General features: G+C 63.3%; 57 protein-coding genes (2 of these 57 cut by a window edge). 18 read left to right on the top strand and 39 right to left on the bottom strand.

The window, feature by feature from the left end:
* The 4 genes from NKK51_RS18650 to NKK51_RS18635 form a co-directional block, all read right to left on the bottom strand.
* Positions 1-687 carry the 5' portion of a glycosyltransferase family 2 protein gene (locus NKK51_RS18650; protein ID WP_352554224.1) on the bottom strand. The gene continues 303 nt to the left of window position 1, outside the view, so 687 of the gene's 990 nt are visible here — the first part of the coding sequence; its start codon is at positions 685-687; its stop codon lies off the left edge, out of view.
* Positions 680-1,843 carry a glycosyltransferase 87 family protein gene (locus NKK51_RS18645; protein WP_128303155.1) on the bottom strand — a complete coding sequence of 388 codons (1,164 nt, stop codon included), beginning with the start codon at positions 1,841-1,843 and terminating at the stop codon, positions 680-682. Before NKK51_RS18645 ends, NKK51_RS18650 begins: the two co-directional genes overlap by 8 nt.
* Before the next feature lie 216 nt (positions 1,844-2,059).
* Positions 2,060-3,097, bottom strand: a complete 1,038-nt coding sequence (locus NKK51_RS18640; protein ID WP_352554223.1) for a zinc-binding dehydrogenase — start codon at positions 3,095-3,097, stop codon at positions 2,060-2,062.
* Positions 3,098-3,149: 52 nt separating this feature from the next.
* Entirely contained in the window at positions 3,150-4,391 is a 1,242-nt protein-coding gene (locus tag NKK51_RS18635; RefSeq protein ID WP_352554222.1) for an acyl-CoA dehydrogenase family protein, read from the bottom strand.
* A 115-nt stretch (positions 4,392-4,506) separates the two neighbouring features.
* Between NKK51_RS18635 and NKK51_RS18630 the strand changes: the two genes are divergently transcribed.
* The 5 genes from NKK51_RS18630 to NKK51_RS18610 all read left to right on the top strand — a co-directional run bounded on the left by NKK51_RS18630 (position 4,507) and on the right by NKK51_RS18610 (position 8,098).
* Positions 4,507-5,322: an SDR family oxidoreductase gene (locus tag NKK51_RS18630; protein WP_128303158.1), complete on the top strand. Its 816-nt coding sequence runs from the start codon at positions 4,507-4,509 to the stop codon at positions 5,320-5,322.
* 39 nt (positions 5,323-5,361) lie between these two features.
* Positions 5,362-5,847, top strand: a complete 486-nt coding sequence (locus NKK51_RS18625; RefSeq protein WP_281040474.1) for a MaoC family dehydratase — start codon at positions 5,362-5,364, stop codon at positions 5,845-5,847.
* Positions 5,844-6,875, top strand: a complete 1,032-nt coding sequence (locus NKK51_RS18620) for a phosphotransferase family protein (protein WP_352554221.1) — start codon at positions 5,844-5,846, stop codon at positions 6,873-6,875. The genes NKK51_RS18625 and NKK51_RS18620 overlap by 4 nt, the downstream gene beginning before the upstream one ends.
* A 163-nt stretch (positions 6,876-7,038) precedes the next feature.
* Positions 7,039-7,677 (top strand): TetR/AcrR family transcriptional regulator, encoded by a 639-nt coding sequence (locus NKK51_RS18615; RefSeq protein WP_127268963.1) that lies wholly within the window; start codon positions 7,039-7,041, stop codon positions 7,675-7,677.
* A gap of 172 nt (positions 7,678-7,849) precedes the next feature.
* Positions 7,850-8,098, top strand: coding sequence for a DUF680 domain-containing protein (locus NKK51_RS18610; protein WP_023810118.1), 249 nt, complete (start codon positions 7,850-7,852; stop codon positions 8,096-8,098).
* 50 nt (positions 8,099-8,148) lie between these two features.
* On the opposite strand, the gene NKK51_RS18605 is transcribed toward NKK51_RS18610, so the two are convergent.
* From NKK51_RS18605 to NKK51_RS18570, 8 genes are all read right to left on the bottom strand, one after another.
* Positions 8,149-9,198 carry a Gfo/Idh/MocA family protein gene (locus tag NKK51_RS18605; protein ID WP_352554220.1) on the bottom strand — a complete coding sequence of 350 codons (1,050 nt, stop codon included), beginning with the start codon at positions 9,196-9,198 and terminating at the stop codon, positions 8,149-8,151.
* A gap of 64 nt (positions 9,199-9,262) precedes the next feature.
* Complete coding sequence (locus tag NKK51_RS18600) at positions 9,263-10,048, bottom strand: ThuA domain-containing protein (RefSeq protein ID WP_023810120.1); 786 nt, start codon at positions 10,046-10,048, stop codon at positions 9,263-9,265.
* Positions 10,049-10,124: 76 nt separating this feature from the next.
* Entirely contained in the window at positions 10,125-10,355 is a 231-nt protein-coding gene (locus tag NKK51_RS18595; protein WP_352554219.1) for a hypothetical protein, read from the bottom strand.
* Between the two features lie 59 nt (positions 10,356-10,414).
* The gene (locus NKK51_RS18590) at positions 10,415-10,999 is read right to left on the bottom strand and encodes a sarcosine oxidase subunit gamma (RefSeq protein ID WP_023810122.1); all 585 of its coding nucleotides are present in this window, start codon (positions 10,997-10,999) and stop codon (positions 10,415-10,417) included.
* On the bottom strand, positions 10,992-13,985 hold the full coding sequence (locus NKK51_RS18585; RefSeq protein ID WP_352554218.1) for a sarcosine oxidase subunit alpha: 2,994 nt from the start codon (positions 13,983-13,985) through the stop codon (positions 10,992-10,994). Before NKK51_RS18585 ends, NKK51_RS18590 begins: the two co-directional genes overlap by 8 nt.
* Complete coding sequence (locus NKK51_RS18580; RefSeq protein WP_023810124.1) at positions 13,982-14,293, bottom strand: sarcosine oxidase subunit delta; 312 nt, start codon at positions 14,291-14,293, stop codon at positions 13,982-13,984. The genes NKK51_RS18585 and NKK51_RS18580 overlap by 4 nt, the downstream gene beginning before the upstream one ends.
* Before the next feature lie 11 nt (positions 14,294-14,304).
* Positions 14,305-14,745, bottom strand: a complete 441-nt coding sequence (locus tag NKK51_RS18575) for a hypothetical protein (protein ID WP_352554217.1) — start codon at positions 14,743-14,745, stop codon at positions 14,305-14,307.
* Complete coding sequence (locus tag NKK51_RS18570; protein WP_023810126.1) at positions 14,745-15,998, bottom strand: sarcosine oxidase subunit beta; 1,254 nt, start codon at positions 15,996-15,998, stop codon at positions 14,745-14,747. The genes NKK51_RS18575 and NKK51_RS18570 overlap by 1 nt, the downstream gene beginning before the upstream one ends.
* A 269-nt stretch (positions 15,999-16,267) precedes the next feature.
* Here NKK51_RS18570 and NKK51_RS18565 point away from each other — a divergent pair, with 269 nt between their 5' ends.
* From NKK51_RS18565 to NKK51_RS18535, 7 genes are all read left to right on the top strand, one after another.
* Complete coding sequence (locus tag NKK51_RS18565; protein WP_352440902.1) at positions 16,268-17,026, top strand: SDR family oxidoreductase; 759 nt, start codon at positions 16,268-16,270, stop codon at positions 17,024-17,026.
* Between the two features lie 109 nt (positions 17,027-17,135).
* The gene (locus NKK51_RS18560; RefSeq protein ID WP_352440901.1) at positions 17,136-17,522 is read left to right on the top strand and encodes an SET domain-containing protein; all 387 of its coding nucleotides are present in this window, start codon (positions 17,136-17,138) and stop codon (positions 17,520-17,522) included.
* Between the two features lie 177 nt (positions 17,523-17,699).
* Positions 17,700-17,978, top strand: a complete 279-nt coding sequence (gene rpsU, locus NKK51_RS18555; protein ID WP_023810129.1) for a 30S ribosomal protein S21 — start codon at positions 17,700-17,702, stop codon at positions 17,976-17,978.
* Positions 17,979-18,116: 138 nt separating this feature from the next.
* Positions 18,117-18,959, top strand: a complete 843-nt coding sequence (locus NKK51_RS18550) for a tetratricopeptide repeat protein (protein ID WP_023810130.1) — start codon at positions 18,117-18,119, stop codon at positions 18,957-18,959.
* 202 nt (positions 18,960-19,161) lie between these two features.
* Positions 19,162-19,638 (top strand): DUF992 domain-containing protein, encoded by a 477-nt coding sequence (locus tag NKK51_RS18545; RefSeq protein WP_027037654.1) that lies wholly within the window; start codon positions 19,162-19,164, stop codon positions 19,636-19,638.
* 92 nt (positions 19,639-19,730) lie between these two features.
* Entirely contained in the window at positions 19,731-20,210 is a 480-nt protein-coding gene (locus NKK51_RS18540) for a DUF992 domain-containing protein (protein ID WP_023810132.1), read from the top strand.
* A 210-nt stretch (positions 20,211-20,420) separates the two neighbouring features.
* Positions 20,421-21,857 (top strand): MFS transporter, encoded by a 1,437-nt coding sequence (locus tag NKK51_RS18535; protein WP_352554216.1) that lies wholly within the window; start codon positions 20,421-20,423, stop codon positions 21,855-21,857.
* A gap of 12 nt (positions 21,858-21,869) precedes the next feature.
* On the opposite strand, the gene NKK51_RS18530 is transcribed toward NKK51_RS18535, so the two are convergent.
* The 18 genes from NKK51_RS18530 to NKK51_RS18445 all read right to left on the bottom strand — a co-directional run bounded on the left by NKK51_RS18530 (position 21,870) and on the right by NKK51_RS18445 (position 44,078).
* Positions 21,870-22,562, bottom strand: coding sequence for a response regulator transcription factor (locus NKK51_RS18530; RefSeq protein WP_023810134.1), 693 nt, complete (start codon positions 22,560-22,562; stop codon positions 21,870-21,872).
* Positions 22,559-25,294 (bottom strand): DUF4118 domain-containing protein, encoded by a 2,736-nt coding sequence (locus tag NKK51_RS18525; RefSeq protein ID WP_352554215.1) that lies wholly within the window; start codon positions 25,292-25,294, stop codon positions 22,559-22,561. The genes NKK51_RS18530 and NKK51_RS18525 overlap by 4 nt, the downstream gene beginning before the upstream one ends.
* 54 nt (positions 25,295-25,348) lie before the next feature.
* Positions 25,349-25,915 carry a potassium-transporting ATPase subunit KdpC gene (gene kdpC / locus NKK51_RS18520; protein ID WP_023810136.1) on the bottom strand — a complete coding sequence of 189 codons (567 nt, stop codon included), beginning with the start codon at positions 25,913-25,915 and terminating at the stop codon, positions 25,349-25,351.
* Positions 25,916-25,989: 74 nt separating this feature from the next.
* Positions 25,990-28,083, bottom strand: coding sequence for a potassium-transporting ATPase subunit KdpB (gene kdpB / locus NKK51_RS18515; protein ID WP_352554214.1), 2,094 nt, complete (start codon positions 28,081-28,083; stop codon positions 25,990-25,992).
* On the bottom strand, positions 28,080-28,277 hold the full coding sequence (locus tag NKK51_RS18510) for a hypothetical protein (RefSeq protein WP_352440895.1): 198 nt from the start codon (positions 28,275-28,277) through the stop codon (positions 28,080-28,082). Before NKK51_RS18510 ends, kdpB begins: the two co-directional genes overlap by 4 nt.
* Before the next feature lie 25 nt (positions 28,278-28,302).
* Complete coding sequence (gene kdpA, locus NKK51_RS18505) at positions 28,303-30,006, bottom strand: potassium-transporting ATPase subunit KdpA (protein WP_128303166.1); 1,704 nt, start codon at positions 30,004-30,006, stop codon at positions 28,303-28,305.
* A 21-nt stretch (positions 30,007-30,027) separates the two neighbouring features.
* Complete coding sequence (locus tag NKK51_RS18500; RefSeq protein ID WP_128303167.1) at positions 30,028-30,117, bottom strand: potassium-transporting ATPase subunit F; 90 nt, start codon at positions 30,115-30,117, stop codon at positions 30,028-30,030.
* A 452-nt stretch (positions 30,118-30,569) separates the two neighbouring features.
* Entirely contained in the window at positions 30,570-30,872 is a 303-nt protein-coding gene (locus NKK51_RS18495) for a DUF982 domain-containing protein (protein WP_023810142.1), read from the bottom strand.
* A gap of 393 nt (positions 30,873-31,265) precedes the next feature.
* Positions 31,266-32,078 (bottom strand): NAD-dependent epimerase/dehydratase family protein, encoded by an 813-nt coding sequence (locus NKK51_RS18490; RefSeq protein WP_352554213.1) that lies wholly within the window; start codon positions 32,076-32,078, stop codon positions 31,266-31,268.
* Between the two features lie 3 nt (positions 32,079-32,081).
* Positions 32,082-33,284 carry a pyridoxal phosphate-dependent aminotransferase gene (locus tag NKK51_RS18485; protein WP_352554212.1) on the bottom strand — a complete coding sequence of 401 codons (1,203 nt, stop codon included), beginning with the start codon at positions 33,282-33,284 and terminating at the stop codon, positions 32,082-32,084.
* Positions 33,281-34,900, bottom strand: coding sequence for a hydantoinase B/oxoprolinase family protein (locus NKK51_RS18480; protein ID WP_352440890.1), 1,620 nt, complete (start codon positions 34,898-34,900; stop codon positions 33,281-33,283). The genes NKK51_RS18485 and NKK51_RS18480 overlap by 4 nt, the downstream gene beginning before the upstream one ends.
* Entirely contained in the window at positions 34,897-36,990 is a 2,094-nt protein-coding gene (locus tag NKK51_RS18475; RefSeq protein WP_352554211.1) for a hydantoinase/oxoprolinase family protein, read from the bottom strand. Before NKK51_RS18475 ends, NKK51_RS18480 begins: the two co-directional genes overlap by 4 nt.
* The gene (locus NKK51_RS18470; RefSeq protein ID WP_352554210.1) at positions 36,987-38,657 is read right to left on the bottom strand and encodes a thiamine pyrophosphate-binding protein; all 1,671 of its coding nucleotides are present in this window, start codon (positions 38,655-38,657) and stop codon (positions 36,987-36,989) included. The genes NKK51_RS18475 and NKK51_RS18470 overlap by 4 nt, the downstream gene beginning before the upstream one ends.
* A gap of 95 nt (positions 38,658-38,752) precedes the next feature.
* Positions 38,753-40,183, bottom strand: coding sequence for an FAD-binding oxidoreductase (locus NKK51_RS18465; protein WP_352554209.1), 1,431 nt, complete (start codon positions 40,181-40,183; stop codon positions 38,753-38,755).
* 32 nt (positions 40,184-40,215) lie between these two features.
* Positions 40,216-40,980 carry an amino acid ABC transporter ATP-binding protein gene (locus NKK51_RS18460; RefSeq protein ID WP_128303174.1) on the bottom strand — a complete coding sequence of 255 codons (765 nt, stop codon included), beginning with the start codon at positions 40,978-40,980 and terminating at the stop codon, positions 40,216-40,218.
* Between the two features lie 10 nt (positions 40,981-40,990).
* Positions 40,991-42,079 carry an amino acid ABC transporter permease gene (locus tag NKK51_RS18455; RefSeq protein ID WP_352554208.1) on the bottom strand — a complete coding sequence of 363 codons (1,089 nt, stop codon included), beginning with the start codon at positions 42,077-42,079 and terminating at the stop codon, positions 40,991-40,993.
* A 3-nt stretch (positions 42,080-42,082) separates the two neighbouring features.
* Positions 42,083-43,246 carry an ABC transporter permease subunit gene (locus NKK51_RS18450; protein WP_127290670.1) on the bottom strand — a complete coding sequence of 388 codons (1,164 nt, stop codon included), beginning with the start codon at positions 43,244-43,246 and terminating at the stop codon, positions 42,083-42,085.
* An 82-nt stretch (positions 43,247-43,328) separates the two neighbouring features.
* Positions 43,329-44,078, bottom strand: coding sequence for a type 2 periplasmic-binding domain-containing protein (locus tag NKK51_RS18445; RefSeq protein WP_352554207.1), 750 nt, complete (start codon positions 44,076-44,078; stop codon positions 43,329-43,331).
* Here NKK51_RS18445 and NKK51_RS18440 point away from each other — a divergent pair.
* Entirely contained in the window at positions 44,050-44,370 is a 321-nt protein-coding gene (locus tag NKK51_RS18440) for a hypothetical protein (RefSeq protein WP_352554206.1), read from the top strand. The genes NKK51_RS18445 and NKK51_RS18440 overlap by 29 nt on opposite strands.
* A gap of 67 nt (positions 44,371-44,437) precedes the next feature.
* Here NKK51_RS18440 and NKK51_RS18435 read toward each other — a convergent pair whose 3' ends face one another.
* From NKK51_RS18435 to NKK51_RS18425, 3 genes are all read right to left on the bottom strand, one after another.
* Positions 44,438-45,388: a LysR substrate-binding domain-containing protein gene (locus NKK51_RS18435; protein ID WP_352554205.1), complete on the bottom strand. Its 951-nt coding sequence runs from the start codon at positions 45,386-45,388 to the stop codon at positions 44,438-44,440.
* A gap of 95 nt (positions 45,389-45,483) precedes the next feature.
* Positions 45,484-46,233 (bottom strand): SDR family NAD(P)-dependent oxidoreductase, encoded by a 750-nt coding sequence (locus NKK51_RS18430; protein WP_127271850.1) that lies wholly within the window; start codon positions 46,231-46,233, stop codon positions 45,484-45,486.
* Between the two features lie 11 nt (positions 46,234-46,244).
* Positions 46,245-46,955, bottom strand: a complete 711-nt coding sequence (locus tag NKK51_RS18425; RefSeq protein WP_127290674.1) for an SDR family oxidoreductase — start codon at positions 46,953-46,955, stop codon at positions 46,245-46,247.
* Between NKK51_RS18425 and NKK51_RS18420 the strand changes: the two genes are divergently transcribed.
* Positions 46,939-47,202 (top strand): hypothetical protein, encoded by a 264-nt coding sequence (locus NKK51_RS18420; RefSeq protein ID WP_128303176.1) that lies wholly within the window; start codon positions 46,939-46,941, stop codon positions 47,200-47,202. The two genes, NKK51_RS18425 and NKK51_RS18420, sit on opposite strands and share 17 nt — an antisense overlap.
* A gap of 43 nt (positions 47,203-47,245) precedes the next feature.
* Here NKK51_RS18420 and NKK51_RS18415 read toward each other — a convergent pair whose 3' ends face one another.
* Genes NKK51_RS18415 through NKK51_RS18395 form a run of 5 tightly spaced genes read right to left on the bottom strand, consistent with a single transcriptional unit; the run spans position 47,246 to position 50,971 of the window.
* On the bottom strand, positions 47,246-48,034 hold the full coding sequence (locus NKK51_RS18415; protein WP_032908872.1) for a FadR/GntR family transcriptional regulator: 789 nt from the start codon (positions 48,032-48,034) through the stop codon (positions 47,246-47,248).
* A gap of 50 nt (positions 48,035-48,084) precedes the next feature.
* Entirely contained in the window at positions 48,085-48,432 is a 348-nt protein-coding gene (locus NKK51_RS18410; RefSeq protein WP_023810158.1) for a RidA family protein, read from the bottom strand.
* Between the two features lie 31 nt (positions 48,433-48,463).
* Positions 48,464-49,270 carry an SDR family NAD(P)-dependent oxidoreductase gene (locus NKK51_RS18405; protein ID WP_352554204.1) on the bottom strand — a complete coding sequence of 269 codons (807 nt, stop codon included), beginning with the start codon at positions 49,268-49,270 and terminating at the stop codon, positions 48,464-48,466.
* Complete coding sequence (locus tag NKK51_RS18400; protein WP_352554203.1) at positions 49,263-50,075, bottom strand: shikimate dehydrogenase family protein; 813 nt, start codon at positions 50,073-50,075, stop codon at positions 49,263-49,265. Before NKK51_RS18400 ends, NKK51_RS18405 begins: the two co-directional genes overlap by 8 nt.
* Positions 50,076-50,080: 5 nt before the next feature.
* Positions 50,081-50,971 (bottom strand): 2-hydroxy-3-oxopropionate reductase, encoded by an 891-nt coding sequence (locus NKK51_RS18395; protein WP_352554202.1) that lies wholly within the window; start codon positions 50,969-50,971, stop codon positions 50,081-50,083.
* Positions 50,972-51,081: 110 nt separating this feature from the next.
* On the opposite strand from NKK51_RS18395, the gene NKK51_RS18390 reads away from it, so the two are divergent.
* Together NKK51_RS18390 and NKK51_RS18385 are read left to right on the top strand one after the other, a co-directional pair.
* Positions 51,082-51,846 carry an HpcH/HpaI aldolase family protein gene (locus NKK51_RS18390; protein ID WP_352554201.1) on the top strand — a complete coding sequence of 255 codons (765 nt, stop codon included), beginning with the start codon at positions 51,082-51,084 and terminating at the stop codon, positions 51,844-51,846.
* A 15-nt stretch (positions 51,847-51,861) separates the two neighbouring features.
* The gene (locus NKK51_RS18385) at positions 51,862-53,079 is read left to right on the top strand and encodes an NAD(P)/FAD-dependent oxidoreductase (RefSeq protein ID WP_352554200.1); all 1,218 of its coding nucleotides are present in this window, start codon (positions 51,862-51,864) and stop codon (positions 53,077-53,079) included.
* A gap of 87 nt (positions 53,080-53,166) precedes the next feature.
* Here NKK51_RS18385 and NKK51_RS18380 read toward each other — a convergent pair whose 3' ends face one another.
* Positions 53,167-53,451 (bottom strand): alcohol dehydrogenase catalytic domain-containing protein, encoded by a 285-nt coding sequence (locus NKK51_RS18380; RefSeq protein WP_352554199.1) that lies wholly within the window; start codon positions 53,449-53,451, stop codon positions 53,167-53,169.
* A gap of 283 nt (positions 53,452-53,734) precedes the next feature.
* Between NKK51_RS18380 and NKK51_RS18375 the strand changes: the two genes are divergently transcribed.
* The gene (locus tag NKK51_RS18375; RefSeq protein ID WP_352554198.1) at positions 53,735-54,946 is read left to right on the top strand and encodes a tyrosine-type recombinase/integrase; all 1,212 of its coding nucleotides are present in this window, start codon (positions 53,735-53,737) and stop codon (positions 54,944-54,946) included.
* A gap of 4 nt (positions 54,947-54,950) precedes the next feature.
* Positions 54,951-55,820, top strand: the 5' portion of a protein-coding gene (locus NKK51_RS18370) for a hypothetical protein (RefSeq protein WP_352554197.1). The gene runs 177 nt beyond the window's last position; 870 of the gene's 1,047 nt are visible here — the first part of the coding sequence; its start codon is at positions 54,951-54,953; its stop codon lies beyond the right edge, outside the window.

Below are 55,820 nucleotides of genomic sequence, written 5' to 3'. Positions count from 1 at the left end.
GAACGAGGTGAACCCTTCGAGCGAGAAGGCGATCAGGTTGAGCCGACTCCATTTCGATGTGCCGCTGGCGCGGCCTTCCGGCGAATAGGGCAACGCCTTCTGGCGAAAGCCGGCCCAGGCAAACAGGCCCTTGTTGAAGCGACGCTTGTCACGCAGGCTGGTCAGTGCGCGCGCCACGGCGCCGCGCATGACGCGAAAGTCGCCGGCATTTTCGGGAATATCGAAACGCTGGCTGCTGTTGATCAGGCTGTAGAAAAGCCGTGCAAGCTGGCTGCGCCGCCAGCTCGCCTCGCGGCGGTCGTTCTGCGCAAAGACCACGTCGATGTCCGGATGGTCCACCAGCTCGGCGATCAGCTTCAGGCTGATGTCCAGGGAATGCTGAAGGTCGGCGTCCATGATCAGCACCATGTCGCCGCGCGACTGGTCGAGGCCGGCGAGCACAGCGACTTCCTTGCCGAAATTGCGGCTGAGACGGACGATCTCCCACGACCCCGTCAGCGCCTGGGAAAACCGCCCGGCGCCATCGTCACGGCTGCCGTCATCGACGAGGATCTTGTGCACGGTCATGCCGAAGCGCTGTGCCACGGCCGCTTCGAGCTCGCCGAGCAGGCGCGCGAAGGCCGATGCCGATGCCGCCTCGTTGAAGAATGGCGCAACGATATCGAGGCTCTGTCGCAACTCAGCCATTCGCGACTCCCGCATTCACCACCTTTTCCCGTGCCTTGGCCCAGAACCACCAGATCAGCGAACCGGCGATGAAAGTGACGGCGACCGGCCGGAACCAGGGGAAGAGGAAATCGTGCACATGGCGCTCGACGCCGCTCAGCCCGGTCACGAACAGCGTCATCGACAGCACCGAGGCGAGGACGCCGCCCCGTTCTTCGCGCCACAACAGGGCGATGGCAAGACCGGCTGGTACCGCGATCATGGCAAAGGTGTTAGGTTCGACGCGCGGGTTGAAGACGCACATGTAGAAGGTGGCCGTCAGGAAGATCGCCAGCGCCGCCTTTCCCTGTTCGAACCTGCGGTCGAACCAGATGACGGCTGAAAGCGTAAGCAGGGCCATGACCATGCGCACGATCGTTGCGCCGAATTCCGGTATCGGCAGCCCTATCGTGGTGAACGGTGCCGTGAAATCGGTGGACACGAAATGGCTGGTGTTCTCGACGGCCATGGAGGTCAACATCTGGGCGAAGACACGATACTGATCGTTGAGATAGCCGGCGGGAGCAAAAGCGTAAGGCAGTGCGAGCACGAACAGCACCGCCAGCACCAGCACCGGTATCAACCGGAGCCGAAGGGCTCCTACCAACAACAGCATTATGATCGCGGTCGGCTTGGCGATGATGGCGAGCGAAGCCCAGAAGAACGTCTCCGCCCGTCGTCCTTCCAGCGCCGACAATGTGAGAAGCCAGCAAGCGCCGGTCAAAAGGATCGTCGCCTGGCCGTTGCGGATCGCGCCGAGCGCCATCGGCACAGCGAGGAAGAGGCCGAAAGAAAGCAGCCACATCAACTCGTCACCACCGAGCTTGCGCACCTGCCGCATCGCGGCATAGGTCAGCACCGCAAACCCGAGGGAGTGCCACATCACGCCGCCCAGATGCGGACCGAGCTTGACTATTGGAGTGTAGAGCGCGGCGAAGGCCGGCGCGTAGAGATACCCCATCTCGGATTGGGTATCGTAGAGTGGCAGACCGGCCAGAAGCGCCTCGCTGCCATCTATATAGGCCTTCCATACCGTCCGCGTGTACGGCGACCACAGGACCATGGCAAGAACGACCAGGAACGCTCCGATCCACAGGCCAAACCCTAAACGGTCGAAAACCGGCTTGGAAATCGTCATCAAGGCACCCCACACAATCCCGGAACAGGCTCAGTCCAGCCTGTCCCGGCATTCGATGGCGGCGGCATATCACGGACGCAGCGGCGTGGCATAGGGGGCTTGATGGACGCGCATATCGGCCTGACGGTCCCGCGTCGGCGGATAGCCGGCAATCTCTGCCCGCAAAGCCCTCCAAGGGCGCCTCGCGTCCAAGCTTCTCGAATCTTTCGAATTGGCCTAAGACCGGATGAACACCTTGCCGTTCGGCTTGGCCAGTTCCGCTGGCACCCGCGCCATCGCCTCGGCAAGCGGCACCACCGCCGTCACGTCGGTCGACCAGCGCCCATCGGAAAAACGCTTCTGCGCTTCCAGGATCGCCGGGCCGCGGCGATCGCGGAACTGGCGCATCCACTCGCTCAGCCAAAAACCTTCGATATGCTTGTGCTGGAAGATCAGTTGGCCGGGCTCGCGGATAACAGTGGCTTCGGGATCGAGCTTCCCATAGATGATCCAGCGCGACCGCTTCGGCATGATGTCGAAGATGGCGGAAGCCAGCGGCCCGGTCACCGCGTCGAGAAAGATGCGCGGCTGCTCGGCCTTCATCACCTCGCGTAGCGCCGCCTTGAAATCCGGCGCCTTTTCGTTGAGGACGTGCGCCGCGCCGAGCGCTTTCAGCGCCGCGATCTGGTCGTCGCGGCGCACGGTGACGATCGGCCGGAAGCCCTCTCCGCTGGCCAGGCCAATGATCAGCTTGCAGAGCTGGCTGGCGCCGGCGGTCATGACGAAGGCCTTCTCGCCTTCCTGTTTGACGATGTCGAACATGGCGAGCGCGGTGAGCGGGTTGACGATCATCGCCGCCCCATCCTCGTCGCGGACCGTGTCGAGCAGCGGAATGCATGCAGCAGCTTCAGCGACGGCATAGTCGGCCCACGAGCCCCAGTTGGTGGCGCCGGTGGCAAAGGCGACGCGCTTGCCGATCAGGCTTTGGGGATAGGTCTCGTCGCCGCTGGCGACGACGATGCCGACGCCCTCGAAGCCGGCCGGCTGTCCCTTGGCGCGCGGCTGGCCGTACTGGCCCTTGACGAAGGCGATGTCGGAGGGGTTGATCGAGGCGAGGCTGACCTTGATCAGCACCTGCGTCGGTCCGGGTGTCGGCACCGCGATGTTGCCCAGCTCGACATACGGCTCCATCGCCTCCAGCACACTGCCGCTCGGCGTCCTGGTGTAGCCGTCGCCGACCAGCAGCAGCGCCTTCATTTCGGAGGAGACGGCCATTGGAACACTCCGTGCTTGGGTTGTCGGCATCGCCGGATGACGATGCCGACGCTCAGACCTTTTCCTGCGTGTATTTCTTCAGCTCGGTGCGCGCCACCTGCCGGCGATGCACGGCGTCCGGCCCGTCGGCAAGGCGCAAGGTCCGCAGATGCGTCCACGACCGCGCCAGCGGCGTGTCCTGGCTGATGCCTTGCGCGCCGAACATCTGCACCGCCTCGTCGGTGACCTTGAGCGCGACGCGGGGTGCCACCACCTTGATCTGGCTGATCCAGGGGGCTGCGGCGCGGGCGTCGCCCTGGTCGATCATCCACGCCGCCTTGAGGCAGAGCAGCCGGGCCATCTCGATCTCCATGCGGCATTCGGCGATGATGTCGAAATTGGCGCCGAGCTTTGCCAGCTTCTGGCCGAAGGCCTCGCGGCGCAAGGAACGCTGGCACAGCATCTCGAGCGCCATCTCGGCCTGGCCGATGGCGCGCATGCAATGGTGGATGCGGCCGGGACCGAGCCGCCCTTGCGCGATCTCGAACCCCCTGCCCTCGCCGAGGATCAGGTTCGATGTCGGTACCCGCACATTGTCGAAGCGAAGGTGCATGTGGCCGTGCGGCGCGTCGTCATCGCCATAAACCTGCATGGCCCGGACCTTGGTCACACCCCTTGTGCCTGATGGCACCAGGATCATCGAATGACGGCGGTGCTGCGGCTCGTCATCGCCGCCGGTCCTGACCATGACGATGTAGATGGCGCAGCGCGGATCGCCGGCGCCCGAAGCCCACCATTTCTCGCCATTGAGCACATATTCGTCGCCCTGACGCTCGCAGCGCATGGCAATATTGGTGGCGTCGGACGAGGCGACATCCGGCTCGGTCATCAGATAGGCCGAGCGGATCTTGCCGTCGAGCAGCGGTTCCAGCCATTCCTTCTTGTGATCGGCCGAGCCGTACCGTTCCAGCACCTCCATGTTGCCGGTGTCGGGCGCCGAGCAGTTGAAGGCCTCGGCGCCGAGATGCGCCTTGCCCATCTCCTCGGCCAGATATGCGTATTCGACGGTGGAAAGGCCATAGCCGCGTTCCGAGCCGGTCAGCCAGAAATTCCACAGGCCGCGCTCCCTTGCGGTTTTCTTCAGCCCTTCGAGGATCTCGCTCTGGCGCGCACTGTAGACCCAGCGGTTGCCTGCCTTGCCCACCTCGCTCAGGAATTCCCTGTCGAGCGGCATGATCTCGTCGCGAACCATGGCCGCGACGCGCGCGTGGATCGGCTTCAGCCGCTCGGTCATGCCGAGATTCATCTCCGTCATCGGTCGCTAACCCTTCATGCATGCCAGGCATTTTGTCAGTGGCAAGGATGACCGTACTTCGGATAGCCTTGTCAACGCGAACTGTTTGCCCGCATGCCGAGCGCGGAGGATTGTGATGAGCTATCTGGACGAGCTGTTTTCGGTGGCCGGCAAGACCGCGCTGGTGACGGGTGCCGCGACCGGCATAGGCCGCATGGCGGCAACCGCGCTGGTCAGGGCCGGCGCCAGCGTGATGATCGCGTCGCGCAAGAGCGAGGATTGCATCCAGGTCGCCGAAGAGTTGAACGAGCTTGGCGCATCCGGCCGGGCCGAAGGCTTCGCCGGGGACGTTTCCAGCGAAACCGGCATTGCCGCACTCGTTACCGAGGTCAAAGCGCGGACCGGGAAACTGCATATTCTGGTCAACAACGCCGGCGTCTCCTGGGGCGCGCCGCTGGAAAGCTTCCCCTATTCGGCTTGGGCCAAGGTGTTTGGCGTCAATGTCACCGCAGTCTTCCATCTGACCCGCGAATTGCTGCCACTGCTCGACGCTGCCGCCAGCGACGCCGATCCGGCTAGGGTGATCAATCTCGGTTCGGTGATGGGCACGCAGCCGCTGGCCGACGACGCCTATTCCTACACGGCGTCCAAGGCAGCCGTGCATCATCTGACCCGCACCCTTGCGCTCGAGTTCGCCGGCCGCCGCATCACCGTCAATGCCTTCGCTCCCGGCCCCTTCCAGAGCCGGATGACGGCATTCGCCACCAGTACGGATGAGCAGGCCAGGCATGTCGGCAGCCATGTTCCGATCGGCCGTATCGGCGCACCGGATGACATTGCCGGCGCAACGCTCTATTTGTGCAGCCGTGCAGGCAGCTACATCACCGGCGCCATCCTGCCGATCGACGGCGGACAGTCGGTGCAGCACGGGCTGACCTTGTTCAAGGAATGACATTTTCCGGCCACAGAAGCCGGGGGTGAACTGGAGGACATGAGCGTGGAACCGATCAGTCTCGATGTGCTTGTGGCCAGTGTCGGCAAGGAGGTTGGCGTGTCGCCGTGGCGGGTGGTCACGCAACGCATGATCGATCAGTTCGCCGACGCCACCGACGACCACCAGTTCATCCACTGCGATCCGGAGCGGGCCATGCGCGAAACGCCGTTCGGCGGCACCATCGCGCACGGCTTCCTGTCGCTGTCGCTGTTGTCGGCGATGACCTTCGAGACCATGCCGCCGCTGGAAAACGGCAAGATGGGCGTCAATCACGGCTTCGATTCGCTGCGCTTCCTGGCGCCGGTGAAAACCGGCGCGCGCATCCGCACGCGGTTCGTGCTGGCCGACGTCAAGGTCAGGCCGTCGGGCTGGGTGCAGACCGCGCATGACGTGACGATCGAGATCGAGGGTTCGAAGAAGCCGGCACTGACCGCGCGCTGGTTGACGCTGACCTTGATCGAACGCCAGCCCGAGACGGCATGAGTGATCCCGTTCTCGACCAGGCAGCGCTTGCGCCTTACCTCGAGGCGAACATACCTGGCTTTTCCGGCCTTGAGGCAGTTGAGAAGTTCAAATCCGGCCAATCGAACCCGACCTACCTTTTGACGGCGGCAAGCGGCCGTTATGTGCTGCGCGCCAAGCCGCCGGGGCAATTGCTGAAATCGGCGCATCAGGTCGATCGCGAATTCAGGGTAATGAGCGCGCTTGCCGGCACCGCCGTGCCTGTGCCTGCCATGCTGCATCTGTCGGCGGAAGACTCGCCCATCGGCCGTATGTTCTACGTGATGGATTTCCTGGACGGCCGCATTTTCTGGGATCCGGCCCTGCCGGAGGCTCGCGACAACGATGAACGCGCCGCCATCTACGATGCCATGAACGACACTCTTGCCGCGCTGCACGAGGTCGATGTCGAGGCCGTGGGGCTCGGCGATTTCGGCCGACCGGGCAGTTATTTCGAGCGCCAGCTGGCGCGCTGGACCAGCCAGTACCGCGCCTCGGAGACCGGCACGGTGGCCGATATGGACCGGTTGATTGCCTGGCTGGAGACACACATACCGGAGGATGACGGCCGCGTCTCCCTGGTCCATGGCGATTACCGGCTGGACAATCTGATCTTCGCGCCGGACCGGCCAAAGGTGCTGGCGGTGCTCGATTGGGAATTGTCGACATCAGGCCACCCCTTCGCCGATATCGCCTATCAGTGCATGCAATGGCGGCTGCCGCACGCGTCGGGTTTTCGCGGCCTGGGCGGCATCAGCCGCGCGGCGCTCGGGCTGCCCTCCGAAACGGACTACGTCGCCGCCTACTGCCGGCGGCGCGGGCTCACAGGTATCGGCAACTGGACGTTCTTCCTGGCCTTTTCCTTCTTTCGCCTGGCCGCGATCTGCCAGGGTGTCTTCAAGCGGGCGCTGGACGGCAACGCCTCCAATCCCGAAAAGGCCAGGACCTATGGCGAGGCGGTGAAGCTGCTTTCGCGTCTTGCCGCGAAGCTGATCGACAAGGAGGCGTGATGGCCGCTTTGACGGAGCAACGGTGTTGATCATGGGTGCCGCCAACTTCGACGAGCGTGGGCACGATCCGAAGCATACCGCTTGGGAACTTCCCATGCCCTTGTCCGTTTCCGTACAGCGTATATAATTTAGCCAGCCACCAACCAACCAAAGGCACCAGATCTTGCCGCAGAGCGTCCAGACACGCCGCGAGAAACAAAAGGCCGAACTGCGCTCCGAACTGGTCGAGGCCGCGCACAAGCTCGTCCAGGAAGAAGGCTATGAAGGCCTGACCATCCGCAAGCTGGCCAAGCGGGTCGGCTACGCCCCGATGTCGGTCTATTCCTACTTCGCCGACAAGCAGGACATCCTGTTCGCTCTGGCCGAGGATGCATTCGAGACGCTTGCCCGCCGCATCGAGGAGCATCCGTCCGACGATCCGATCGAGGCCTTGCAGGCGGTGATGACCGAATATGCCGCTTTCGGACTCGGCAATCCCAACGAATACCGCACCGTGTTCATGACCGAAAAGACCAAGCTGCCAGAAGGCTACAACGAAATGGAAGAGAGCAACCCTGCTATGAAGGTGCTGATCAGCAGGGTCGAGGCCTGCGTCGCCGCCGGCAAATTGCAGGGCGATCCGCGCGCCATCGCCACCATGCTGTGGGCGGTCGGCCACGGCACGATCTCGCTGCTCATCACCTTTCCGTTCTACCCCTTCGGCGACCCGCAGGCCTTCGTGAAGCGGATGTGCGATTTCACGCTTGCCACGCTCAGCACGCAAAACGTGCCGCCACTGACCGAGACACCGGTCAACTGCTGAACGCCGTTTCCTTTGGTTTGTGTATCCCCTCCAGACCTGGGGGGTTTCTTGGTTAACAAAAAATTTATTGTACGCGTACGGTTTTCCTTGAACTTCGCGATCGACGGGCGTATATGTACAGTGCATCGTACATGTACGAGAGAAATTCACCCGTCGAAAACGGAGACTGACAATGAAAAAGATACTCCTCACCCTCGCCGCCGTGCTGGCACTTTCGGGCTCGGCCTTCGCCGCCAACACCACCCACCCCGTCAAGCATGCGCCGGTGGCGGCCTGCGTTGACACCAAGACCAACGTGAAGCTCGATTGCGCTTCGACCGGTTCGGTCGAGAAGAAGGGCGCCACGGAAAATACCGCTGAAGGCAAAGGTCCGCGCCTCGGCATCGACATCAATCCTTGGATCGTGCCGAGCTCGTTCTGATATTTGCAGGACATCACTTCTGGCCGGCACAAGCCGGTCAGGTGGAAACTTCAGCTGACCGAAACCGGCAGCTTCGCCGCTGAACTCTCGAAGGCCGCGTCAATCAGCTTCTGCATGTCGGCGGCACGCCGGAACGACGGATCGCCATTCCGGCCTGTATCCAGCGCATCGGCAAAGCGTCGCGCATTGCGCTTGACACTGGGCAGCGCCAGCGTTCGCCATTGCTGAAGATCGACATCGCCGCCGAGACAGGCCGACAGGTTAGATGCCTTGCCGTCGGTCTCGACCCTGATGGCGCCCTTGGTGCCGTGCAGGGCCAGCGACAAATCGTTGGCGTGGCCGGTCATGTAGCGGCTCGCCACGATCGTGGCGAGCGCGCCGGAACTGAGCCGGGCCGTCATCGCCACGCTGTCATTGGCATCCAGCAGATAGTCGCCGATGCGCTCGCCCTCGGCCTTCGGAAACGTCACCAGATCGGCATGCAGGCTGACGATGTCCTGGCCGGCGCCATAGGTGGCGAAGTCCAGGATATGGATGCCGACATCGCCCAGCACGCCGGTTGAACCGTGCCGGCTCGACAAGCGCCACAGCCATTTGTCCTCGACCCGCCAGTCGCCCCATGACTGGCTGACCAGCCAGCTTTGCCGGTAGCTCGCCTCGACATGGCGCAGCTCGCCGATCTCGCCGGCCAGCACCATGCGCCGCGCTTCATGAATCGCCGGTGAGTTGCGATAGGTCAGGTTGACCATGTTGACCACCCCTGCAGCCTCGGCCGCTTCGGTCATATCAAGCGCGTCGGCGTGGTTCGGCGCCAGCGGCTTTTCGCAAAACACATGCTTTCCCTGGGCAAGCAGCGCCAGCGTCGTCGCCATATGCGCACCATCCGGCGTCGCGTTGATGGCGGCATCGAACTGACCCCAGGCGATCGCCGCCTCCAGGCTCTCGAAAGATTCGCCGATCTTGCTGACGGCGGCAAACGCTGCGGCGCGGCCGGGCACCTGGTCGACACAGGCGACGATGCTGCAGCCCGGGATCTCGGCAAACTCCTCGACATGATGCCCGGCGATACCGCCGGTGCCGAGCAGAAGAATTCGGTGCATTAGCCCCAAGCCCCAATCAACTCACGCCTTAAGCAATTCAGGCCCCGATCAGCTCAGGCCCGAATCAACTCAGGCCCTTGTCGCCGTCGGCATGCAGGCGCAGCCCCTTCTGCACGATCTTCTCCTTGGCCGCATCCGTCGGCACGTTCGGCGCGTTGGTGATGCCGGACCAGGCCGGCGCCGGGTTGTGCGCCCAATGGACGGCGTTGCGCAGCACCTGCTGCACGCCCTCATTGTGATAGATCGGATAGGTCTCGTGGCCGGGCGAGAAGTAGAAGATCCGTCCTGCACCGCGCTGGTAGGTCAGCCCGGATCGGAACACCTCACCACCCTCGTACCAGGAGACGAACACCGTCTCGAGCGGCTCCGGCACGGCGAACGGCTCGCCATACATTTCCGTCTCGCCGATCTCCAGGCACTCGCCGATGCCTTGCGCGATCGGGTGGCCGCGGTTGATCGCCCAGACGCGCTCGCGCTCGCCCGCCTCGCGCCATTTCAGCGAACAGGGCGTGCCCATCAGCCGCTTGAATATCTTCGAGTAGTGGCCGGAATGGAGCACGATCAGGCCCATCCCTTCCCAGACCCGCTTCTGCACCCGCTCGACGATATCGTCCTTGACCTCGCCATGCGCCGCGTGGCCCCACCACAAAAGCACGTCGGTGGCCGCCAGGCGCTTCTCGCTCAGGCCATGTTCGGGTTCCTGCAAGGTGGCGGTGGTCGCCTCGATGCCCTTGTCCTGGTTGAGGGCGGCGGCAATGGTGCCGTGCATCCCCAAGGGATAGAGGTCGCGCACGGCTTCATTGGTCTGCTCGTGGACGTTCTCGCCCCATACGATCGCTTTTGTCGGCATTTTCATCTCCCAAAGCGCTTTAAATAGCATGTCCAAGGGGATTGAGAAGGCCCGATGAGATCTTGCCCGATGGAAACTACGGCTTGCGCCTCTTGCGCCCGGGCACGGTCTTGGCCTTGCCTGGTTTTGCCGGAGCTCCAGGAATGGCCGTTCCAGTGATGGATATCGGATCGCTGGCCGGGAACGTGTCTTCGAGGCCTTCCTCGAGTTCGTCTTCGGCGCTCGGCGCTTCGTGCCGCTCGTGTTCGAGCGAGCGGACAGCCGATGTCTTTTTGACCGGCGACTTCGGCGCGGAATTCGACGGCATCGGCATTCTCCCTCGGCGTGCGGATGCAGAACGAGCGTGCCCTGCAAAACGTTCCGAGTTCAGACCGCCGCGTCGCGCGATCCCTCGGACAGCAAAGTAAAGACATAGTCCGAGAAGGAACGCCAGCATTCGACCCGGAAGGCGTCGTTACCCGTGCGCAGCAGCACGATCTCGGTCTTGCCCAGGATGGTGCGCGACGCTGCTCCCACCGGGAAGGCGTCGAGCGACAGGTCCTGCGGGCAGCCCGCATTGATCGCCGCCGCCGCTCCGGCACCCGTCACTGATATCGCGATGTTGCGATGCGAGACGCCGACCGCCGAATGCAGCGCGGATACTTTGGCGCAATCGGCGAGCGGATCGTTGTCGGCCTCATCGATGACCAGCCATTCGTCGGGGCCGAGCCACAGAGCGGTGCGCCCGCCGTTCGCGGCAGCGGTTTTCGGCTTGTTCGGCAAGGTCACGCCGAGCGCCTTTGAAAGCGCTGCGACCGAAGCCTCCGGCGCCCGTAATGAAACGCGCTCGGCCGGCGGCAGCACCTCGACCTTGACGCTGGCGGCAGTGGTGCTGCGCCCAGCCAGCGCCGGACGGCGTTCGACCGAAGGCGATGCAGCCGGAGCCGTCTTTCTTGCAGCGGCCTTAGCCATTGAGGCGCCCTCCCGTCTCGTCGAAGAACACCATGCCGGTAACCTCCACTTCGATCACCCCGTTCGGCATCGGCACATAGAGGGTCTCGCCCATCCGGTCGCGGCCGCCGGCGACCAGCGCCAGAGCGATCGAGCGGCCGCAATTTTCCGACCAGTAGCTCGAGGTGACATGGCCGATCATCTTCATCGGGATCGCCTGCTTCGGGTCCTCGACGATCTGCGCGCCCTCTTCCAGCACCACCTTGGGATCCCTGGTCTTCAGGCCGACCAATTGCTTGCGGCCCTTGGCGACCAGATCTGGCCGCGTCAGGCCGCGGATGCCGACGAAGTCCGGCTTCTTCTTGCCGACCGCCCAATCGAGGCCGGCGTCGTTCGGCGTTACCGTGCCGTCGGTGTCCTGGCCGACGATGATGTAGCCCTTTTCGGCGCGCAGCACGTGCATCGCCTCGGTGCCATAAGCAGCCGCACCATGCTTCTGGCCTTCGGCCCACAGCGCTTCCCAGACCGCCTGGCCATAGTCGGCCGGCACGTTCACCTCGAAGCCGCGCTCGCCGGTGAACGACATGCGGAACAGCCGCGTCGGCACGCCGCAGATCTTGCCTTCGCGCACCGACATGTGCGGCAGCGCCTCGTCCGACATGTCGATGCCTTCGAGCAGCGGCGCGATGATGTCGCGCGACTTGGGCCCCTGCACCGCGATAACAGCCCATTGCTCGGTGATCGAGGTCAGCCAGACATTGAGATGCGGGAACTCGGTCTGGAGATAGTCCTCCATGTGGTTCATGACGCGCGGCGCGCCGCCGGTCGTCGTCGTCACGTGGAAACGGTCGGGGGCCAGCCTGCCGACGACGCCGTCATCATAGATGAACCCGTCCTCGCGCAGCATGATGCCGTAGCGGCAGCGGCCGGGCTCCAGCTTCTCCCATGGGTTGGTGTAGAGCAGCTCCATGAATTTGGCCGCGTCCGGCCCGACCACTTCGATCTTGCCCAGCGTCGAGGCATCGAACAGGCCAGCCGTCTTGCGCACGGCGACGCATTCGCGGTCGACCGCCGCGTGCATGTCCTCGCCCGCCTTGGGGAAATACCAGGCGCGCTTCCACTGGCCGACATCCTCGAACACGGCACCTTGCGCCTCGGCCCAGGGATGGATCGCGGTTCTGCGTGTCGGGTCGAACAGCGGACCTCGCGCATGGCTGACGATCGCGCCGAAGGTGACCGGCGTATAGGGCGCGCGGAACGTGGTCAGGCCGACCTCCGGGATCGGCTTTCCCAGCACCTCGGCGGCAATCGCCAGGCCGTGCATGTTGGAGGTCTTGCCCTGGTCGGTCGCCATGCCGTTGGTGGTGAAGCGCTTGACGTGCTCGATCGATCGCATGCCTTCGTGCACCGCCTGGCGGATATCCTTGGCGGTGACGTCGTTCTGGAAATCGACAAACGCCTTCACCGTCGTGTCCGGCCCGGCGCCGGGCGCCGCGCCCAACATACCGCGCGACCAGCTCTCCGAGGCGTCTACCTTCGGCTTGCTGCCCTTGGCGGTTTTGGCACCCGCATCCCTGGCCGCCTTGGCGCCTGCCGCATAGGCCTCATCGACCGTCGCAGACAGCCCGTCGGTGCCGTTGCAGGCGCCGACCGAGACGCAGTCCTGCGCATAGATGCCCGGCACGAAGCGCTTGGTCTCGTCGTTGAAGGCGACCTTTCCGCGCGACTGCGAGAACAGATGCACCGACGGCGTCCAGCCGGCCGACATCAGTATCGCATCGACCGCGATGGTGCGTTCGCCGCCGCCATTCTTCGGCTGCACGGTCATCGACGAGACCCTGAGCTTGCCGCCAGCGCGGATCACCGCGCGGCCGAAATTGACCTCGATGCCGAGCGCCCTCGCCTCGTCGATCACCGGTCCGGTCGGATTGTCGCGCAGATCGACGATCGCCGCCACGTTGACGCCGGCTTTCTTCAGGTCGATCGCCGCTGCATAGGCGGAATCATTGGCGGTGTAGACGCCGACATTCCTGCCGACGGCGACGCCATAGTGGTTGAGATAGGTGCGCGCGGCACCCGCCAGCATGATGCCGGGCCGGTCATTGTCGGCAAACACCATGTGGCGCTCGATCGCACCGGAGGCCAGCACCACGCGCTTGGCCCGGACCTGCCAAAGCCGCTCGCGCGCCAGATCGTGGCCGGGGGTCCTCAGATGTTCGCTGACACGCTCGACCAGCCCAATAAAATTCTGCGCATAGTAGCCGAACGCCGTCGTGCGCGACAGCACGCGGACATTGTCCATCGCGGCGAGCTTCGCCACGGCAGCTTGCGCCCAGGCAAAACCGTCCTGGCCGTCGATCTTCGCGCCGCTCTCGAAACGCAGGCTGCCGCCGAACTCGGCCTGCTCGTCGGCGAGGATGACGCGCACGCCGGTCTCGGCCGCCGCAAGCGCTGCCGCGATGCCTGCCGCACCGCCGCCCAGCACCAGCACGTCGCAATGCGCATAGCGCGATGAATAATGGTCGGGATCCGGCTGGTCCGGGGAAACGCCAAGACCGGCCGCGGCGCGGATCTTTGGCTCATAGAGCGTCTTCCACGCCGCTTTCGGCCACATGAAGGTCTTGTAGTAGAAGCCGGCCGAAAGCAGCGGCGAGGCGATATCGCTGACCGCACCGAGGTCGAAGGACAGTGACGGCCAGCGGTTCTGCGACTGCGCATCAAGCCCATCATAGAGCTCCTGCACGGTCGCCCGCACGTTCGGCGTCTTGCGTGCCGCGTCGCGCCTGATTTCGACCAGGGCGTTCGGCTCCTCGGCGCCCGCCGACAGGATGCCGCGCGGACGGTGGTACTTGAACGAACGGCCGACGAGATGGACGCCATTGGCGAGCAGCGCCGAGGCCAGCGTGTCGCCCTCGATGCCGGCATAGGACTGGCCATCGAAGCTGAACCGCGCGGTCTTGGCTTGGCTGAAGCGGCCAGCGCCGGGAATGCGGAACGCGCCGCTCATTTGGCAACCACTTCGTTGGAGTTTTTCGGCAGCTTGGTGGGTTTGGGCTCGCCGGCCTTGTAGGTCATGACGAATTTGTCGGTGACGGTGTCGCGTACGGCATTGAAGAAGCGCGCACAGCCATGCATGTGCCGCCAGCGCTCATAAATGATGCCCTTGGGGTTGGAGCGGATGAAGAAGAACTTTTCAAAATCGTCGTCGCTCTCGCCGGCCATATTGGCCGAGCGCGCGATGTGCGCCTCGCCAGCGTTGCGGAACTCGAGTTCCGGACGCTCTTCCTCGCAATAGGGGCAGCGGATGAGAAGCATTGTCCTGGTTCCTACAATTCGCCGTGGCCGACGTGGGCGCCCGCCGGTTGATCGCAAAGCTTCTGTCCCAAGGTCGCGAACGGTGCGACGAGCCGGATGCGCTCTTCCACGCTTGCAGCGGGACGAAACAGATCGCGGGACGCCATGTTGCCGAGGGTGAGCTGCATCGGATCGGTGGTGACGATGACTTGACGCGGCTGGAATGTCTCGGCCTCGTCGAGTCCTTCGGGTCGTCCCTCGAAGAACATCACCACTCTCTGGCCGCCACTCCAGACGCAGGCCAGCGTGCCGTCATCGACCGAAAACGGCCAGACGGTTTCGTTGCCGGTGCGGCTGATCGGCTGCGTGCGCACTTCGTCCGGCGAGGGAAAATGGAACATGCCCCGTTCCCCCGCCAGCACTTGTTCCCCCGCCAGCATCAGCGGCATCGCGACAGCGATCTGCGCCATCATCAGTGCGCCACCGCCGCCGCCGCCGCCTCGTCGATGAGCCGTCCGGTGCGGAAGCGCTCGATGGTGAAGGGCGCGTTGATCGGATGCGGATCGTCCCTGGCGATCGTATGGGCAAAGACATGGCCCGATCCCGGCGTCGCCTTGAAGCCGCCCGTGCCCCAGCCGCAATTGACATAGAGGCCGGGCACCGGCGTCTTGGCCAGGATCGGCGAGCGGTCGGGCGTGACGTCGACGATGCCGCCCCACGAGCGCAGCATCTTCATGCGCGTGAAGATCGGGAACATCTCGCAGATGGCGTCGAGCGTATGCTGCAATATGTGCAAGCCGCCGGTCTGCGAGTAGGAGACATACTGGTCGGTGCCGGCGCCGATCACCAGCTCGCCCTTGTCGGACTGCGAGATATAGGCGTGCACCGTGTTCGACATCACCACGCAGGGAACCACCGGCTTGACCGGTTCCGACACCAGCGCTTGCAGCGGATAGCTTTCCAGCGGCATGCGCACGCCGGCCATGTTCATGATGACGGAGGAATGGCCGGCGGCAACGACGCCCACCTTCTTGGCGCCGATGAAGCCGCGCGTCGTGTCGACGCCCATCACCGCGCCGTTGGCCGCTCGCTTGACCCCGGTAACCTCGCAATTCTGGATAATGTGGACGCCGCGCGCCGAGGCGCCGCGCGCATAGCCCCAGGCAACGGCGTCATGACGGGCCGTGCCGCCGCGCCGCTGCAGCGACGCACCGACCACCGGATAGCGCGCCTCCTTGGAGGTGTTGAGCGGTGGGCAGAATTCCTTCGCCTGCTCCGGCGTCAGCCACTCATTGTCGATGCCGTTCAGCCGGTTGGCGTGCACGTGACGCTTCAGCACCTGCACGTCGTGCACATTGTGCGCGAGCATCATGACGCCCCGCGCCGAATACATGACGTTGTAATTGAGCTCCTGGCTGAGCCCGTCCCACAGCTTCAGCGCGTGGTCGTAGATGCCGGCGCTCTCGTCATAGAGATAGTTGGAGCGGATGATGGTGGTGTTGCGGCCGGTGTTGCCGCCGCCGAGCCAGCCCTTTTCCAGCACCGCGACATTGGTGATGCCGTGCACCGTGGCGAGGTAATAGGCGGTGGCCAGGCCATGGCCGCCGGCGCCGACGATGATGACGTCGTATTCTTTCCTGGGCTCAGGCGAGGACCACTGTTCCTCCCAGCCCTTGTGGCCGCGCATGGCTTCCCGGGCGATGGCGAATACCGAATATTTCTTCAACGTCCCAACCTCGCCCCAAAAAGGCTTCGCGAATGGCGGCCGGCGTTCGTTCGGTCCCGGCGCGCGAGGTGTATCACTAGCGAAACAGCGCTTCCACCCTTGCGCTGTTTGCGACGGCGCTTGCCGTTTTGCGCCGTGGTGAAAAAGACGCATCTGGTGCGTCGGCGCTTTCCAGCATCTTGGCACGTATCGGGTGGCTCGCCTTGCCTCGATCTGCGACCAAGCACCCCAACTGCCGGTCAGGCCGGCGCGAAGAAAAGGATGCAAAAATGTTCGCACTCGCAAACAAGATCGCCATCGTCACCGGCGCCAGTTCCGGCATCGGCCGGGCCTCGGCAAAACTCTTTGCCGAGGAAGGCGCCAAGGTCATCGTCGCCGCCCGCCGTCAGGCCGAGCTCGATACGCTCGTCGCCGAGATAGAAGACAATGATGGCGCGGCCATCGCGCTTGCCGGCGATGTCAGGGACGAAGCCTATGCAAAGGCCCTTGTCGATCTGGCGGTCGAAAAGTTCGGCGGGCTCGACATCGCCTTCAACAATGCCGGCGCCGTTGGCCGGATGGGGCCGATTTCGGACCTGCCGCTGGAGGGATGGCGCGAGACGCTCGACACCAACCTCACCAGCGCGTTTCTCGGCGCCAAATACCAGGTGCCGGCAATGATCGAGCGCGGCGGCGGTTCGCTGATCTTCACCTCCACCTTCGTTGGTCACACAGTCGGCATGCCCGGCATGACTAGTTATGCCGCGAGCAAGGCCGGCCTGATCGGACTGACACAGGTGCTGGCCGCCGAATACGGCCCGAAAGGCGTGCGGGTCAACGCGCTGCTGCCCGGCGGCACCGACACACCGGCGGCAACCTTCAAGACCCCGGAATCACGGGTTTTCGTCGAAGGCCTGCATGCTTTGAAGCGTATCGCGATGCCGGAGGAGATCGCCCGCTCGGCACTCTATCTCGCCTCCGACGCCTCGAGCTTCACCACCGGAGCGGCTCTGTTTGCCGATGGCGGCGTGTCGATCAACCGGACGTGAAGATTCCAGCGGCGGGACGCATGTTCATAGCCGCCAGGCAAACGGCCGCTCTTGATTTTTCGCCGCGATTTGGCGATTCCGTTTATGTCCAAAAGCGGGGTCTGGAACCATGATGCTGATCAGAACCTATGTGACTGCGAGTGCGATCGAAGGTGTCGGCGTGTTCGCCGCGGAGCCGATCAGGAAAGGCGCTTCGATCTGGCGGCTCGATCCGGATTTCGACCGGCTGATCCCCATGGACAAATACGAGACGGCACCCCCGCATCTCAGGGAGCTGCTCGACCGCTATGCCTATCCGAGCCCGGACCGGCCAGGTTTCCTGGTCTATGAAGTCGACAATGGCCGCTTCATGAACCATTCCAGCAATCCGAATACGGATTTTTCGCAATATGGCGGGGCCACCGCGACCCGCGACATCGCCGTGGGCGAGGAGATCACCTGCGACTACGGCGAGTTCTTCGAGGATTTCGAGCTGCTGCACCTCGCGACGGCCTAGTCGGCTCCTTATATCAAGGCAAACAGACGGCGGCTGGCCCCGCAAATTCATTTCCGCTGTGGACAGCGCGGCATGATTCTGCTATCAGCCGCCACAATTCGTGGTGTAAACCGCCGCGGAGGCTAGTGGCTATGGCCGCTTGCCTGTTGATATCAAACCCGAAAGACAGGATTGCCCGTGCAGGTACTCGTCCGCGACAATAACGTTGATCAGGCGCTTCGCGCTCTCAAGAAGAAGATGCAGCGCGAAGGCATTTTCCGTGAAATGAAGATGCGCGGTCACTACGAGAAGCCGTCCGAGAAGCGCGCCCGCGAAAAGGCTGAAGCCGTTCGCCGCGCCCGCAAGCTGGCCCGCAAGCGCGCCCAGCGCGAAGGCCTGCTGCCGATGACGCCGCGCCCGGTCGCTGCTGGCGCCGCCGGCGGTGCAGGTGGCGCTCCGCGTCCGCCGCGGTTCTAACGCCAATTTTTCGTCCTTTTCGAAGGATATCAGAGGTGGCGCGATGTGGAATCGCCGCCACCTTTTTGTTTTGATGTGACCGGTCCGGAGGGGGAGCCGGACCTGAACGACGCGGCTTGAAGTGAGGACAGGGCAGACATGAACGCAACGAGCGTGGAGCGCGGGACCGCATTGCGTGGTTTCGCCCTGACAGCAGCCCTGCTCTCCGGACTGGCGCTTGCCGGCTGCCAAACGGCGGGCCCGACCGGTGAATTCAACAACATCGACAAGGCGCAAGGGTCGAGCGAGAACATTTCCTCGCTGTCGGCGGTCATCCAGCGCAATCCCCAGGATCCCGAAGGCTACAATGTGCGCGGCTCGGCCTATGGCCGTGGCGGTCAGTACCAGGCGGCGCTCAAGGATTTCAATCAAGCCATCCAGCTCAATCCGAATTTCTTCCAGGCCTATTCGAATCGCGCGCTCATCCAGCGCTTCCTCGGCAACCAGGAAGCCGCGCTGGCGGACTACAACCGTTCGATTCAGATCAACTCGAACTATGACGCCGCCTATATCGGCCGCGGCAATCTCTACCGCAAGGCGGGTCGCACCCAGGACGCCTTCAACGACTTTCAGAAGGCGATCCAGCTCGATACGACCGACGCGCGCGCCTACCACAATCGAGGCCTGATCTATCAGAGCCAGGGCCAGCACAAATTCGCCATCGAGGACTTCTCGACCGCCATCTCGCTGGCGCCGGACGCCGCCGAACCCTACAATGGCCGCGGCCTCTCCTATCTGGCGACCAACGACGAAGACAATGCCTTCTCCGATTTCAACATGGCGATCAAGCTCGACGGCAGGAATGCCGAGGCCTGGTCCAACCAGGCGCTGATCTATGAGCGGCGCGGCGACAAGGCGAAGGCCGCGAAATCCTATAAGGAAGCCGTTCGCCTCGACCCTACCTACCAGCCGGCCAAGGATGGCCTCGCCCGCGTCAGCTGATCTCGGTTTCGGCTTACCATACAAATCCGCATGACATCCAAGTGCCGCGGGATTCTTTGCGTGTCCGAAAGGACGCACTTCGCAACCGCGCATTAACCCCGGCAGGAGGCTTTCGGCCCCTGCCTTGATCGCGCCAAGTTTTCGGCGGAACGGTCTACCCACCCAAGCCGTTGTTGAAAGTATTTTGCGAAAGGACCCTCCCATGATCAAGAAACTCGCCTGCGCCGCTGCCCTCGCCACGACGATGTTCGCGGTGGCTCCGGCCAGCGCCGGCAAGCTGCAACTCGGCACGCTCGATTGCACCATCGACGGCGGCACCGCTTATATCGTCGCTTCCAACAAGGGCGTGTCCTGTGTCTTCCGGCCTCATCATCACGGGCCGTCCGAGGTTTACACAGGCGTCATTTCCAAGATCGGCCTCGATGTCGGCCAGACGCATCAGGGCCAGCTCGTCTGGGCCGTGCTGGCTGCGACCCGGGACAGTGACGGAGGCGATCTCGCCGGCAGCTACTACGGTGTCAACGCCGAAGCGAGCGTGGTGACCGGCGGCGGCGCCAATCTGCTGGTTGGCGGCCTGGACAGCGCCTTCATGCTGGAGCCGCTCAGCGTCCAGGCGCAGACCGGCGTCAACCTTGCCGTGGCCGTGACCTCGCTCCAGTTGATCCATTCATTCAAGTGATTGCATGGAGCCGTGCGCTCCATGCCCCTCACTCCGCGGCGCGGAACCAGATAGGATGGTTCCGCGCCGTTTGATTTTGGAGGGGAACCATCATGCTGAAGACAGCCATAGCTGCCGCCATGTTCACCACGCTATCCGGAGCGGTGCAGGCGCAGGACCGAGGCATGGAAGTCGGTACGCTTGACTGCGCCATAGGCGGCGGCACCGGCTTCATCTTCGGCTCGAGCAAGGATCTGAGCTGCACCTTTAACCCCGCCGACAAAAGCTTCGCGCCGGAAGCCTATTTCGGCGCTGTCAACAAATACGGCCTCGACATCGGCACGACGAAGCAGACGGTCATGCAGTGGATCGTGCTGACGCCGCTGAAGAACATCTATGCGCCGGGTGCGCTGGCCGGCGACTACATCGGCGCCAGCGCGGAGGTGACGGCCGCCGTCGGCGCCGGCGCCAATCTGCTGGTCGGCGGCTCCTCTCAGGCCTTCACCTTGCAGCCGCTCAGCTTGCAGACGCAGACCGGCATGAACCTCGCGATCGGCGTCAGCCAATTCCAGCTGCGCAGCACCGAGAACTGATCGCGCAACGAACCCGCAACCGGAAAGGCTGCCGCGCGAACGATCTTCAAAAAAACCGCTTGAGCTCAACCCCGGTTGAGGTTTTACAAGCCTGCCCCGAACGCCACAACGCCTCGATCCGGCGCTGTCGATTCGCATGGTCCTGCCGGAAACCCGTACTGGCTTCTGGCGTGCTGCGCTGGCGTCGAGATATGCAAGACAGGGGTGGAAATGACCGAGATCAGCACGAACAGGGTCGACTGGCGCTTATTGTGGGCAAGCGGCGACCTGGCGCGCTTCTGCTTCATCAGCCTCGGCATCCTGCTGCACGCCACCAACGAGACGATGGTGGCAACGGTGATGCCGGCCATGGTCGGCGAACTGGCGGGCGTACAGCTCGTCGGCTGGTCGCTGGCGATTTACGAACTCGGCGCCATCGTTGCCGGCGCAGCCGCCGGACGACTGGTGAGTTATGTCCCCTTGCGCACCAACATGGTGGTCGCCGCGCTGCTCTACGCAGCAGGCGCGCTGATATGCGCCACCTCGCCTTCCATGCCACTGTTCCTCGCCGGCCGCCTGATCGAAGGACTTGGCGGCGGTGCGCTGGTGTCGCTGGCCTTCGTCTCGGTCGAACGACTGTTCTCGCGCGCCATCTGGCCGCAGCTTTTCGGCATCATGTCGGCGATCTGGGGCGTCGCCGCCTTCAGCGGACCATTGCTCGGCGCGATCATGACCGAGCTGTTGTCATGGCGCTGGGCCTTCGGCATCTTTACTCTCGGCGGCACTGCCATGGCGCTGGCAAGCTTCATCGTGCTCGACACGCCGGAGGCGACGAAGCCCAGGACGAGCACGGGCAAGGCGCCGCCCTTCCCGTTCGCGGCTCTTGGCTGCCTAGCCGTCGCCGTGGTCCTGATTGCCTTGGCCGGCGTCGACATCGCCTTGCTGCGCTCTTCGCTGCTGATGGCCCTCGGCCTGATAGGCCTGGTGCTGTTCTTCACCATCGACGCGCTGAAGCCGCGTTCGCGGCTGTTTCCGGCGCGGCTGTTCTCGTGGCGCACGCCGGTCGGCGCCGGCATGACCATGGTTGCCGCCTTTTCGGTGGCGACCTGTTCCTTCGGCGTCTACGGGCCGCTGTTGCTGACCAGTCTTCACGACATTCCGCTGCTGACCACCGGCTACATCATCGCCGCCGAATCGATCGCCTGGTCGATCCTGTCGATCCTGGTCGCCAACGCGCCGCCGCAGCGCGAGCGGCTGATCATCGTCGGCGGCGCGGTGATGATCGCGGCCGGCATCGCAGGCTTTGCGTATGCGATACCGCTGGGCTCCATTCCGCTGATCCTGATCTGCGCCCTGCTGCAAGGCGGCGGCTTCGGCGTGGCCTGGCCCTTCCTCACGCGCGTCATCGTGGCCTCCGCGCCGGAGGGCGAGCAGACCATCGCCTCGGCGGCGGTGCCGACCATGCAACGCATCGGCTATGCCGTGGGCGCCGCACTCGCCGGCATCGTCGCCAACGCCAGCGGCTTTTCGCAAGGTCTGAACCACGACGCGGCGGCGAATGTCGCGTCGTGGTTGTTTCTTGCCTTCGTGCCGCTCGGCATTGTCGGCTGCCTCGCGGCCTTGCGAGTTTCCAGACCGCTTGGCCAGCCACGGGAAGCTATCGGCTAAAACCTGGCCTGCTCACTCGACCTCGCGCAGGCGGTAGCCAACGCCGGTCTCGGTGGTGATGTAGCGCGGCTGGTCGGGGCTCTTCTCGATCTTCTGCCTGAGCTGCCGCACATAGACCCTGAGATACTGCACGTCGGTCGAGTCGCCCCAGACCTGCTTCAACAGGAAATGATGGGTCAGCACCTTGCCGGCGTGCTGCACCAGCATGCGCAGGATGTCGTATTCCTTCGGCGAGAGCTTTACCTCCTTGCCCTCGACCTTGACGATGCGCTTGACCAGATCGACGCTGAGATCGCCGGTCTGGAAAATCGGCTTCTCGCCCTGCTGCTGGAACTTGTGGCGGAGCGCCACGCGAATGCGCGCCACCAGCTCATTCATGCCGAAAGGCTTGGTGACATAGTCGTCGGCGCCGAGTTCCAGGGCCTGGACGATGCCGGCCTCGTCGGTCCGGCTGGACAGGATGACCACTGGAATGTCGAGACCATCGTCGCGCCATTTGCGCAGCAGTTCATGGCCGCTCATGCCGGGCAGCCCAAGGTCGAGCAGGACGAGGTCCGGCTTCTCCGCCTCCATCAGCTCGATCGCCACCTTCGCGTTCGGCGCCTCGCTGACCGCATAACCTTGGCTGCCGAGCCCGACGCGCAGCAGCTTGCGGATCGGCGGCTCGTCATCGACGACCAATATTCTGACGTTCGAGTTTGTCATGCCAGGTCACCCACATCGTGGTCGTCGGTATTCGAAGCGTCGAAATTGGGCGGATTTGCCGGCCTGGGCATTTTGATGGTGAACACCGCGCCCGAACCGTCGGTCCGGTTTGCCGCCATGATCGTGCCACCCATCGCTTCGACGAAGCCGCGGCAGATCGACAGGCCGAGCCCCGTACCGGCGCGGATCTGGTCGCCCTTGCGCACTCGATAGAACGTGTCGAAAATCCGTTCCAGATCGCCGGGAGGAATGCCTGGCCCTTCATCCATGATTTGCAGCAGGACGGAGCCATTGTCGGTCCAACCCTGCATGCGAATCGTCGAGCCTGCCGGGGCATATTTCGCCGCATTGTCGAGAAGATTGAACAACGCTTGCTCGAACAGCACCGGGTCGACCTTCAACATCGGCAAATCCTTGGGGATGTCGGTCTCGATCTTGTGCTCGCCAATGATTTTCCTGGCCCTTTGCAAGGCGGAGCCGACGATGTCGCCGACATAGTGAAAGGCGTAGTTCGGCTCCATCGCGCCGGACTCGATCTTGGTCATGTCGAGCAGATTGGCGATGAAGCGGTTCAACCGCTCGGATTCGTCCAGCACCGTCGACAGCAGTTCGGCCCGGTCCGGTTCGGGAAGCGCGCCTGAAAAATCCCGCAGCGTGCCAGCCGCGCCCATGATGGCAGCGAGCGGCGTTTTCAGATCATGGGAAATGGAGGTGAGCAGCGCCGAGCGCAGCCTGTCCGCCTCGGCCGCGAGCTTGGCACGGTCGACGTCGGCAACCAATTGAATACGCTCGATGGCGACCGCCGCCTGGTCGGCCAGTGCGTCAAGCAGCCGCTGCTGCTCGGGCGTCAGCAGCGGACCCTGCTTGTCGTTGTCGAGGCCGACGACCCCGATGGCCGTGCGCCCCGTCCGCAAGGGCAAATAGAGGCGCTTGGCGCCCGGAAGCGTGTCGGCGCCGCGACCCGCGGCACGATTGTGCTCCCAGGCCCAGCGGGCGGCGGCGATGTCGGCTTCGGCCAGCGTGTCGTCGGGCGGATAGCCGGCCTTGACGGTGATGGTCCCGTCTTCCGGCAAAAGCAGCACCACCCGCAGCTTCAGCATCGAGGCGATCTGGAAGGCCGTGGCCCAAAGGACGTCGTCGAGCGTGCCGGCGCCGGCGAGCTTCTTTGAAAAGAGGTAGATGTCTTCCGTGGCCCGCGCCCGCGAGCGGGCGGCGACCGCCTGGCGCTGCACGCGCGCCGTCAGATTGCTGGCGATGACCGCAACGACGAGAAAGACGCCAAGCGCGACGATGCTCTCCGGATCCCGGATCGTCAGCGTATAACGAGGCTCCAGGAAGAAATAATTGAAAGCAAGGGCGCTGGCGAAACAAGCGTACAGAGCCGGCCACAGACCGCCGGTTACCGCCGATGCCAGTACGCCGATGAGAAGAATGATCGCCAGGTTGCGAACGTCGAGAAACTGGTCGAGAACGACGGCGAAGGCGAGCGAACCGATGACAAAGGCCGTGGCCTTGAGATAGGGCCAGATCTCGAACTGCCACTGCTCGTCCGCCGCCTTGACACTCCTCGACGTCACCTCGGCGTTGCGTTCGGTTCCTGAAATGACATGGACGCTGATGTCACCGGCGTTGCGGATGAGATCGTAGGTGAGCGAGCCTTCGATCAATTCCCGCCAGCGCGACCGGGTCGGCCTGCCGACCACGATATGGGTGAAATTGTTCGCCGTCGCATGGCGAACAATGTCCTGCGCGATGTTCTGACCGGGAATGGTGGTCACCTCGGCGCCGAGCTGTTCGGCAAGCCGCAGGTTCGTAGCGAGCCGATCCTTGTCCGCTTCGGGCATGCTGGCCGAGCGAGGGCTGTCGACATGCAGCGCCGTCCACGGGGCACGGAGCCGGTCGGCCAACCTGCGCGCGTAGCGAATACGCGCCGCCCCGCCCGGACGCGCGTCGACGCAGACGAGTACCCTTTCCCCCGCAGCCCACGGTCCAGGAATGGCGTGGGCCTGCATATGGATCAGCAACTGGTCGTCGACGCGCTGCGCGGTGCGGCGCAGCGCCAGCTCCCTGAGCGCCGTCAGATTGCCCGGCGAGAAATAGTTCTCGATCGCGCGCTGCGCGGTGTTGGGGAAATAGACCTTGCCTTCCTCGAGCCGCTTGATCAGGTCGTCGGGAGTGAGATCGATGATCTCGACATCGTCGGCCTGGTCGATGATGGAATCGGGAACCGTCTCGCGAACCCTGACCTTGGTGATCTGGGCGACAACGTCGTTCAGGCTTTCGACATGCTGGATGTTGAGCGTCGTGTAGACGTCGATGCCGTGCGTCAGGATTTCCTGGACGTCGAGATAGCGCTTGGGATGGCGGCTGCCGGGCGCATTGGTGTGGGCGAGTTCGTCGACAAGAACCAGCGCCGGGCGCCGGGCGAGGATGGCGTCGATGTCCATCTCGTCGAGGATGCGCCCCTTGTAGTCGACCTTGCGGCGGGCAATGACCTCATAACCCTCGACCAGGGCCAGTGTCTCCTTGCGCCCATGCGTCTCGACGACACCGATCACCACATCCACGCCGTCGGTCAGCCTGGCGCGGCCCGACATCAGCATCTCATAGGTCTTGCCTACGCCGGGAGCGGCACCCAGGAATATCCGCAGCCGGCCGCGACCTTCCCGCTCGGCATGGTCAAGCAGTGCGTCGGGAGAAGGTCTGGCGTCGTTGTTTCTGTCGTCCGGCATCGGGACCGATCATGGATGGCGCCGGAGATACTGTCGATCCCCAGCCCGCACCATTCACTGTTTCGCGGCGTCCAGCGCAAGGTTGAGACCGAGCACATTGACCACTGGTTCGCCCATGAAGCCGAGTTCCCTGCCCTCGACCTGACTGTCGACAAGCGCCTTGACCTTGGCTTCATCGATCCCCCTGGCCTTGGCCACCCTGGCGACCTGGAAGTAGGCTGCTTTGGGACTGATATCGGGATCGAGGCCACTGCCGGACGTCGTCACCAGGTCCATCGGGACGGGCTGGTTCGGATTCTCCGCCTTCAGTCTTTCCGCATCGCCCTTGATGCGGTCGATCAGCTTGGGATTGGTCGGGCCGAGATTGCTGCCGCTCGAGGCGGCGGCGTTGTAGCCGTCGCCGGCGGCCGAGGGGCGGCCATGGAAATACTTGTCGCTGGCAAAGCCCTGGCCGATCAGTTCGGAGCCGATAACCTTGCCATCCTTCTCGATCAGGCTGCCATTGGCCTGGCGCGGGAAGATCGCCTGGGCGATGCCGGTCATGCCGATCGGATAGATCAGGCCGGTCAGGACCGTGAAGAAGACGATCATGATGATCGCGGGTCTTAGCTGGGTGAGCATGGAGATGTTCCTCAAAGCAATTCCAGGAAAAGTGTGAAGCGGTTTTCCGTCCGGAATTGCGTTAAAACAAAGAGTTAAGCGAGGCCAAGCGCGGTGACGATCATGTCGATCGCCTTGATGCCGACGAACGGCACGATGAGGCCGCCGAGGCCGTAGACGAGAAGATTGCGGCTGAGCAGCGCGCCGGCGCCAATGGCGCGGTATTTGACGCCCTTCAGCGACAGCGGGATCAGCGCGATGATGATCAGTGCGTTGAAGATGATGGCCGACAGGATGGCGCTTTGCGGCGTCGCCAGATGCATGACGTTGAGTGCCTGCAGCGGGCCGGTCGTCTGTCCCGGTGCGACGTAGAAGACGGCGAACATCGCCGGAATGATGGCGAAATACTTGGCCACGTCGTTGGCGATCGAGAAGGTCGTCAGCGAACCTCGCGTCATCAAGAGCGCCTTGCCGATCTCGACGATCTCGATGAGCTTGGTCGGATCGCTGTCGAGATCGATCATGTTGCCGGCCTCGCGGGCGGCAACCGTGCCGGTGTTCATGGCGACGCCGACATCGGCTTGTGCAAGGGCGGGTGCATCGTTGGTGCCGTCGCCGCACATGGCCACCAGCTTGCCCTTGGCCTGTTCGTCGCGGATCAGCTTCAGCTTGTCCTCCGGTGTGGCCTGAGCGAGGAAGTCGTCGACGCCGGCTTCCGCGGCGATCGCCGCCGCCGTCATCGGATTGTCACCGGTGATCATCACCGTGCGGATGCCCATGCGGCGCAGTTCGGTGAAACGCTCCCTGATGCCGCCCTTGACGATGTCCTTGAGGTGGACGACGCCGAGCAGGCGCCCGTCGCGTTCGACCGCCAGCGGCGTGCCGCCGGACTTGGCGATCTCGTCGGCGATGGACTGGAGATCGCGGATGGATTCGCTGCTTGGGCGCGTGCCATGGGCGGCGGCTGCCGACTGGTTGACATGGGCAAGCACGGAATCGACGGCGCCCTTGCGCACCGATGAACCATCGATGTCGACGCCGCTCATACGGGTCTGCGCTGTGAAGGGCACGAAAGTGGCGTGCAGCGTTGCCATGTCGCGGGCGCGGATGGCGTATTTCTCCTTGGCCAGCACGACGATGGAGCGGCCTTCCGGCGTCTCGTCGGCGAGCGAGGCAAGCTGGGCCGCGTCGGCCAGTTCCTGTTCGGTGACGCCCTTGACCGGGCGAAACTGCGTCGCCTGGCGGTTGCCTAGTGTGATCGTGCCGGTCTTGTCGAGCAGCAGCGTGTCGACGTCGCCTGCGGCTTCCACGGCGCGGCCCGACATGGCCAGCACGTTGAATCGCACCAGACGGTCCATACCGGCGATGCCGATGGCCGAAAGCAGCGCGCCGATCGTGGTCGGGATCAAGGTGACGAACAGCGCCACCAGAACGGTCACCGAGATGTAGCCGCCCGAGTAGGAGGCAAAACTCGGGATCGTCGCGGTGGCCAGCACGAAGATCAGCGTCATGCCGACGAGCAGGATGTTGAGCGCGATCTCGTTCGGCGTCTTCTGGCGCTCGGCACCTTCGACCAGTGAGATCATGCGGTCGAGGAAGGTATGGCCGGAGGCGGCGGTGATGCGGACGCGGACCCAGTCGGACAGCACCTGGGTGCCACCGGTGACCGCCGAACGGTCGCCACCGGATTCGCGAATGACCGGCGCGGATTCGCCCGTGATCGCAGCCTCGTTGACCGAAGCAACGCCTTCGATCACTTCGCCGTCGGACGGGATGATGTCGCCGGCCTCGACCAGCACGGCATCGCCGACCTTGAGGCTGGTGCCGGGCACGAGTTTGTATTTGGTGCGGTCTTCACCGGTCAAAAGCTTGGCCTGGGTCTCGGTGCGTGCCTTGCGCAGCGAATCCGCCTGCGCCTTGCCGCGGCCTTCTGCGACCGCTTCGGCGAAGTTGGCGAACAGCACGGTGAACCAAAGCCAGATGATGATCTGCAGCGTGAAGCCGAGATTGCCGCCGCCGGTGACCAGGTCCTTGACGAACAGCACCGTGGTGAGCGCCGAGACGACGGCAACGACGAACATCACCGGGTTCCTGGCCAGCGTGCGCGGGTCGAGCTTGCGGAAGGCGCCGCCGATGGCGGGAAGCAGGATGCTGGCATCCATGATGCTGGCCGATTTCGAGTTGCTCATTTTGAAGCTCCGGCTTCGGTGTTGTTGGACGGCACCGGATGATCGGATGCCGAAAGGAAATGCGGCGGCCCGTAGGCCAGCAGCCAGAGGACGAGCATGACTGCCGCAAGGCCGAGAAACGTCGACAGGGTCGGGAAAGGAGGAGGTCTCTCCTCCTTTCCGTGATCGTCCCTGTGGCCGACCTTGCGGCGCATGGCATTGAACCAGGACATGACGGTCTCAGAAGGTCTGCCCGTGAGCCATGGCCAGGTGCTCGATGATCGGCCCGACGGCGAGCGCCGGGAAGAAGGTGAGGCCACCGACGATCAGGATGACGCCGACCAGCAGCCCGACGAACAGCGGGCCATCGGTCGGGAAGGTGCCGGCGGAAGCCGGAACCGTTTTCTTCGCCACCAGCGAGCCGGCAATGGCCAGCGCCGGGATGATGACCAGGAAGCGGCCCATCAGCATGCCGATGCCGATCGTGATGTTGTACCAGGGCGTGTTGCCGCTGAGGCCGCCAAAGGCCGAACCGTTGTTGGCCGCCGCCGAAGTGTAGGCATACAGAACCTCGGAGAAGCCGTGCGGGCCGGCATTGCCCATCGACGCCACGCCGGTCGGCAGCACGACGGCGATGGCCGTGAAGATCAGCATCGCCAGCGGCAGGCATAGTATGGCCAACATAGCCATCTTGACCTCCTTGGCCTCGATCTTCTTGCCGAGATATTCGGGCGTGCGGCCGACCATCAGGCCGGCAACGAAGACGGCAACGACGATGTACATCAGGATGCCGTAGAGACCCGCGCCGACACCGCCGACGATGACTTCGCCAAGCTGCATGTTGATGATCGGGATCATGCCGCCGAGCGCGGTGAACGAGCCGTGCATGGCGTTCACCGCGCCGCAGGAAGCGGCCGTGGTGATGACGGCAAACAGCGCCGACAGGGCGGTGCCGAAACGCGTCTCCTTGCCCTCCATGTTGCCGCCGTCGATGCCCAGCGCATGCACCAGCGGGTTGCCAGCGGCTTCCGCCCAATAGCAGATGGCGACACCGGCGATGAACATGACGCCCATGGCCGAGAGGATCGCCCAGCCCTGGCGCTGGTTGCCGATCATGCGGCCGAAGACGTTGGTCAAGGCGGCGCCGATGGCGAAGATCGACACCATCTGGATCAGGTTGGAGATCGCGTCGGGGTTCTCGAACGGGTGCGCGGCATTGGCGTTGAAGAAACCACCGCCATTGGTGCCGAGCATCTTGATGGCCACCTGCGAAGCGACCGGGCCGACGGCGATGGTCTGCTGCGCGCCTTCCAGCGTCGTGGCGTTGACGTAGGCGCCGAGCGTCTGCGGCATGCCGAGCCAGACATAGACCAGCGTCAGCACGATGCAGAACGGCAGAAGCAGATAGAGTGTGGAGCGGGTCATATCGACCCAGAAATTGCCGATCGACTTGCCGGAGGCCCGCGCAAAGCCGCGGATCAGCGCGATGGCGATGGCAATGCCGGTGGCCGCCGAAACGAAGTTCTGCACCGTCAGCCCGGCCATCTGCACGAGATAGGACATCGTGCTCTCGCCACCATAGTTCTGCCAGTTGGTGTTGGTCATGAAGCTGGCGGCGGTGTCGAAGGCCAGCCCTGGTTCAACCGCTGTCATGCCGGCAGGATTGTAAGGCAGGCTGCCCTGCAGACGCTGCAGGGCATAAAGCACCAGGAAGCCGGCGAGGTTGAAGAGCAGCAGGGCGACCGCGTAGGTGGTCCAGTGCTGTTCCTCGCGTTCGCTGGTTCCGCAGATACGATAAAGCCCGCGCTCAAGCGGGCGAAGGACCGGCGAAAGCAGCGTGCGGTCGCCGTTGAAGACGAGGTGCATGTAGCCGCCGAGCGGCTTCACCAGCAATATGACGATCCCGCAGTAGACCAGGATCTGTATCCAACCGTTCAGTGTCATGGCTGTGGGCTTTCCGTGCCTTCAGAAGCGTTCTGGATGAACGAGGGCGTATGTCAGGTAGGCGAGCAGGAACAGCGTAACGCCGCCACCGAGAATATAGTCGACGATCATTTTTTCAGCCTCGCTCTAGAGCGCGTCACAAGCTTTTATGTAGGCGAGACAAAAAGCGAAGAACAAAATTCCGATCCCGATAACGGCTATATCCATTTTGTTTATTCCTTTTGTTCTTTTGTGCTTTGCGGATTTGACAGGAGAGTTCGCAATATATCGAAAGTGGCCCGTCGCATCTTTGGTGACGGAACCGGTTGTGTTTTCTGAAGGGAATATGGACCCAATCGCCATAAAGGTTCGAGACAGGGCGCAGTGGAAAGAAATAGGAATGTCATAAAGATTTTTGCGCGGGCTCTTCCCAACACTCCACCCAGGGATTGTCGCCCAAGGCACACGGCCAACCACAGGATTGCGATTTCCTTGCGAGCTGCCGGAAACGGGAAAGCCCGGCTGGGGGCCAGCCGGGCTTTCTATGGTGGTGTGGCTTCAGCCGCCACGGGGAACATCAATCTTCAGGCGGCGTAGCCGCCATAACCACGCGCAACGGCGTGCACGCCCGCCACCGGCTCGAGGTCCGGCCACAGGATGCCCGCGGCTTGCGCGAATTCGAGCAACGCCCGGCGCGCCTGCTCGACGCTCACATAACCTGGAACGGCCAGATCACATGCCTTCACCGCATTTCGGTAGAGCGGGCCGCGACGGGAGGTGGTCCAATTGGTGAGGAAATCGTGCATTTCGGCCAGCGAGGCAATCTCGCGCTTGAAGCCGAGGCCGACCGACAGTGCGACCGGTGAATGAAACAGCTTGTCGTGCATGAAGCGGGCTCCTGGTTTTTTCGCGCGCTTGGAGAGATATCCGGGCGGGTCCGCGAACGGGACGCCGTGAAACGCGCGGAGCGGCAGGAGGTTCCAGACTTAGGTCTTGGCGGTTTTTTGTGCCTGGTCCGCGAAATCATCAATTTTACAGCGCAACTGTCGGGTGCCGGACGCTCAACGGCTCCGCGACCCACTTGGCGACGGCAGGCGCGGAAAGGTCCGGCATCGTCTGCAGGTACCGCTGCCAGATCTGATCCATGACCGTGGTCAGCGTGGCGCATCGAAGCCGGCGCCGCCGACAACCTCCTCGATCTCCGCCACCATGCGTGAATCCATCGCCTGCCGCATCTCGGCTTCCGGTCTGCGCCATCTAGCGGATTGGTATTTCGATAGCTACGCCGGCTCGTCGTCCGGATGGCCAAGCTCGCAGAACCACCCGCCCAGATACTTCACCGATGGCGCCTTGGGATCCGGAATCTGCGTCTTCGCCTCGACCGCTGCGCGGAACGGCTCGGCACTATCCTGCGGAGAAAACCCCAGATGGTTGGCGCCGCTGTTGTCGACCGTTTTCACCTTGTTGTCGGAAAGGCCGAAGGAGATCGTATGGCCGACGCGCGGCGCGGTGAGAGCTGTCTCGACCAGACGCACACAGTCGGCGAAGGAGAGGTATGACCATAGCATGCGACGGTCCGCCGGTTCGGGGAAGGACGAAAAGATGCGCAGGCACGCCGTCTCGATGCCGAACTTGTCCCAGTAAAGCCGGCTCAGGCTCTCGACGAAGTTCTTCGACACGCCATAGAGGCTGTCGGGACGGACCGGCGCGTCGACGCCGATATGCGCCTCGACCTCGTGATAGCCGACGGCATGTACGGAGGAGGCATAGATGACTCGTTTCACGCCGTGTTTCCGGGCGCCCTCGTAGATGTGATAAGAGCCGCGGATGCTGGAATCCAGGATGGTTTGCCATTCGCATTCGAGTGGTGCGCCGCCGAAATGCACGATCGCGTCGCAATCCTTGGTGGCGGCAATCGTCGCCTCCATATCGGCGAGGTCGAAGACCGCTTCTTCCTCGTGTGGAGCAAGATCGCCGAACGGTTCGCGGCCTGCCAGGCGGATCGTTTTTGCCAGCGGCACCAGCCCCTTTCGCAGTTCCGAACCGAGGCGGCCGGCCGCGCCGGTGATCAGGATGCGTTCGTAATGCGGCATGATCTACTCCACTTGCGCGACGGCGGCGTTGATGCGCGCGATCGCTTCGGTCAGCACCTCTTCGCCGGTCGCGGTCGAGATGCGGAAATAGGGTGAAAGTCCATAGGCGGCGCCCGGCACCGAGGCCACGCGCCCTTCGTTCAGGAGATAATTCGCCACTGCCGTGTCGTCCTCGAGCACGACGCCTTTTGGGGTCCTGCGGCCGATCAGGCTGGCGCAGCCGATATAGGCATAGAAGGCGCCTTCCGGTGGCGAAAGCGTAAGACCGTTGATTCGCCTGATGCCGTCGACGACAAGGTCGCGGCGCGCCTCGAACGCCTGCCGAAAGCGTGCCACCTCGTCCTGGGGGCCGTTGAGCGCGGCCACCGTCGCCGCTTGCGCGATCGAGCAGACGGACGTGCAGGACTGGCTCTGGATGGTCGCCATCGCCCTGGTGAGCGGCGCCGGCCCGGCGGCATAGCCGACACGCCACCCGGTCATCGCATAGGATTTGGAGACGCCGTTGACGATCAGGGTGCGGTCCCTGAGTTCCGGGCAAGCCTTGCCGAAGGAGACGAAGTCGCGTCCGTCGAACAGGATGTGCTCGTAAATCTCGTCGGAAAGCACCAGCACCTGCGGATGCCTTGCCAAAACCGCTCCGAGTGCCCGCAGGTCCGATTGCGAATATATGGCGCCGGAGGGGTTGCCGGGCATGTTGAGGAACAGCCATTTCGTCCTTGGCGTGATGGCTTTTTCGAGCAGCTCCGGCGTCAGCCGGAAGCCCGAAGTTTCCTGGCACTCGATAACGACAGGCGTGCCGCCGAGCAGCTTCACCATCTCGGGATAGGAGACGAAGTAGGGCGCCGGCAGGATCGCTTCGTCACCAGACTCCAGCGTCGCCATCAGCGCGTTGAAGATGATCTGCTTGGCGCCATTGGCCACGACGACGTCGTCCGCCGTGTAGTCCAGTCCGTTTTCGCGGCGGAACTTGCCGGCCACGGCTTCGCGCACCTCGGCCGTGCCGGCGGCACCCGTGTATAGCGTCTGGCCGGCCTTCGCGGCGAAATGCGCCGCTTCGATGATGTGGCTCGGTGTCGGGAAATCCGGCTCGCCCAAGCCAAGATCGATCACGTCGACGCCCTTGGCGCGCAGGGCCTTGGCTGCTTGCGAAGCAGCCATGGACGCCGAAGGCTTCACCGCAGACAGGCGCGAGGCAATGTAGCTCATTTGCCGTTCTCCGAAATGTATTCCTTGGAGCGGTCGTTCGCCCGCGCCTCGGTGCTGCGCTTGGACGGATCGCCATAGCCGCCGCCGCCCGGCAATTGGAGGATCAGCCGACGGCCGGCCGGAACATGCTGCCAACCTTTGGGTCGCATCTGCGTGCCATCGTCCAGCCTGACCACGCCGGCCACTCCAGGCCCGCCGCCGTTGCGCCCGTGGGCGGGATGATTGACGCGGTCGAACATGGCCGAAAAGTCGAATTCATGGCCCTCGATCGCCTCGATTTCGATAACCTGCCCGAGCCCGCCGCGGAACTCGCCGTCGCCGCCGGAATCGGGCCGCAGCTCCTTGCGCCAGATGACGATCGGGCCGGTGTGCTCCGTTGCCTCGATCGGCATCGTATGGACGCCGGAGGGGAAGGCCGTCGCCGACAATCCGTCGAGACCGGGGCGCGCGCCCATGCCGCCGGAATTGAACATCAGCACCTCGGCGCGGCGGCCCGAACCGCCGGAGACCGGCCGAACCGAGATATGGATGTTCCACAGTGCGCCGGCGCCCTCGGCAAGGATCTTGCCGGGCATCGCCTTGGCAATCGCACCGAGCACCAGATCGGGAACCATGTGGCCGAAGATGTGCCTGAGCGCCACCGGCGCCGGCCGCACGGCGTTCAGGATGTTGACCGGAGACGACACGGTGAAGAAGGCGAGCGACGCGGCATTGTTAGGAATATCGGGCGCCACCACGCATTTCAACGCGTAGCAGGCATAGGCCTTGCTGTAGATGATCGGGCAGTTGATGCCCCATCGGCTCATCGGGTCGGTACCGGTAAAATCGACCTCGACGCCGGCGTCCCGAACCGTGACGGTCGCCGCGAGCTTCACCGGCTTGTCGTAGCCGTCGGTCACCAGCGCGTTCGACCAGCTGCCTTTGGGCATCGCCTTGATGCGTTCGACCATGGCGTCGCGTGTGCGCGAGAAGATGAACTCGCCAAGCCCGTCCAGCGATGCCAGGCCGATCTCCTTCATCATGTCGACGAGGCGTCGGTGGCCGACTTCGTTGCAGGCGGCGAGCGAATAGAAATCGCCGACGACCTGGTTCGGCTCGCGGACGTTGGCGCGCAGGATCCTGACGAGATCGAAATTGACCTTGCCCTTCTCCGCGAACTTCATGATCGGGATCTGGATGCCTTCCTCGTAGACCGACTTGCCGTCAGCGCCGAAGCCGCGCCCACCGACATCGACCACATGCGCCGTGCAGGCGAAGAACGCAACCAATTCGCCGTTCAGGAACGACGGCGACACCATGGTGATGTCGTGCAGGTGGCCCGTGCCCAACCAGGGGTCATTGGTGACGTAGGTGTCGCCCTCGAACATGGTTTCGCGCGGGATTTCGTTCATGAAATGCAGCACCGCCTCGGCCATGGTGTTGACATGGCCGGGCGTTCCCGTCACCGCCTGTGCCAGCATCTGGCCGCGGGGATCGAACACGCCCGCCGACAGGTCGCCGGATTCGCGCACCGATGTCGAGAAAGCCGTGCGCAGCAAGGTGAGGGCCTGCTCCTCGACCACCGAGATCAACCGGTTCCACATGACCTGCATGCGGATTTCACTGATGTCGCTCATGCCTGGCTGCCTTTGCGGATCAGAAGGATTGCGCCGTCGCTCTGGATGACGGCGTCGAAGCTCGTGGTGACGACGGTGGACGTCTCGCGTTCGACGATGATGACCGGGCCCGCCACCCGATCGCCGGTGCACAGCCCCTCCCGTTCGACGATGCCATAGGTCCGTGGCGCACCGCTGGCCGGATCGAACACCGCGCGGCTTGTTGCCGGCTGAGTGGTCCGCTTGCCGGTGATCAGCTCGTGCCTGGCGACAGCAGGCCGGACATCCGTCGCCTTCACGGACCAGGTGACGATCTCGATTTCCAGGCCGCCAAGTCCTTCGATGGCACGGCCGAAGAAGCGTTGGTAATTCGCCTGGAACAAATCCTCGAGCGTGGTTGCGGCATCGTTGCCGAACGGCTTGTCCGGCAGCGGCACGGGGATTTCCCAGCCCTGGCCGACGTAGCGCATGAAGGCGGTGATTTCGCATGTGATCGTACCGTTGGCCCCTGCCCGCACGAAGCTTTCGGCTGACACTTTGAGGTCGTCGAGCAAAGCATTGGCCTCGGCCGGCTTGAACTGCGACAGCCGCGTCAGCCGGGATGCCAGGGCTTCGTAGCCGAACGGAGCCTTGAGGAAGCCGATCGCCGATCCGACGCCCGCGCCCTTGGGGACGATGCACTGGTCGATGCCGAGTTTCTCGCAAAGCCTTGCGGCGTGAAGCGGGGCCGCGCCACCGAAGGCGATCATCACGTTGTCGGAAATGTTTTTGCCGTTTTCGACGGCATGGACGCGGGCGGCATTGGCCATGTTCTCGTCCACCACCTCGCAGATGCCGAAGGCCGTCGCCATGGCATCGAGCGACAGGCGTTCGCCGACATCGCGCAGGATCGCCTGTTCGGATGCGGACGTGTCCAGCCTGATGGCGCCGCCGGCGAAATTGTCGGGATCGAGCTTGCCGAGCACCAGGTCGGCATCTGTGATGGCCGGGCGCCTGCCGCCGCGGCCGTAGGAGGCCGGGCCAGGTTCCGATCCGGCACTTTCGGGACCGGTCTGGATGCGGCCCATGGCGTCGACCCAGGCGATCGAGCCGCCGCCGGCGCCGATCTCGATCATCTCGATCACGGGAATGGAGATCGGCATGCCGGAACCTTTGCAGAAGCGATAGGTACGCGCCACTTCGAAGGTTCTGGCGGTGCGCGGCGCATAATCCTCGATCAGGCAGATCTTTGCAGTGGTGCCGCCCATGTCATAGGAGACGACCTTTTCCAGGCCGAATCGCCTAGCGATGTCGGCGGCGAAGATGGCGCCGCCGGCCGGGCCGGACTCCACGAGGCGCACGGGAAATTCCGAGGCCGTCTCCACCGAGATCAGACCGCCGCCCGAATGGATCATGAAGACCGGGCACTCGGCGCCCATCTCCTTCAAGCGGGTCTGGAAACGCGCGAGATAGTCCGCCATCTGCGGCCGCACATAGGCGTTGGCGCAGACCGTGTTGAAGCGTTCGAACTCGCGCATCTGCGGCGAGACTTCGGCGCTGATCGAAATCGGGATGGTAAGCTTGCGGGACAGGATAGCGCGTGCCCGGCGCTCATGATCAGGGTTGGTGTAGGCGTGGATGAAGCCGATCGCCACGGAGCCGAAGCCGCCGGCCGCGATCCGGTCGGCAATGCCTTCCAGGGCGGCTTCGTCGAGCGGCTGAAGCTCCTGGCCTTCCGCGCCGATCCGGCCCTTTACCGTGAAACGGTGCTCGCGCGGGATTAGCGGCGCCGGCAGCTGCAGGTCGAGGTCATACTGCTCGAAGCGGTTTTCCGTGCGCATCTCGATGACATCGCGGAACCCTTCGGTGGTGACCAGCGCGGTCTTGGCGCCACGGCGTTCGATGAGCGCATTCGTCGCCAGTGTCGTGCCGTGGATGATGATGCCGATCTCGGCAAGCGCGATACCGGCATCGCGCGTGACGACGGCAATGCCGTCCAGGATCGCCTGCTCGGGCGCCGCATAATTGGTCAACACCTTGGTGGAGAAGATCGTTCCCCTGAGGTCGAGCGCGACGTCGGTGAACGTGCCGCCTATGTCCGCGCCGAGACGGATGTCGTCTTTGGAGGTCATGCCTTGGCCTTCTGGGAAGCGAGCGCGGCGTCACGCATCTGGGAAAGGGTCTGTCGGGGCGTCAGCGCTTCAGGAGATATGGCGATGTCGAGGACCGCTCCCGTCACGGATCCGAGCGCCCGATCGAACGCCGCCGCGAAATCGCGCGTCGCCTCGATCCGCTCGGCATGGAAGCCATAGGCCTTTGCCAGTGTCACGAAATCAGGGTTTTCGAGCGACGTGCCCGAAACGCGCGCCGGATAGTGGCGCTCCTGATGGGCGCGGATCGTGCCGTAGATGCCGTTGTTGAGGATCAGCACGATCGGCTGCGCGCCAGCCTGCATGGCGGTTCCGAGTTCCTGGCAATTCATCTGGAAGTCGCCGTCGCCGGCAAAGCAGACGACCGTGCGTTCTGGAAACGCAACCTTGGCGGCAATTGCCGCCGGCAGGCCGTAGCCCATGGCGCCAGACTGCGGGGCGAGCAGCCGTGCGTCCGGCCCGAACTTGAAGAACTTGTTCGGCCAGACGGTGAAATTGCCGGCGCCGTTGGTGAGAATGACGTCGGCAGGCAGGTTTTCGCGCAGCCAGGCGCTGACCTCCACCATGTCCACCGGGCCGGGCTGGACGGGCGCGCCGAATGTCCCTTCATAGGCTTTGCGGGCCGTCGCGCGCCAGTCCGCCCAGCCGCCTTTGACGGGCGTCAACGCCCGGGCAAAAGCGTTCGGCCCGGCATGGATACCGATGGCCGGCACATAGATCTTGCCGATCTCGCGATCGGAGCCATGGACATGGATCAGTTTCTGGCGCGGCAACGGCACGGACAGCAGCGTATAGCCGTCCGTGGTCATCTCGCCGAAACGCACATTGACGGCCAGGATCACGTCGGCGTCGCGGAGCAGGGCTTTGACATGCGCCACCATGCCGACGCCGGCCTCGCCGACAAAGACCGGCGAATGGTTGTCGAACTGGTCCTGATAGCGAAAGGCCGCCACGACAGGGATGTCGGAAACCTCTGCGAAAGCCTGTAGCGCCGCGCGTCCGTCCACGGTCCAGTTGGCGCCGCCCATGAGCAGGACCGGCCTCTCGGCCTTGGCCAGCAGCCTGAAGGCCGAAGCGATCGCTTCCGGCGCCGGCGCCGGCTCGAAAATGGCCACCGGTGCGCTGAGCGGAGCCGCTTCGGTCATGGTGGTCAGCATGTCCTCGGGCAGCGCGACCACGACGGGACCAGGTCGTCCGGTCAATGCGGTCGTCCATGCCCGCGCCACAATCTCGGGCAGGCGCGCGACATCGTCGATCTCGACCGCCCATTTGGCGACCGTGCCGAACACCGCCCGGTAGTCGATTTCCTGAAACGCTTCGCGGCCCTTCATGTCGGTGCCGACCTGGCCGACGAACAGGATCATCGGCGAACTGTCCTGCATGGCCGTGTGAACGCCGATGCTGGCGTTGGTGGCGCCTGGGCCGCGCGTCACGAAACAGATGCCTGGCGAGCCGGTAAGCTTGCCGTAGGCCGAGGCCATGAACGCCGCGCCGCCTTCATTGCGGCAAAGCGTGTAGTCCAGCTTTCCCTGCGTGTCGTGCAGCGCGTCCAGGACGGCCAGATAACTTTCTCCGGGCACGCCGAAGCTCCTGGTCGCGCCAAGCCCGATCAGGCACTCGACGAGAAGGCGGCCGCCATTGCGGATCATGCTTCGACATCCTCACTTTGGCGGCAGGTCGATCGAGCCTGCCTTCGGTTCATAGGTGCACGCAGGCGGTTCGGGGCGAAATCAAGAAATGCCGTCTATTCGAAAGTTTTTCTTTGCCGAGCAGCGTGCACCAGCACGCCCGGATTCATCGTTCCCCGTGGATCGAATGCATCCTTGAGCCGCGCCATGAGTTCGCGCTCCAACGGACTGCGGTTTCGGTCGGCCGTGGCGACCTTGGCGCGGCCAAGTCCATGCTCGGCCGCGAAACTGCCGCCCATTTCCGTGGCAAGCGACGATAGCGCCTCGGCGAACCGCTCGGCCTTGCCGTCAAAGCCGGCGCGGCCTTCCGGCGGCGACAGATTGTAGTGGATGTTGCCGTCGCCGAGATGCCCGAATGGGTTTATCCGCACGCCGGGAAGAATGTCGTCGCAGATCTCTGCGCCGGCCTCGACGAAACGGGCGATAGCGCCCGGAGGCACCGAGATGTCGTGCTTCAGCTGCTCGCCTTCCAGCCTCTGTCCTTCCGGTTGCTCCTCTCGCAGCCGCCAGAATTGTGCGCGATGCGCGCCCGTCGCCGCCAATGCTCCGTCCAGCACCAGGCCTTGCTCCATCCCCCACTCCAGCGCCGAAGCCAGTATCTCGTCGAGCGGAACACGGGGGGCGCCCGATGCCAGTTCGACCAGCACATAGACCTCGCCGCGTGCCTCCAACTGGTAGGCTAGGTCGGGCAGGTGTTTGAGGGCCAGTCCCAGCCCGATGTCGGAGAAGAACTCGAGGCCGGTCAGGAATTCCCCCGCCTCGCCCCGCAGAAAGGTGCCGAACGAAACCGCCGCGGCGAAATCGGGCATGACGACAAGCGCGCTCGCCTGCCGCCGCGGCATCGGGTAGAGCCGCAGGATCGCGCGCGTCACGATGCCAAGCGTTCCTTCCGCGCCGCAATAGAGCTTGCGCAACTGGTAGCCGGCATTGTCCTTCTGCACCGCGCGCAGCCCGTTCCATATCGCCCCGTCAGGGGTCACGACCTCCAGGCCAAGCACGAGGTCTTGCATCATGCCATACCGGAATGCCTGGCTGCCGCCGGCATTGGTGCCGACCAGGCCGCCGATCCTGGCGCTGCCTTCCGCGCCGAGATGCATCGGAAACATCAGGCCGTGCGGTTCCAGCGCCTCGTGCAGCGCGGCAAGCACGGCCCCCGCCTCGATGAGGATCGAGCCGCTGTCCAAGTCCGGTTTGCCGATCGCCGTCATGCGCGAAAGCGAAACGATCACTGCATCCGGCCGATCGGCGACGGCGCCGCCGCAAAGCCCGGTGTTGCCGCCTTGCGGCACGACCGCCAGTCCGGCCGTGTGGCATGCCTTTACGACACTGGCCACTTCGGAGGTGTCCGCAGGCCTGGCCACGCCCAGAGCCGCGACGCCGTAGCGATCGAGCCAATCGCGCTGATAGGGCCTGGCATCGCTGCCCGAAAGCCAGCCTTTCGGTCCGAGCATCTCGCGCAAGGCGGTGACGGGATCAGTCACGGACATGGCTGCGGCCTGACGCGGGATCGTTGCATCGATCAGTGACCAAGCACTTGCGACAGGAACTGCCGCGTGCGCTCGTTGCGGGAAGAGGTGAAGAATTCATCGGGAGGCGCCTGTTCGACGATCTCGCCTCCATCCATGAAAATCACCCGGTCGGCAACCCGGCGCGCAAAACCCATCTCATGCGTGACGCAGATCATTGTCATGCCTTCGGAGGCGAGCGTGACTATGACGTCGAGCACTTCCGCGATCATTTCCGGGTCGAGCGCAGAGGTCGGCTCATCGAACAGCATGATCTCGGGCTGCATGCAAAGGGCACGCGCTATCGCGACCCGCTGTTGCTGGCCACCGGACAACTGACCGGGATACTTCATCGCCTGTTCGGGAATGCGTACCTTCTCCAGATAGCGCCGGGCGGTCGCCTCGGCATCCGCGCGCGGCACCTTGCGCACGATCATGGGCGCGAGCATGCAGTTCTCCAGCACCGTCATGTGTGGAAACAGGTTGAAGTGCTGGAACACCATGCCGACTTCCCGCCTGATCCCGTCGATGTTGCCGACATCGTCGTTGAGCTCGGTGCCGAGCACGGTGATCCGGCCGCCATTGTGCTGCTCCAGACGGTTGATGCAGCGGATCATGGTGGACTTGCCGGAGCCGGACGGGCCGCAGACGACGATCCTCTCGCCGCGATCCACGGACAAGCTCACCTTTCGCAGCGCCTGGAATGTCCCGTAATATTTGTCGAGATTTTCGATCAGCACCGCGGGGCCGCTGGATCGGGGCGAGCTTCCTGAAATCACGTAAACGCCCCTATCGTTCGCCGACCGACATACGGCGCTCGAGAAAAGCGCCATAGCGGGACAGGCTGAACACGAAGATGAAGTAGATGAAGGCGATGAAGGCGATGAAGGCATAGACCTCGACGTAGGCGAAGCGCCACTCGCCAGTGCCGTAGGCGGCATTGCCGGAGGCCAGGATCTCGAAGAAGCCGACGATGATCACCAGCGAGGTTTCCTTGAACGAGATCACGAACTGGTTGATCGTCGCCGGCAGCGCATTGCGCATGGCCTGCGGTAGAAGAATGCGGCCGACGCGCTGCCAATAGCGCATGCCAAGCGCCATGGCTGCCTCTTCTTGCCCACTGGGAACGCCCTGCATCCCACCTCTGACGATCTCCGCCTGGTAGGCGGAAAAAAACAGGGCCGAGCCCAGGATCACCCGGTACAGCTTGTCGCCCACCAGCCATTGCGGCAGTGCGAACGGCAGCACGATGGCGAAGGTGAACAGGATCGAGATCAGAGGCAATGAACGCACCCCGTCGATGATGAGGCCGGTGGTGCGGGAAATCCATGGCAGGCCGGAGCGGCGCAGCAGCGCCAGGCAGATTGCCAGCGGGAAGCCGATCAGGCAGGTGGTCACGAAGATGAACAGGGTCAGCGCCAGTCCGCCCCAGGCCTCCTCGCCGACATAGGGCAGACCAAGCACGCCGCCCTTCATCAGTACGTAGAAAAGCGCCGTTCCGGCTCCCCATACGAGTGCGATGCGGCGACCCGTCCAGAAGGCCGGAATGCAACTTAGCACCGTCATGACCACGACGGTCAGGCAAGCCAGGGCCGACCGCCACTGCTCGTCATAGGGATAGAGGCCGAACAGGATGATGCGCCATCGCGCGGCAATGACCGACCAGCAGGCTCCCGCCGCCGCCTGACAGGCTTCGGGTCCGCCGCTCGTCGTGAAGACGGCCGAGAAAACCGCCCAATTCAGGAGCTTCCAGACCAGGAAGACCATGATCGCCAGGGAAGCCAGCGACAGCAATGCCTGCAGGGGTGTCGCAAAGAAGCGCCGCCTCAGATCCTCGATCTTTCCAAGGGCAGGAGGGGCGACAACGACCATTTCCATCCCTCACCCCCTCAACTGGTTGCCCTTGAGGGCGATTGCTTTGTTGATGCGGTTGAAGATGGCGGCGAGGCTGAGGTTGATGGCGAGGAAGCCAGCCATCAGGATGCCGATCGCTTCGATTGTCTGGCCGGAATGGTTGATCGTCAGCGCCACGATCATGAAGAAATCCGTGAAGCCCACCGCGATCCCCATTGTGGTCGCCTTCATCAGCCAGACATACTGGTTGGCGAGGATTGGCAGCATGGCGCGTAGTGCCAGCGGCAGCCGTACCAGCATGAAGACCCGCCACGGGCCGAGGCCCAGGGAAAGAGCCGCCTCGACCTGGCCCTTGCCGACAGCCTTGAACCCGCCGCGCACGATCTCGGCGATGTAGGAGCCGCCATAGATGGCGATCGCGATGGCCAGTGTCGCAAATTCCGGCGGAATGCGCAGGCCGCCTCTCAGATTGAGACCTTGCAGCGCCGGGAAATCGAGCAGCGGCAAGTCGGCCAGGCGGCCGGCCACCAGAACGACGGCCGCGCAGGCAAGTGCCGCCGCCGCGCCGGCAAGCTGGATGCCGCCACGCTGGCCGACCGGCAGGCTGAGGCGCGATGTCCTGCCCAGCCAGATCGGCAGCGCGATGGCTGCAATCACAGCCAATGTCGCCGCAGCGAGCGCGGCGCTGCTGACATTGGGGAACGGAATGTAAAGCCCCCGGCTGGTGAGGAGAAAGCCCCATCCCTCATGCGCGGCGCGCGGCGTCGGCAGATGGGTGATGACGGCATACCAGAAAAAAACCTGGAGGATCAGCGGGATGTTTCGGAAGATGTCCACATAGGTGCGGCCGAGCAGCCGGGCCAATTCGTTCGAGGATGTCCGCGCCAGGCCGACGATCGTTCCCACGATCGTCGCCAGCGTCAGGCCGACGGTTCCCAGAAACAGCGTATTGATGATCCCGATGAGGAAGTACCACCAATAAGGATCGTTCGCCGTGGCGGGCAGCAGCGAGAAGTTCAGGTCCCAGCCCGTCGACTTGAACAGGAAGTCGAATCCGGAGGTGATCCCCTGCGCCGCCAGGTTCTGTCTGGCGATCGCAATGCCGGCAAGCACCATCGCGGCGATCGAGCCGACATACAGGACCTGCAACAGTGCGTTGCGGACTTTTTGATTTCTCAGCAGGCTGACCATTCAGAAATCCTTCCCGAATTGCCGCGCGGTCCCGCCCGGTGGGAGCCGGGCGGGACCTGGAGTGGGATGCGTTCAGAACGGATCAATCGACAACCAGCGGGAACAGGACACCGCCATTGTTCCACAAATTGGTCAGTTCGCGATCCATCTTGTAGGGCGAGTCCTTGCCGAGATCGCGATCGAAGATTTCGCCGTAGTTGCCGACGTTCTTGATCACCTTGTAGGCCCAGTCGTCGGAGAGCCCGAGACCTTTGCCCATGCCTGGCGTGACGCCGAGGAATTTGGCGACCTGCGGTGAGGTCGGCTTGGCCTTTATCTCGTCGACGTTCTTCGAGGTGATACCTTCCTGCTCGGCAAAGATCAGCGTGCTCAGCGTCCAGTTGGCGATGTCGACCCAGTTGTCGTCGCCTTGCCGCATGATCATGACTTCAGGCTCGACGGCGAGCACGTCGGGCAGGATGACGTGGTCGTCGACCTTGCTCTTGGCGATGCGCGCAATGGCCAGTGTCGGACCCCACTGCGCATAAAGATCGCAGCGTCCCGAGAAATAGGCCTGATCGAGCTCCTCGGTCTTCTCGATGAGCACCGGTTCGAGCTTGATGCCGAGCTTGGCCGTATAGGCAGCGACCTGCTGTTCCTGCGAGGTGCCGGCGGGAATGCAGATCGTGCCGCCTGCGGCATCCTTGAGCGACTTGAGGTTCAGCTCCTTGTGCGCCATCACCTTGGTGGTCCCGAGATAGTAGGACATGGAGAACTGCAGCCCAAGTTCGGTGTCGCGGCTGAGCGTGCCGCCCGAGGCCTTGATGATGATGTCGACATCGCCGGACTGCAAGGCCGGCCAGCGCTGGGCCCAGCTGATCGGAACGACCTTCAGCTTCGCCCGGGTCGCCGAACACGGCCGCGGCTACCGCCTTGCAGAGATCGATGTCCATGCCCTTCCAGTTGCCCTTGTCGTCCACCTCGGCGAAGCCGAGATAGGAGCCGTCATGGCCGGTGCAGTTCAGCATGCCGCGTGCCTTGACGGTTTCGAGCGTCTTGCCGCCGGCGCCGCAAAATGTACGAGGCCAAGGGCCAGGGCCGAAGCCCCCCATTTCATCATTTTCATGTTCCGTCTCCACTGTTGAGGTTGTTTGGTTTCTTGTTGTTGGAGGCCCGAAAAGCGTCTTTCAGGCCTCGGTCTCGAAGCCGCTTCTAGTCGGAAAGCGGGGCCGGTTTCGGTAACGAGGAAATCGTGAGGTCGCCGCGCCAGTCCTGCTGAGCCAGCCATCGGTGAAGTGCGGCGACCGCCTTCACACGCAGATGTCCGCGCGGGACGACAAGATAGAAGCCCGGGACTTCCTCCGGCTTCATATCGGCAATGGCATCGCGGCCGATCGGCGCGACCAGCGTGCCCGCCCGTAAATCTTCCTCGGCATCGATGACGGAAACCAAGCCCACACCTATGCCTTGCAAGGTCGCCCGGCGCATGGTCGCGGCGTCGTCGAAGCTGATGCTGCGGTCGCCATCCGTCAGTTCCACGCCAAGGTGGCGCAATATGTCCGGCCACAGACGCTTCGACTTGACGGTGTCGAGCAACGTGAACTGTGTCAGATCATGCGCCGACTTGATCCTTTCGCCGATCGCGGGCGTGCAGCAGATGATCTTCGGATCCGGCACCAGCAACGTGGTTTCATAGCCGGACCAGTTGCCGTAGCCCCACTGGACCGTCATATCGATATCGTCGCGCCCGAAATCGGGCAGGTCGACCATCGTCGTCAGGCGCAGATCCGCGCCCGGCAAGATTTCCCGGAACAACGAAAGCCGCGGCAGGAGATAGTGCGTGGCGAAGTATGGGCTTGCATTCAGGTTGATGCGGTCCCGATAGTTCGACTTGGTGACGCGGCGAACGCCTTCGGCAAACTCGTTGAAGCCGGCTTTGACATAGTGCGACAGAAGAATGGCCGACTCGGTCAGTTCGATCGACCGGCCCTTACGCTCGAACAGCGTTACCTGGAGCGTATCCTCCAGAAGCTTGATCTGCTGTCCGACGGCCTGCGGCGTGACCAGCAATTCATCCGCCGCCTGCCGAAAGCTCTTGTGCTGCGCGACCGCGTGGAACACGCGCAGAGCATTCAGCGAGGGAAGGCGCAGCTTGCCGGTCATCGAAAATCCCGTTCCTTTCCCTGCTTGTGGCCGGTCGGTCATGCACTGCCTCGGTCATGCACTGCCAGAGTTCAGTCGCCTGCGGCGAAAGAGGCTCAGGCGTATATGTAACCACCTGAAACAATTACGTTTTCACCGGTCATGTAAGTGTTCTTGGGGCTGCCCGTCATCAGCACCCATTCGGCAATTTCCTTTGGCTCGGCACCGCGGCCGAGCGGGCTCGCCTTGGCCAGTTCCTCCAGGAAGCCGAGCGCTTTTGCCTTCTCCGTCGCCATGCCGGCCGGCGCCACCGAATTCACCAGAATGCCGTCCTTCGCCACGTGATGGGCAAAGGATCGGGTAAGGCTGACGACGGCGGCCTTGGTCGCCGCATAATGAGCGTTCTGCGGATGCGCCTTGAAGGCGTCGACCGAGGTCAGGTTCACGATCCGCCCGCGGACGTGGCTCTTCGGCTCCTGCGATTGCATGTGGCGAACCGCCGCCACCATCATGTGGTAGGTGCCCTTGATGTTGATGCCGTTGGAGGCATCCCAGTCGGCGTCGGTGATTTCGAGGAGCGGGCGGCGAGGGTAGATCGCGGCGCAATTGATCAGCGTGTCGACGCGCCCGAGTTTCGAAACGATCGCCTCGAATGCGGCGTGGCACTGTGGGCCTACCTGGATGTCGCAAAGGGCGGTCGCGGTAGGCAGTCCGCTGGCCTTCGCGGTCGCCAGCGCGGACTCGGCGGCTTCCTGGTTGATGTCGATGATGCCGATCTTTGCCGCCCCGGCCTCGACAGCCATCTCGGCTAAGAGGGCACCGAGGCCGGCACCACCGCCAACGATCAGAACGGAAAGATCTTTCATCCCAGTTTTCCTTACTTGGTACCGCTTGGCGAGGTTGGCCAAGTCGGCATGATGTCGAAACGGGTAACGTCGGCCCATGCGGGAAGCCCAAGCACAGCGACGACCATCCTGGCCACGTCATCCGGTTGCACCACTTTGCTGGCGTACATGGCTGCGCGCGCGTTGGCGTCGAGGATGTCCTGGTAGAGCTGCGTCTCGACACGGCCGGCAACGATCTCGGTGACGCGTACGCCTGATGGGGAGAGGTCGGCGCGCAGCGCTGCTGCAAAGCCTGATATCGCCGCCTTGGTCGCTGAATAGACGGCAATGTTGGAGTATGCCGCGTGGCCCGCTGTGGAGCCGGTGAACAATACATGCCCGGACTGCCGCTCGCGCATTTGCGGGACGACGAGGCGCGTGAGCAGGATTGCCGCGCTGAGGTTCACCTCGAGCGTGGTGTCGATGTCAGCGATCTTCATATCGGCGAAGTTGCCGAGCGGCGGCATGACCCCGGCATTGTTGATCAGCACGTCGATGGTGAGATCCGCCAGGGCCGCTTCCAGGGCCTCGCGGTCGGTGACGTCGACGGCAATCGGCACGATGCCGGACCGCTGTGCCTGCAGCTCCTTGAGCGCGGCCTGGCTGCGTCCGACCGCATAGACGTCGTAGCCGGCGTCGCTCAGCGCGATCGCTATGGCCCGCCCTATGCCGCTCGTCGCACCGGTGATGAAGGCTGTCGTCACGTGGACTTTCCTGATTGTCTGTTTTCAGTTTGCGGCCCGGGCCGATGCCGCGAAACCAAGAAAACCAGCAAAAAGGAAAGATAAACTTTCGAAAATTTCGAACGCCTCCAAAATCCCTTGGGGTGTTGGTTTAACCGCAGCAGCCGAAAACCCAGGGAAACGCTGGCAAGCTGGCGCCTTCAACCCTTGGGAAACCCGCGCAGCCGGTGACGGAACAAAAAACACGGCTTTCGCAACGGATGTCTAATTTTCGGCTCAGGCGCGCCGATGCGATCGAATTCGCCGAGGCCTCATCCGCCTGTCGAGACAGGCCTTTTCATGTCGGTGAAAAGTGAGGCCGCCGCCGCCTTCTGCTCGGCTTCGATTGCCTCCACGCCAGAGGCTCGGGCCAGGGCGCGCACCCGCCCGAGGCTGTTGTGCAGGTGCTTGCGCATGGCCTGGCGGGCGGCGCGGCCATCCTGCCTTTCGATGGCGTCGACGATCGTCTTATGTTCGCTGTGTATGCGCGCGTAGTAGCTGTCCTTGAGTTCGGGCGTGACCAGATAGCCGAGCTGGAAGCGCGGCACGATCATCGGCCCGAGATAGCCTAGGAAACCGTGGATGAATTCATTTCGTGCCGCCTTGGCGATCGCCAGGTGGAAATCATAGTCGTAGTGGATCTGGACGACGGCGGGATCGGCCTGCTGGGCGTCGACCTGTTCCATCAAGGTGCGGATCACGCTGGCTTCCGCATCGGTGCGCCGTTCCGCGCACAATCCCGCCGACTCCACCTCGACGCTCAACCTCAGCTCGAGCAGCGCAATGGTTTCCGGCAAGGTCCTGAGCGCTTCGTCCGGTATCGAGAAGTTGCGCGGCGCCGGCGTCTCGCTGACGAACATGCCGCGCCCCTGCTGCGGCACCACCAGGCCTTCGGAACGTAGTCGCGCCACAGCTTCCCGCACCACCGTGCGGCTGACATCGTACTCGGCGCAAAGCTCCGCCTCTGTCGGCAATTGCGCGCCGGGCAGCAGCTGTCCGGAACGGATCTTCTCGGACAGGCTCTCCGCCACGACGGTGGAAAGCGGCTTGCGCTTCGTCATCAGTCTCCCTCTCGCCAGATTCGGGATGATGCCCGAACCGGCAGGACCATTCAAACCGCCGCGGTGACGATCAGTTCGACCAGCATTCCGGGCTTCGCCATCCGTCCTTCGCCCGATGAGCGCGCCGGTGCGTGCTCCCCGGGCATCCAGGCGTCCCACACCGCGTTGACTTCGTCGAAATCCCTGATGTCGTCCAGCCACATCTGCACATGAAGGATGCGGGTCTTGTCCGTGCCCGCCTTGCCAAGCAGCGCATCGATCTTGCCGAGCACCTCGCGCATCTGGTCGGCCGCGGACTGGCCGGGCCTCGCGACCTGGCCGGTGAGGTAGAGCGTGCCGTTATGGATGACGCCGTGGTGGATGCGGGTATCGAAGTCGAAGCGCTGGATGTCGCTCACTGGCCGGATATTGCTCACTGGATTATCCTTGTCAGATAGCCGGCGTTTGCCGGATGGGATTTCCCTGCAGATATTGTGCGTAAGGCGCCTGAACCAGCCAGCCGGCGTCGACCGGCAAGGTGACGCCGGTAATCGAAGCGGCGCGCTCCGAGCAGAGGAACAATGCCGCCTCGGCGACATCGCGCGGCTCGACGAAGCGTCGCAGTGCCGTGGTGGCCTGTATGGCTTCGGGGTTGCGTTCACCCATGGCGATCTTGGTCTTCAAACCATCGGAAAGTGTATAGCCGGGCGCGACCGCATTGACGCGAACGCCATGCGGGCCGAGTTCGGCGGCGAGGATCTGGGTCAGGGCCAGGACCGCATGCTTTCCCGGCGTGTAGGCCGGCAGCGACAGCGGCGCGAAAGAGGCGAGCGAGCCGACATTCAGGATCGCGCCTCGCCGGGCGGCCGACATCAGCCGGCCAAACACCTGGCACCCCAACAGCGTGCCGCGATAATTCACCCGCCACATCTTCTCGTCCTCGTCCAGATCCTGATCAAGGACGTACTTGCCGCTCTGCAAGATGCCGGCGCAGTTGACGACGACGTGAGGCGTGCCGAACCCGTCGCTGACAATCCGTGCCAGAGCCTCGACTGAGCCGCTATCTGCGACATCTGTCTGGACAAACAGCGCACGCGGCGCGCCTGCCGCCTGGCAGGAGCCGGCCGCCTCATTGCCCCTCGTCGCATCCCGGCCGGAGACGACCACATGATAACCGTCTTCGGCGAAGCGCTGCGCGATAGCGCGTCCGATGCCGGACGTGCCGCCGATGACGACGGCAGTCGGTGTCTCAGCCATGGCCACGGTCCTTGCTTTCGATGTCGAAGAATTCGGACATCGCCCGGACCTGGAAATCCATCATCGGGCGTCCCGGTTGAACGCGGCAGCCGACCCCCTTGGCCGCCCGCAGCAGAGCGGTTTCCGCAGGCTCCATGATAATGTCCACGACCGTCATATCCGGGGTCAGCCGGCTGACGTCAAGCGGCAGCGGATCGCCGGCATGCATGCCGACAGGTGTGGCGTTGATCGCCATATGCATGCCGGAAGGCTCGGCCTCTCCGACCTGGATGCGGCATTTCGGGAACGCGCGGCCAACCAGCGCCGCCAGTTTCCCGGCACGCGCCGTATCGATGTCGGTAAGGCGGATTTCGTCGGCGCCGGCTTCCGCGAGACAATAGGCTAGCGAGGCACCGGCGCCACCGGCACCTACTTGAAGAATGCGGCGGCCGGCGATCTGATGTCCGTTTGCCTTGAGCGCATCGATGAAGCCGACGCCGTCGAAATTGTCGGCATACCAGCTGCCATCCGGCAGCCGTCGCACCGAGTTGGCGCTTTCAACCCGCGCGGCGCGGTCATGCGCGGCGGAGCATTTGTGGTAGACCGCAACCTTGTACGGCACCGAAATGATCACGCCCCTGATATTCTCGGCTGCCGTGATGCCGGCCCAGAAGGTCTCGAAATCCTCCGGGCGGCAGCTCAAGGGCACCATGAGGCTGTCGAGGCCCTTCTGCTCGAAGATCTCGTTGAATATGCCGGGGCTCTTGGCATGGGCCACGGGATGGGCCAGCATCACGAAGATCTCGGCCTTGCCGGTTCCGCGCATCGGTTTTACTCCTTTTCTTTTGACAGTTCGTGGCCGCTCAGGATCTCCAGCGCCCGGACGAGAGACGAGTGATCGGCCTCGGCGCCGCCTGGATGGCCTGAACAGGCATTCATCAGTTGCTGCGCCATGGCGGTGTTCGGCAACGCCACGCCAAGGACGCGGGCACTGTCAAGCGCCAGGTTGAGATCCTTCTGGTGGAGCTTGATGCGGAAGCCTGGGGCGAAGGTCCGGTCGATCATGCGCTGGCCATGCACTTCCAGGACGCGTGAAGCGGCGAAGCCACCCATCAGGGCGCCGCGCACCTTCGTCGGGTCGCACCCGGCCTTGCTGGCGAAGACAAGCGCTTCGGCCACGGCCTCGATGGTGAGCGCGACGATGATCTGGTTGGCGATCTTGCAGGTCTGCCCGGCGCCATTCTGCTCGCCGATCGAAGTGACGTTCTTGCCGAGTGTCTCAAAGATCGGCAGCGCCCGCTCGAACTCGGCGGCCGGGCCGCCGACCATGATGGTGAGGCTTGCCGCCTTGGCGCCGACCTCGCCGCCCGAGACCGGGGCGTCGAGGTAGCCGGCTCCCTTCTCTCGCAGTTTCGCCGCGAACGCCGCCGTGGCGATGGGGCTGATCGAGCTCATGTCGACGACCAGCTTGCCGGCTGACAGTCCTTCCAGGACGCCGTCCTCGCCCAACAGGACGCGTTCGACGTCAGGCGTGTCGGGCAGCATGGTGATGATGATCTCGGACCGCCGTGCCACTTCGGCGGCGGACGCGACGACCGATGCGGTCAGGCCCTGCGGTAGAGGGGAGCGATTGAGAACGGTGACGATTTCATGCCCGGCATCGGCCAGGTGGCGCGCCATCGGTGCTCCCATGACGCCAAGCCCGATGAACCCGATCCTCATTCTCCAGCTCCCATTCGAAAGTCCGTACATCGCATCTTGCAGCGTTTTGTAGCCATATGATATAGGACATCATACAAATTTCAATCCAGATGATTGGAGATGATGGCAAGATGCAAGAACGCCTCAACACGCTGAAAGCTGCCACAGCGGCTGGCCAGGCTCACATCGGCATCTGGTGCTCGCTGGCTTCGGCGCTCACCACGGAGATCGTCGCCGGCTCCGGAGCCGATTGGGTGCTGATCGACGGCGAGCACAGCCCCAACCATCTGCGCAGCATCATGGCGCAGCTTCAGGTGATGGGCGGCTTCGACAGCGAGGCTGTCGTCAGGCTGCCCTCCGACGATCCCAATCTGATCAAGCAGGCGCTGGATATCGGCGCACGCAGCCTGATGATCCCCAATGTACGGACCGCCGATCAGGCCCGCGCCATCGTCGCGGCCATGACCTATGCGCCCGGCGGATTTCGCGGCTTCTCGGTCGGTCACCGCGCCAACGCCTTCGGCCGCATCGCCGGCTACCACGCTAAGGCGCGTGAGCAGCAGCTTCTCGCCGTGCAGATTGAGGATGAATTGGGCGTGGCGAATGCCGCCGAGATCGCGGCGGTCGACGGCGTCGACGTTCTCTTCGTCGGTCCCGGCGATCTTTCCACCAATATGGGCGCGATGGGCAATCCCAGCGCGGCACATGTCCAGGAGGCAATCTCGTCCGTGCGTCAGGCCGCAACGGCGGCAGGCAAGGCAAGCGGCATCCTGGCGCCGGCGAGGGCCGATGCCGACCGCTACCTTGCCGAAGGCTTCACCATGGTTGCCGTCGGTTCGGACCTTGGCCTTCTTGCGCGGGGCTCGGATGCCCTGATCGCTTTGTTCAACCAGTAGCTTGGAGTCGGAGCCATGGCGATCCCGCCTTACAAAGCGCCATCGCGCAACGCCTACGACATCGTCATCGTCGGCGGAGCGGTTGTCGGCTCGTCCACGGCCTACTGGCTGAGCCAGGCGCTGGGCAGCGGTGCATCGATCCTCGTGGTCGAGCGCGATAGCAGTTACGAGTTTTCATCGACAGCGCTGTCCACCAGCGCGATCCGGCAGCAATATTCCAATCCGATCAATGTGAAGATCAGCCAGTTCGGCATCGAGGTCATCCGCACCTTCCAGGAGCGCATGGCACCCTTCTACAAGGACGAGCCGGCGCCCGATCTCGGCTTTCGTGAGCACGGCTATCTCTACTGCTGCTCCCCGGACGGCGTCGAAGCGGCCCGCGAGCGCGTCGACCTGCAGCGAAGTCTCGGGGCTCACACTGTCTTCCTCGAGCCAGGCCCGCTGAAGGATCGCTTTCCCTGGCTCAACGTGGATGATCTCGGCGGCGGTTCCTGGGGGGCCCGGGAAGAGGGCTGGTTCGATTCCATGGGGCTGATGAACGGTTTCCGCCGAGCCGCCCGCGCCAGCGGTGTCGAGTATATCGATAATGCCGTGACGGAGCTTGGCATCGCCAACGGGCGGGTCATCTCAGTGCGCCTCGCGACCGGCCAGACGATCGCCTGCGGAACATTGGTCAACGCCGCGGGTCCGCGCGCGCAACAGGTCGCAGCCATGGCCGGCCTGTCGATCCCGGTCGCGCCGTACAAGCGCTACAGCTTCGTCTTCGCCAGCGCCAATCCGATCCCTGGCCGGATGCCTAACGTCATCGACCTTTCCGGTACATTCGTGCGCCCGGAAGGCGAGCTTTTTCTCACCGGCAACACCCCGCAGGGCGACGGGCCGGCCGGCTACGACGACTTCGAAATGCAGTATGAAGAGTTCGACGAATATATCTGGCCGGCGCTCTGGCATCGCGTCCCGGCCTTCGATGCCCTCAAGGTCCAGACCAGTTGGACCGGCCACTACGAGTACAACATGCTCGACCACAACGGCATCGTCGGCTTCCACCCGCAGGTAACCAATTTCATGTTTGCCAACGGCTTTTCGGGGCACGGGCTGCAACAGTCGCCAGCCGTGGGCCGGGGAGTTTCAGAACTCATCGTTCACGGGGCTTTCCAGACGCTCGATCTGTCGCCGTTCTGTTACGAGCGCATAGAGCGCAACGAGCCGTTCCTCGAGGAAGCGGTGATCTAGGGCGAGATGATCGACCGTTTTGCTGCCATTCTCCGGTATTCGGCCCTGTTCAGAATATGACAGCACCGGGGCAACACTATCACACCTTCAGCACAAGCGCCCTGGTTGTCCTCCTGGCCTCGAGATCGCGATGAGCGTCGGCAGCCTGCGCCAGTAGGCACCGACCGGCGGGCATGCATAGGCAATGCGGTCGCCGACTGAAAAGCCTGAAACCTCCGGGCCGGCCGCTGCGATGAGACCGGCGGCTTCCATGCCCGGAACGCCTGGCGGCTGCAGGAGGTCGAAATAGCCGGTCCTGCAATAGACGTCGATGAAATTGACCCCAATGATTGTGTGACGGATCTGGACCTCGCCACGCGATGGCGGCGCCAAGCCGATCTCCGCAAGCTGCAGAACGTCGGGTCCTCCGTGGCGCTCGACGAGGATTGCCTTGGTCCGTGTGCCCTGGGCGCCGGCTCCAGGCAACTCCGGCTGGGGTGCAAATTGGCGGAGAGAGCGCCCGCCAACGCGGTGGTCAGAGACGTCCAATGACGTCCACTTTTGCAATCAAAACAAACGGTTATGACGTTTCGGCTGTCCAGCGATGTCGATTGAGGTTCAAACAAATCCGTAGTACGTTGTGGGGCGAAATGTGGGGTAGGTTCAAGAATCGTCGATGAAGCGCCAGGGTCAGCATCCGGAAAAACAACTTAGCGCTCTCCAGCTCAAGCAGAAGCTTTCTCCCGGCAGATACACCGATGGAAATGGGCTTTATCTGATTGTTGACGCTTCAGGCGCCAAGCGTTGGATACTTCGGGTGGTCGTCCAAGGACGCCGGCGGGACATAGGGTTGGGAGGCGTCTCGCTTGTCGGTTTGGCGGAGGCCAGAGAAACAGCCGGCTCCCTTAGGAAGATTGCCAGGGAGGGTGGTGACCCGCTCACGGCTCGCCGTGAAGGCCGCAAGGTCATTCCCACTTTTGCGACAGCCGCTGAAATCGTCCACGCGGAGCATGAGGTTAGCTGGAAAAACCCAAAGCACGCCCAGCAGTGGATCAACACCCTCAAGCAGTACGCCTTTCCTATGATAGGCGACTACCGGATTGACAGCATCAACACGCCGGCCGTGTTGCGGGTTTTGTCGCCCATATGGTTGAAGAAGCCAGAAACGGCCCGACGCGTTCGACAGCGGATCGGAACGATCATGGACTGGGCGAAAGCCGCGGGTTATCGAACTGGTGACAACCCTATTGACGGAATAGCCAAGGGACTTCCGAAACAGGGAGACGGAAAGAAGCATTTCGCAACCATCCCGTCTTCCGAGGTCGCGGCTTTCATCAAGGCTCTCAGGAATACGAACAGCGGCCCAATGGCCAAGTGGGGGTTTGAGTTCTTGATCCTCACCGCCGCTAGGACAAGCGAGGTCCTACAGGCCAGGTGGTCTGAGATCGATTTTGGCGCCAAGCTATGGACGGTGCCCGCAGAACGAATGAAGGCAAAGCGAGAGCAGCGCGTACCCTTGTCAGATCGTTGCGTGGAGATTTTAGAATCTGCGCTGAATATCTCGGGCGATGCCAAATTTGTCTTCACCGGTGCCGCCGGCGACCGGCCTTTGTCGAATATGGTTTTCCTAGCGATCCTTAAGCGCATGGAAATTGAGTCAACAGCGCATGGCTTTCGATCATCTTTTAGAGATTGGGCCGCAGAGGAAACTAGCTTCCCGCGCGAGGTTGCCGAGATGGCGCTGGCGCATACAATCGCCAATAAGGTTGAGGCGGCCTACCGGCGAGGCGATCTCTTGGAAAAACGACGCGAAATGATGCAAGCTTGGGCGGACTTTGTCGCGGGTTCTGAGCGAACGGTCCCTTCGGCTAAGGGCAGTCAGGAATAGCACAATGGGCAAACACTCTGAGGTCGACTTCCTTTTGGATCTGCGCTTTCCAAAATATACAACGCGCATAAGGGAGCGAGTGCTCAAGGCGATGAAGGCGGCCAAAAAGCCAGACGTCAGCGACGAAGTTGTAGATCTGGTTCGTGCAGAGTTACCTTTTAGGTCTACCTCGATGTGGGCAGATCCCCAAGAACGTGCGGAAGCATTGGCCTCTCTGTCGAAACAGTTTTGCTCGCTAAGCCTGGATGAACGTAAGCGCGAACGCTGGCGGCGCTATATCGACGATGCCTGCGGGTATGAAGGCGACCTGCTCTCAATGGACGATGATCAGTTGCTTGAGATCGCAAACGGCAAGCGACGCGAGATGGCTGCCAACGCGAGGGCCGAGGCTGTAGCGCGCGCGTTGGAGTTAGACCGGTGGGCGTTCTTTTCGCAGCCTGCCGCCGATGCTGACTTCCGGCATTGGCTGGCGATGCCGTCTTGGTCTGCTGATGAGGCTGTGGCGCTGTCGTTAGGAAAGGATCCGCGCATAGTTTCCTCAGCGACTCTTGCAAGAGCTCGTAAGTCAGTTTTTCGGCAAGATTATGAGATGAGGATGGAGCAGTTCCGCAGAGCAATTTTGCTGGGTGACCTCACGGAGGCTATTCGACCATCGGACCTGTCCGGATTAGGAAAACGTCTCGGTATGAACCTACCTCACGAAATAGCGTCGCTGCACTACTCGGAGGGCGAGCTCCTGAAAGTCGAGATATCGATGCTGAACGAAAAGATCAGGGAGCTACTGGCAGAAAACGCGCGGCTTAAGAATTCTGATGACTTTGATAGGATTCCTACTCGATCGAAGAGGAGCCTATTAAAAATACTTCTGGGTATA

The sequence above is a fragment of the Mesorhizobium sp. M0011 genome (genome assembly GCF_040324155.1).
Lineage (GTDB): Bacteria > Pseudomonadota > Alphaproteobacteria > Rhizobiales > Rhizobiaceae > Mesorhizobium.
The sequence above is the reverse complement of the archived record's forward strand: the minus strand, read 5'-3'. Positions and strand labels throughout refer to the sequence as shown.

Excerpts from the sequence above, each read along its gene's own strand:
- NKK51_RS18420 (WP_128303176.1), top strand. The coding sequence starts at position 46,939 with ATGAAGGCTGTCGTCACGTGGACTTTCCTGATTGTCTGTTTTCAGTTT.
- NKK51_RS18625 (WP_281040474.1), top strand. The coding sequence starts at position 5,362 with ATGAGCGTGGAACCGATCAGTCTCGATGTGCTTGTGGCCAGTGTCGGC.
- NKK51_RS18395 (WP_352554202.1), bottom strand. The coding sequence starts at position 50,971 with ATGAGGATCGGGTTCATCGGGCTTGGCGTCATGGGAGCACCGATGGCG.
- NKK51_RS18545 (WP_027037654.1), top strand. The coding sequence starts at position 19,162 with ATGATCAAGAAACTCGCCTGCGCCGCTGCCCTCGCCACGACGATGTTC.
- NKK51_RS18630 (WP_128303158.1), top strand. The coding sequence starts at position 4,507 with ATGAGCTATCTGGACGAGCTGTTTTCGGTGGCCGGCAAGACCGCGCTG.
- NKK51_RS18580 (WP_023810124.1), bottom strand. The coding sequence starts at position 14,293 with ATGCTTCTCATCCGCTGCCCCTATTGCGAGGAAGAGCGTCCGGAACTC.
- NKK51_RS18475 (WP_352554211.1), bottom strand. The coding sequence starts at position 36,990 with ATGACCTCCAAAGACGACATCCGTCTCGGCGCGGACATAGGCGGCACG.
- NKK51_RS18465 (WP_352554209.1), bottom strand. The coding sequence starts at position 40,183 with ATGTCCGTGACTGATCCCGTCACCGCCTTGCGCGAGATGCTCGGACCG.
- NKK51_RS18525 (WP_352554215.1), bottom strand. The coding sequence starts at position 25,294 with ATGCCGGACGACAGAAACAACGACGCCAGACCTTCTCCCGACGCACTG.
- NKK51_RS18450 (WP_127290670.1), bottom strand. The coding sequence starts at position 43,246 with ATGGTCAGCCTGCTGAGAAATCAAAAAGTCCGCAACGCACTGTTGCAG.
- NKK51_RS18400 (WP_352554203.1), bottom strand. The coding sequence starts at position 50,075 with ATGCGCGGAACCGGCAAGGCCGAGATCTTCGTGATGCTGGCCCATCCC.
- kdpB (WP_352554214.1), bottom strand. The coding sequence starts at position 28,083 with ATGAGCAACTCGAAATCGGCCAGCATCATGGATGCCAGCATCCTGCTT.
- NKK51_RS18440 (WP_352554206.1), top strand. The coding sequence starts at position 44,050 with ATGATGATGTCGACATCGCCGGACTGCAAGGCCGGCCAGCGCTGGGCC.
- NKK51_RS18560 (WP_352440901.1), top strand. The coding sequence starts at position 17,136 with ATGATGCTGATCAGAACCTATGTGACTGCGAGTGCGATCGAAGGTGTC.
- NKK51_RS18495 (WP_023810142.1), bottom strand. The coding sequence starts at position 30,872 with ATGCACGACAAGCTGTTTCATTCACCGGTCGCACTGTCGGTCGGCCTC.
- NKK51_RS18575 (WP_352554217.1), bottom strand. The coding sequence starts at position 14,745 with ATGATGGCGCAGATCGCTGTCGCGATGCCGCTGATGCTGGCGGGGGAA.
- NKK51_RS18610 (WP_023810118.1), top strand. The coding sequence starts at position 7,850 with ATGAAAAAGATACTCCTCACCCTCGCCGCCGTGCTGGCACTTTCGGGC.
- NKK51_RS18595 (WP_352554219.1), bottom strand. The coding sequence starts at position 10,355 with ATGCCGTCGAATTCCGCGCCGAAGTCGCCGGTCAAAAAGACATCGGCT.
- NKK51_RS18540 (WP_023810132.1), top strand. The coding sequence starts at position 19,731 with ATGCTGAAGACAGCCATAGCTGCCGCCATGTTCACCACGCTATCCGGA.
- NKK51_RS18510 (WP_352440895.1), bottom strand. The coding sequence starts at position 28,277 with ATGCGCCGCAAGGTCGGCCACAGGGACGATCACGGAAAGGAGGAGAGA.
- NKK51_RS18565 (WP_352440902.1), top strand. The coding sequence starts at position 16,268 with ATGTTCGCACTCGCAAACAAGATCGCCATCGTCACCGGCGCCAGTTCC.
- NKK51_RS18390 (WP_352554201.1), top strand. The coding sequence starts at position 51,082 with ATGCAAGAACGCCTCAACACGCTGAAAGCTGCCACAGCGGCTGGCCAG.
- NKK51_RS18430 (WP_127271850.1), bottom strand. The coding sequence starts at position 46,233 with ATGAAAGATCTTTCCGTTCTGATCGTTGGCGGTGGTGCCGGCCTCGGT.
- kdpA (WP_128303166.1), bottom strand. The coding sequence starts at position 30,006 with ATGACACTGAACGGTTGGATACAGATCCTGGTCTACTGCGGGATCGTC.
- NKK51_RS18635 (WP_352554222.1), bottom strand. The coding sequence starts at position 4,391 with ATGACGGAGATGAATCTCGGCATGACCGAGCGGCTGAAGCCGATCCAC.
- NKK51_RS18470 (WP_352554210.1), bottom strand. The coding sequence starts at position 38,657 with ATGATCCGCAATGGCGGCCGCCTTCTCGTCGAGTGCCTGATCGGGCTT.
- NKK51_RS18455 (WP_352554208.1), bottom strand. The coding sequence starts at position 42,079 with ATGGAAATGGTCGTTGTCGCCCCTCCTGCCCTTGGAAAGATCGAGGAT.
- NKK51_RS18585 (WP_352554218.1), bottom strand. The coding sequence starts at position 13,985 with ATGAGCGGCGCGTTCCGCATTCCCGGCGCTGGCCGCTTCAGCCAAGCC.
- NKK51_RS18530 (WP_023810134.1), bottom strand. The coding sequence starts at position 22,562 with ATGACAAACTCGAACGTCAGAATATTGGTCGTCGATGACGAGCCGCCG.
- NKK51_RS18480 (WP_352440890.1), bottom strand. The coding sequence starts at position 34,900 with ATGAGCGACATCAGTGAAATCCGCATGCAGGTCATGTGGAACCGGTTG.
- NKK51_RS18600 (WP_023810120.1), bottom strand. The coding sequence starts at position 10,048 with ATGCCGACAAAAGCGATCGTATGGGGCGAGAACGTCCACGAGCAGACC.
- NKK51_RS18435 (WP_352554205.1), bottom strand. The coding sequence starts at position 45,388 with ATGACCGGCAAGCTGCGCCTTCCCTCGCTGAATGCTCTGCGCGTGTTC.
- NKK51_RS18490 (WP_352554213.1), bottom strand. The coding sequence starts at position 32,078 with ATGCCGCATTACGAACGCATCCTGATCACCGGCGCGGCCGGCCGCCTC.
- NKK51_RS18415 (WP_032908872.1), bottom strand. The coding sequence starts at position 48,034 with ATGACGAAGCGCAAGCCGCTTTCCACCGTCGTGGCGGAGAGCCTGTCC.
- NKK51_RS18645 (WP_128303155.1), bottom strand. The coding sequence starts at position 1,843 with ATGACGATTTCCAAGCCGGTTTTCGACCGTTTAGGGTTTGGCCTGTGG.
- NKK51_RS18535 (WP_352554216.1), top strand. The coding sequence starts at position 20,421 with ATGACCGAGATCAGCACGAACAGGGTCGACTGGCGCTTATTGTGGGCA.
- kdpC (WP_023810136.1), bottom strand. The coding sequence starts at position 25,915 with ATGCTCACCCAGCTAAGACCCGCGATCATCATGATCGTCTTCTTCACG.
- NKK51_RS18640 (WP_352554223.1), bottom strand. The coding sequence starts at position 3,097 with ATGGCCGTCTCCTCCGAAATGAAGGCGCTGCTGCTGGTCGGCGACGGC.
- NKK51_RS18620 (WP_352554221.1), top strand. The coding sequence starts at position 5,844 with ATGAGTGATCCCGTTCTCGACCAGGCAGCGCTTGCGCCTTACCTCGAG.
- NKK51_RS18590 (WP_023810122.1), bottom strand. The coding sequence starts at position 10,999 with ATGGCTAAGGCCGCTGCAAGAAAGACGGCTCCGGCTGCATCGCCTTCG.
- NKK51_RS18485 (WP_352554212.1), bottom strand. The coding sequence starts at position 33,284 with ATGAGCTACATTGCCTCGCGCCTGTCTGCGGTGAAGCCTTCGGCGTCC.
- NKK51_RS18500 (WP_128303167.1), bottom strand. The coding sequence starts at position 30,117 with ATGATCGTCGACTATATTCTCGGTGGCGGCGTTACGCTGTTCCTGCTC.
- NKK51_RS18385 (WP_352554200.1), top strand. The coding sequence starts at position 51,862 with ATGGCGATCCCGCCTTACAAAGCGCCATCGCGCAACGCCTACGACATC.
- NKK51_RS18375 (WP_352554198.1), top strand. The coding sequence starts at position 53,735 with ATGAAGCGCCAGGGTCAGCATCCGGAAAAACAACTTAGCGCTCTCCAG.
- NKK51_RS18405 (WP_352554204.1), bottom strand. The coding sequence starts at position 49,270 with ATGGCTGAGACACCGACTGCCGTCGTCATCGGCGGCACGTCCGGCATC.
- NKK51_RS18550 (WP_023810130.1), top strand. The coding sequence starts at position 18,117 with ATGAACGCAACGAGCGTGGAGCGCGGGACCGCATTGCGTGGTTTCGCC.
- NKK51_RS18605 (WP_352554220.1), bottom strand. The coding sequence starts at position 9,198 with ATGCACCGAATTCTTCTGCTCGGCACCGGCGGTATCGCCGGGCATCAT.